This window comes from Bacillus sp. V3B (assembly GCF_024494465.1).
Lineage (GTDB): Bacteria > Bacillota > Bacilli > Bacillales > Cytobacillaceae > Bacillus_BD.
In genome coordinates this window covers 1-56,960 of sequence record NZ_JAETXM010000017.1, presented here as the reverse complement: position 1 = coordinate 56,960, position 56,960 = coordinate 1, and the positions used below count along the sequence as shown (strand labels likewise).

Here is a 56,960-nt window from a genome sequence, read left to right as displayed (position 1 = left end):
GGATGTTTCAAAAACTACTCCATAAACATTATGGAATTGATGCGATTGAATCGACACCAATTGGTCAGTACCAATCCTGTAAAAAAGAAAAACAGCAATTTATATTGATCCCCGTTGATCCTTTCGATGAAGAAGAACTGACAGAATTAGAGCAAATAGCTAAACATTTTAAAGAAAGTGGTGATCAGTCAGTTGGTACATTTCTCTATACAAAAGAAAACAGCCGATTGATAGAGTGGGAGTCGGGCAAATACTGTGTCCTGACTTATGATCCTACCCGTCTAAAAACAACAACTCGAATAGGAAGAAAATTGGCTAAATTCCACTATCGAGGGAGATCTATTCTTTTTCCTGTTCAAAAGGTCAGCCGAATTGGACAATGGAAAAAATTATGGGAAATGAGAATAGATCAAATGGAAAAAGTATGGAATAATATGCTTTTTCAACAACCAGAAAGTGAATTTGACCGTATGTTTATAGAATCTTTTTCCTATTATATGGCAATTAGCGAAAATGCGATCCAATATTTAGTTGATACAGAGCTCGATGATGAACCACAAGCAATTGATAGTGGAACAGTTTGTCACACTCGTTTTTCTATTCATTCATGGGCAGATGACGCATGGGTGAGAAACCCAATAGATTGGGTTTTTGATCATTGTAGTCGTGATTTAGCTGAATGGACGAGAGAACGGTATCATTATAACTATCGAACATATCAACCCGATGTACAACGTTTCTTTGCGGAATATCAATCCGTTGAACCGCTAAGTTCCTTTGCGTGTCGATTATTATATGCAAGACTCCTATTTCCACTTCATTATGTTGAATGTGTGGAGGATTATTATTCCACAACATCCGAACAAAAACAACGCTTTCTAACAGAACGCTTGGAAAAATATTTGAAGCATTCAAATGAAACAGAAAAATTCCTGCAATATTTTTTTCAACTCATTGAAGTACCGGTACGGACGTATCATATTCCTAAACTTGACTGGCTGTAAATACTATGGCTTCTACCCTACACCCTTTTCAAAATATTAATTGGAAAATGAAATGCTGGAGCCTTCATAAGGGTCTGATTCTAATCGTAATGACTCGATCTTATTTTTCTTTTGAAATAAGATCGGGCATGGCTAGATCAGACCCTTTTATCGTTCATGTTAACCCTTGCTGCTCAATTATATTATGCAATTTTCTGTTTTAGCAGTATAATATTAATATTAGGAACAAGCGGAAAAGTTATTGAAAGAAGCTATACATATTTAGGATAAACCCTTGTAGAGCATAGCTTAATAAATAGGCTGTGTTAATGATCATTGTTGATAAATGGCCTTTGATGTATGCACAGCATTCATTTTATTTCGTGAATAACCTAATGCCTGTGTATACTAAAGGATTATAGAGAAACAACAAGATTGTTTAACAAAGCTAATAAACAAAATGGGAGGACATTATTTGGAAAATATTCAATCTATACGAAAAAGTTATTTTAAAAATTTCTAAGCCTGAAAAATAAGAATAAATAAGCAAAGGAAACGTTTACATTTGTTTATAGTGTAAAATTGTCCCTTGTAAAACATCTTTATTCACACTATAATGTCTACTATATACAAACATTTGTACATTCAAAAAGTACAGCAATAGGGAGGGCAAGCTAATGAATGAAATCTCAATTGGTTTATTGGGCCTTGGCACAGTTGGTTCAGGAGTCGTTCAAATTATAGAGAATCATCAGGATAAGCTTATGCATCAAATCGGCTGTCCAGTAAAAGTAAAGAAAATACTCGTTCATGACTTGAAAAGAGAACGGGCAATAAAGGTAGATCCATCAGTATTAACAACTGATGTAAATGATATTATATCCGATCCGGAAATTGATGTTATTATTGAAGTAATGGGTGGAGTTGAGCAAACAAGAGTTCACTTATTACAAGCCTTAAAAAATAAAAAACATGTCGTAACAGCAAATAAAGATTTGATGGCTCTCCACGGGGCAGAGCTTTTAACCGTTGCATCTGAAAATAATTGTGATTTGTTTTTTGAAGCAAGTGTGGCGGGTGGAATCCCTATTATTAGAAGTATCGTAGAGGGTCTTTCATCTGATCGGATTACAAAGATGATGGGAATTGTTAACGGAACAACGAACTTCATTTTATCAAAAATGAGCAAGAATGGTGCTGCCTATGAAGACGTGTTGAAGGAAGCTCAGGATCTAGGGTTCGCTGAGGCAGATCCAACTTCAGATGTAGAAGGACTAGACGCAGCACGGAAAATGACAATCCTTGCTACGCTAGGATTCTCAATGGAGATTGCCTTGGATGATGTGTCTGTTAAAGGAATCACAACGATTACTGAAGAAGACATACAATATGGGAAACAGCTTGGATATACAATGAAGCTGATTGGTATTGCTCAGCAAGATGGAGATAAGGTAGAGGTAAGTGTAGAGCCAGCCTTTTTATCTGATGCACATCCACTTGCTTCTGTACACGATGAATATAATGCAGTTTATGTATGTGGAGAAGCTGTTGGAGAAACGATGTTTTATGGCCCTGGTGCAGGAAGTTTGCCGACTGCAACATCCATTATGTCTGATGCCGTTACCGTGATGAAAAATATGCAGCTTGGTGTGAATGGAAAAAGTGCTGTTCCACCACAATATCCGAAAAAATTAAAAAAACCAAAAGAAATGTTTTCAAAACACTTTTTAAGATTACATGTTTCTGATGAAACGGGCGTGTTTGCAGAGATTACCTCTCTCTTCGCAGAAAATAATATTAGTTTTGAAAAAATTCTTCAGTTACCTGTTAAGAAAAGGGAAGTAGCTGAAATTGTCTTAGTAACTCACCATGCCTCAAAACAGGATTTCGATGATGTTTTAGTCCGATTAAATGATTTGAAATCAGTAAAGACTATCAAGAGTTCGTATCGTGTAGAAAGGGGCTCACATCAATGAGTTGGAAGGGACTAATAGAGGAGTACCAGGAGTTTTTACCAATAACAGATAAAACACCGAAATTAACATTGCATGAAGGAAATACACCGCTTATTCATTTGAGTACATTATCAAAAGAATGGGGAATTGATCTGTATGTGAAAACAGAAGGAATCAATCCAACGGGTTCCTTTAAAGATCGCGGTATGGTAATGGCTGTTGCAAAGGCAATTGAAGAAGGCAATGATACTATTATTTGTGCTTCAACAGGGAATACGTCTGCAGCAGCGGCAGCTTATGCTGCTAGAGCAGGAATCCGCTGTATCGTTGTTATACCTGAAGGTAAAATTGCGATGGGGAAGCTTGCTCAAGCTGTTATGTACGGAGCTGAAATTATTTCTATTGAAGGAAACTTCGATCAAGCTCTGCAAATGGTGCGAAATATTAGTGAAACAGAGCCTGTTGCACTTGTGAACTCGGTGAATCCTTATCGTTTAGAAGGTCAAAAAACAGCTGCTTTTGAGGTGTGCGATACTTTGGGAGCGGCACCTGATATTCTTGCTATTCCTGTTGGAAATGCCGGAAATATTAGTGCTTATTGGAAAGGGTTTAAAGAATACAACGAGAAAAAACAAACAGGTTTGCCAAAAATGTACGGTTTCGAAGCAGAGGGAGCAGCGGCTATTGTACGAAATGAAGTCATTGAAAATCCAGAAACGATTGCAACAGCGATTCGAATCGGTAACCCAGCTAGCTGGAAATTAGCGGTAGCTGCAGCTGAAGAATCAACAGGAAAGATTGATGAAGTGACGGATGAAGAAATTATTTCGGCATACCGTAAGATTGCTGCAACAGAAGGTGTTTTTGCTGAGCCAGGATCATGTGCTTCTTTAGCTGGTGTTTATAAATCGGTTCAAAATGGTTCTATTCCAGCTGGTTCAAAAGTGGTTGCTATCTTGACTGGTAATGGATTAAAAGACCCGAATACAGCAATTGATTATAGTACGATCAAACCTGTTAAGTTACCCAATGATGAAAAACTAGTTGCCGAACATATTAAGGGAGTTGTTACAATATGAGCGAGAGCGACATGCTCATCATAAAGGTCCCAGCCAGTACCGCCAATCTTGGCCCTGGCTTTGATTCGATAGGAATGGCGTTGAACCTTTATTTGACTCTTGAGGTTGAAAAAGCAGACAAGTGGCAGGTTATTCCACTAACAAAGGAAATGTCCACTTTTCCAAGTGATGAAAGTAACTTTATCATTCAAATGGCAATGAAAACGGCTGAAAAGTATCAAAAGGAATTACCACCAGCTAAAGTGAAGGTAAACAGTGAGATTCCACTTGCAAGAGGGCTTGGATCAAGTGCAGCAGCCATTGTTGCTGGAATTGAACTAGCTGATTCACTTTGTGATTTACAACTATCACAGCAGGAGAAGTTTGAAATGGCAGCAGACATAGAAGGTCATCCGGATAACGCCGGAGCGTCTTTGTTTGGTGGATTGATCATCGGCTGTCAAACAGAAGAATCGGTGGATGTCGTCATGTTTGATGATCTCGATCTTGATATCGTGGCTGTTGTACCGCAAGAAGAGTTATTAACCAAGAAGGCAAGAGGTGTATTACCAACTGAAATCTCTTTCCAGCAGGCTGTAACAGCTGGGGCAGTATCGAATGTTCTAGTGGCATCGTTATTGAAAGGTGACTATTCTCTTGCAGGTAAGATGATGAAAAAAGATCGTTATCATCAACCATATCGTCGTGAACTTGTACCACATATGGATATCATTGAAGAAAAGGCTCCTGAGTATGGAGCGTTCGGAGTGGCATTAAGTGGTGCAGGGCCGACTATACTTTGTTTAGTAGAACCTGGTAGTGCGGAGACCGTCATTGAAGGTCTAAAGCAATGGTTGCCTGATATGGATTACTTAAGTCTAAAGATTGATCAGACAGGAAGTAAAGTTTTCTCAATGACTGGCATCTGAAAATGAAAAGCGACCACATCTTTGATGGGTCGCTTTTTTAATCAACTTACGTCTTTTATTTAGACTATGTTAAACAACATTGTTGATGCTCTTATTGCTTTTGAAGTACGCGTGGATTAAGTTATTCATTCGAATCAAATGCGTACCCACATATTCCAAAGACAATATTTCAACATGAATCATGAACAAAGCCTTTATTTAAAATACTTGTTCCACTTCTACAATTCCTGGTACTTCTTCAATGAGGGCACGTTCGATTCCCGCTTTTAATGTAATAGTTGAACTTGGACAGCTTCCACAAGCTCCTAGAAGACGTAATTTAACAATTCCATCTTCTATATCTACTAGTTCACAATCTCCTCCATCACGAAGAAGGAATGGACGTAATTTATCTAATACTTCCATAACTTGAGTATAAATAGTTTGTTCTGACATAGTTATCCTCTCCTTTCTTATACATATTAATATTATAATCAGTAAAAGTAAAAAAAGCTACAAATGAGAACCAATATCCATTAAACTCCATTTTACTGAATTAAGTTTTTGTCATAAAGAAACGGTTATAATATGATGATGGTAGTCTATAAGAGAGGGAGAATAATATGAGTCAAAAAGTTGTTGAAATATCTATATTTGGAGCAGAACAAATTTGTGCAAGTTGTGTTAATATGCCTTCTTCGATTGAAACATATGAATGGCTTCAAGCTGCCATCAGTCGCAAGTATCCAAATCAAGCATTTGAATTCACCTACACTGATATTTATCGACCAATTGAAGATGAAGAAAAGAAAAAATTCGCTCAAAAAGTCATTGATGAGGATATGTTTTATCCAGTTATTCTAGTTGAAGATAAGATAGTTGGAGAAGGTAATGCACGTTTAAAAACGATTTATGCTGAGCTAGAAAAGTATGGATATATAGCGAATTAAGGTAGAAAAAAGTCCGCAATTAACAACTCAATTGCGGACTTTTTTATTATCCCCGATGATATTTATACATCCAGAGTATTCCTGATTTTAATAAGCGTGCGACTCTTCCAGTTACTGGTTTCTCAGCTACAAGTCCAAAACCGTGTTTTTTCCCAAGTGAACCTAGAATGCCTTTAAGTTTAATGGTTGGTAACGATTCAGGCAATTCTTTACCATTCCATCGATCTAAGAGCACTTGCACGATTTGTTCTGCCTGACCTTCTGCAAGTTGGGCACTTGGTGCATGTGGAAGGCTTGCACAATCACCAACGACATAGACATGTTCATTGTTGGGAATATTATGATGTACGGTTAAGACAATTCTTTCTTGTTTATCTTTTTCAACATTTAGTTCACGGACAATTCGGTTTGGTTGGATTCCAGCTGTCCATACGATGGCGTCACATGTAGAAGGGGCTTCATGATTATATAAAACATTCTCTTCTACTCTCGTAATATTTGAATTATTGATAATTTCAACTCCATGATTATCAAACCAATTCTGAACGTATGTGCTAAGTTTTTCTGGAAAAGCAGATAAAATATAGTTTCCTCTATCAAACAATTTAATCTTTAAATCTTTTCGACTTTCATTCAGTTCTGAAGCTAGTTCGACTCCGCTCAATCCAGCTCCAACGATCGATACAACTGATCCAGGGGGAAGGTTATTTAAAGCTTGATATGTATTACGTGATTGATCAATGGTTTGAATACTATAGGTAAATTCTTTAGCACCAGGAACATTGTGATATTTATCTTCACAACCCAACCCAATAATAAGGTCATCATAAGAAACCGGCTCTGCACCAGAAAGAATCACTTTCTTCTCTTCAAGGTTGATCTTATCAATCTCCGCATAGATTATTTTTAATCTTGGATCATCTGGAAAAGTGACACGTACATCTTGATCCGATATCGTTCCGGCAGCAAGTGCATAATATTCCGTTTTAAGACAATGATAGGGTAATCGGTCAATTAACGTAATGGACATGTTATTCGGTAATTGATCTGGTAGCAAACGGGCTAGAACTCGCATTCCACCGTATCCCCCACCAAGTACGACCAAGTTTTTCATAGCAACTTCCCCTTTTTCTTCATTCATTCATCTACTATAGTAATCTCAATTTTTATTTGGTCGATAAACGAAGTAATTCTATAACCTAATAGGATAATAAGTTAATGCTTCAGAGTAATAAAATATTATCCGATTGGATAGATATATATACCTCTAAAGATAAGTCCCTAAAAGCGTTTTCGAAATTATTTTAAAAAACAATTCATCGACTTCTCATATATCAAAAGTATATCTAAATTGTGACGAAATAACAACAGTTATAGGTATATTTATTGACAAAGTATATTGTAACATGATAAATAATAAAGGTTTAGTAAAAAGATCAAAATCTCGGAATGCTGATAATTAGTGTATGATTTAAACTGACGGTGGAAAATAAGTAATATAGTTTATAAGTAAGAGGTGAGAAATAGATGATAAAGCCTATAATTGAATTTTGTATTAGCAATTTAGCCAATGGTGCACAAATAGCGAGAGAAAAGTTAGAAAAAGATGCTAATTTAGATATTATTGAATATGGTTGTCTTGGTTCTTGCGGAAAATGTGGACATTCCTTATATGCTCTTGTAAATGGTGAAATTGTGACAGGGGAAACACCTGAACAGCTCGTAGAAAAAATATATCAGTTTTTAGAAGAGAACCCTCTTTTCTAATTGTAGGTTTTAATGGAAATAAAGATCTTTGGTGTATAGGGGAGTGACGTTATGTAGATGAATAAAACGTATTCCCTTATACACCCATTTTTTTTCAACCGTTATTATATGAGCCAAAAGTAAAGTAGATCAGAACCTTGGATTTAGTCAGTCTTTGTTTTTTTATGAGCCTCTTGATTCTCTTATTTCACGCCATCTTTCTTTTGCCATTTCGACAATGTTTTTTTCGGTTGTTCTACTCTGTTGTTCAATAACTCTCGAAAAACTTTTTCCTGCTTCCTTAATATCTCCAGTTCTCCGAGATAATTCGCCTAATAAGTATAGGATACGAACTTCAGAAACTTGAGTGCCTTGATAATCCTGTGTGCTATAAGTTTCACCGTATTCATGAATGGCTAGCTTCATAAAACGTTGCTCTTGCTCACTGTTCCCAAGGGAGCGGTAAAGCCATCCAAGTCGCATATACATTCCGGCTTTAACCACATGTTTTTCTTTTTTTAGCGTTGCACAATAAACAGTGAGCTTGTATGTTTGGATCACATCTTCTATCGTTCGTTTATTGGAAAAGCTATGCGGAGTCCAGTTTGAACAAACCTTCTCTTGAATGACTTCTTTTGTACCAGGAGGAAAATAAGGAGAAAAGTCATCTGAGAAAGAATAACCACATGCGGGACAAACTAAAATATGATAGTACACCGGGTTATTTTCAGGAGGAGAATAAGTTGGACATAGATCTGTATCGGTATGTAATAATTTTACGAATCGGGAGCGTATTTTTTTTGTAGTAAAAGAGTGCTCACACATGGTGCATGTACATTTTTTGTCAAATAGAGCCTCAAGTTCAGCCAATTAAATCACCTCAGAATAAATAAGAAATAGAATACTGTAGTATCTATTATAACGCAGTTTAGGAAATATGGACTATCAATTTGGGTTATTCGATAAGTTCATTCAGTTGAGAGGAATTGATGAAGTGTATATAATAAAGAAAAGTAAAAGGGAGGCTATAAAATGAGCGAAACAGTTAAGATTACCGAAGCCGCAGCTCTTCAAATAAAAGATATGATGAAACAAAACGAGGAGGAAGGATCTTTTCTTCGAGTTGCCATTAAAGGTGGAGGCTGCAGTGGATTGTCTTATGGGATGGGATTTGTGCAAGATGTCGAAGAGGATGATCTACAATTCGATCAGCAAGGAATTCAAGTGGTTGTGAAAAAAGAAGATGCTGTTATTTTGAATGGAACGGTTATTGATTTCAAAGAATCGATGATGGGCGGCGGGTTTACGATTGAGAATCCAAATGCCATTGCTACTTGTGGCTGTGGTTCTTCATTCCGTACAGCAGAAGCATCAGGAACACCAGAAAATTGTTAGAAAGGATAAGCTTGTTTTAAGGTTATGAATTAAAGGGGTTTTTTAAGTGTATACTATCATGAAAATGTATACTAGAAACCCCTTAAAGCCTTAAATCAAGGTTGTGAATGATCTGCCGCCTCGGTAGTTAATGCCATAACTATTTGAGGGGCTTTTTTATCATTAAATAAGCAAATTAGAAAAAACACTTTGGCAAAATATCTAATCAAAAGGAATATCAGAAATTAACAATAGAAAAAGAAATTGACCTAGTTGTTGCAAGAAAATTATCAATTAACTAATACCAATTATTGCGAATGGCAAAAAAACATGTCTGATTTTCTCATTCTGTGTTATCCTATTTTTATATAACTTTTTGAGGTGAAGATTATGCAAACTAATGTAGTAAATCCTGAAAATACAAAAAAGGACAAAAAGGTGCCAACAACATTTTCAAGGACAAATCCATTTCAAGCGAAGGTTCTCAAAAATATAAATTTAAATGGATCTGGCTCTAGCAAAGAAACAAGGCATATCGAGTTATCATTAGAAGGGTCAGGTCTTTCCTATGTCCCAGGTGATGCCCTTGGTGTTATCCCTCAAAATGATCCAGAACTAGTAGCTGCCCTTCTTGATGAACTAAAATGGGATCCGGAAATGGCTGTTACAATCAATAAGCAAGGCGAAACTCTTCCTTTAAAAGAAGCGCTAACATCGTACTTTGAAATTACGCTATTGACTAAAAAGATTTTACAGCAAGCAGCGAAATTTACAGAAAACGAAAAAATGCAAGCGCTTTTGTTGGCTGAAAATGCAGATAATTTGAAAGAATATTGCGATGGACGTGATTTGCTTGATATGTTACGTGAATTCGGTCCATGGAAGGCTTCTGCCCAAGAAATTGTGTCTCTTTTAAGAAAAATGCCACCGCGTCTCTATTCAATTGCAAGCAGCATTACTGCTAATCCTGGTGAAGTGCATCTAACGATTGGAGCTGTACGTTACACGGCTCACGGACGTGATCGGAAAGGTGTTTGTTCTATTTTAGTTGCGGAACGTAGTCAAGAAGGAGATACGCTTCCAGTATTTGTTCAACCAAATAAACATTTTCATCTGCCAGAGTCGGGGGATAAAGATATTATTATGGTTGGTCCTGGGACAGGCATTGCACCATTCCGTTCCTTTATTGAAGAGCTTGCAGTGACTAAAGTAACGGGAAGATCCTGGCTGTTTTTTGGAGACCAGCATGCAGCGTCGGATTTCCTTTATCAAGATGAATTAGAAAAATATCAAAAAGATGGAGTACTGACAAAATTAGAGACTGCATGGTCCCGTGATGCAGCAGAAAAAGTATATGTACAGAATAAAATGCTTGAAAACAGCAAAGAATTGTTTGAATGGATAGAAAATGGAGCATACTTCTACGTTTGTGGAGATAAGCAAAAGATGGCGAAGGATGTCCACAACATGCTTATTGACATTATTGAAAAAGAAGGTATGATGACCCGTGAAGCAGCCGAAGCGTATCTAAATGATATGAAAAAGCAAGGGCGTTACCAACGTGATGTGTATTAAAGATGAAATTTGCTCAACTATTTTTCACTATTTTACCCCACTCTTAACGGGCAGTAAAATCCCCACCTCAAGATTCAGGGTATAACAAAGAAGATAAGTGGGAGATTAACTGCTCGTAAAGGTCCGATAAGTGCGATAAGGTCTTTTCTAAGAGCTTCAACTCTTAAAAAAGCCAATCAGGCTCCGCGTGACTAATCATCAGTGGGGATGAAGAAAAACCCCCACTGATGGAAGTCTGCTTTATATGAAAAACATTCAAGTTTCTGAGAACTGAAAGGGTTTCTCGACAATTTAGAAAAAAGCTGACTTTTGAAGTTAGCTTTTTTAGCAGGAAGCGCACAAAGGTTCTTTTTTATTTGGCTGTGTTAAAGATTATAGTTGATAAATGTCCTTTGGTGTATGTGCCCATGTGTTTGATTCAGTATGAATCACTTAATGGACGCGTATACCAAAGGACATTTGACCATCAACATGATTATTTAACGCAGCCTTTTATTTAAACAGATCTGAGCTGTGCGGTACATGTTTTTTTGCAGTTGGATCCACATATAATTTAGCTTGGGTGATGGCAACAGGGGCTTCACCAAAGCCGCTGGCAATTAATTTTATTTTTCCATCATATGTGCAAATATCTCCGCACGCATAAATTCCTGGAATATTTGTTTCTTGTTTAGAATTGACAACAATCGAATTCTTTTCGATTTCTAAGCCCCACTCTTTAATGGGACCTAGTGATGAAACAAATCCATAGTTGACAATGACATCATCGACATCAATGGCAACTTTTTCTTCTGTTTTCACTTCACTAATTAAGACTTGTGTAATTCTATTTTCATCACTGATTAATTCAGCCGGTACATAAGGTGTTTTAATATCAACTTTCGAATTTTGTAGATTTTCGACACTATGTTCATGGGCACGGAATTTATTACGTCTGTGGACGATTGTTACTTTCTCTGCAATTGGTTCAAGCATTAAAGCCCAGTCAACTGCGGAATCGCCACCGCCAAAAACAATGACTGTTTTACCGGCAAACTTATTTAAGTCATCAATAAAGTAATGAAGGTTCCTGTTTTTAAATTGTTCAGCATTTTCAATTTCAAGTCTGCGCGGTTGGAAAGCACCATTTCCAGCCGTAATAATGAGTGATTTAGAGTAATGAATCTCTTCAGTCGTTGTTAATTTGAATATTCCGTCTTCTTGTTTTTCAATTTTTTCAACGGACTGTTCAAGAGTAACTGCTTGATCAAACTTAGACATTTGTTCCTTTAAGTTATCAATGAGTTCTTTTGCCCGTACTTTTGGGAAACCAGCAACATCATATATATACTTTTCAGGATACAGCGCAGATAATTGACCTCCTAATTGTGGTAAGCTTTCAATGATCTTAACAGAAGCCTGCCTCATACCGCCATAAAAAGCAGTAAATAATCCAATCGGTCCTCCACCTATTATGGTAATATCATAAACTTTTTGATCTTTTTTCAACTCATAAAACCCCCCTTTATACTGCGTATATATACTCAATATAATAACGTGAATATTGAATTTCCAATATTTTTGAATTTTTAAAAAATATACATTTTAAAATAAAGTTATTATTATAATCTATGATTTAAACGATTTTAATATGAGACGATAAATGAAGAAAACTAGAAGTTTTCTATACAAAACAAATATAGTTTATAAAGGGATATTAGAAAAATAAGAAGAGTTTTTAAAGGTTTTGTGAACTTTATCATTTTAGTAATATAATTTATAAAGAAAACCATCACAAAATTTAAAATCTGACGCTTTTTACATTAAAATAGAAATACAGTGAAATCAAACAACAAGAGACGATGGAACGATCCAAAGGAGGGTTAAGTTGAAAAAGCCAAAAATAGTAATTCTTGGGGCCGGTTTTGGTGGACTAATGACTATTGTGACATTGCAGAAAGAACTTGGTGCAGGTGAAGCGGATATTATATTAGTTAATAAACATGACTATCATTACCAAAGAACATGGTTGCACCAAGCTGCTGCAGGTAATTTACATCCTAACCGAGTTCGTTTTGATATTAAAAAGATCATTGATCATGATAAAGTACAATTTATTCAAGATACGGTCATTCAAATTAGAAGAGAAGAGAAAAAAGTTATTTTAGAAGAGAATGAAATTTCCTATGACTACTTGGTTATGGCTTTAGGTGGTCAGCAAGAAACACTTGGAGTAAAAGGGATAAAGGAAAATACTCTCTCCATTTCAAGCATCAACGCGGCAAGAAGAATTAGCAACCATATTGAAAGTCAATTTGCTTCCTATCAAAAAGGTGATGAGAAATTAACGATTGTAGTTGGTGGGGCCGGTCTGACCGGAATGGAATTCCTGGGTGAACTAACGGATCGAATCCCGAAGCTTTGTCGTCAATATCGTGTAGGTAAAGAGAAAGTGAAGCTTATTTGTATCCAATCCTCTTACGCTCTTTCAGATTTTGATCGCAGCCTTTCGGAGTATGCGGTATCCTATTTAGAAGGAAAAGGGGTCCAATTTATATTTGGGATACGCATTAAGGAATGTACGCCAGATGGTGTGCTTATTGGTAAAAAAGATGAAGAACAGGTCAAGGAAGTAAAAGCAGGAACCGTTATTTGGGCTGGAGGAGTACGCGGGAATTCCATCATTGAAGGTTCAGGAATTGAAACAATGAAAGGTCGCGTAAAAGTAGAGCCTGATTTAAGAGCACCAGAGAGTGATAACCTCTTCATTATAGGCGACTGTTCTTTAGTAATAGATGAAAAAAAGGGAACTCCTTACTCGCCAACAGCTCAAATTGCTTTACAGCAAGGGATTACTTGTGCGAGAAATATTGTTTCTCTTATCCATAACGAAACAGAACTTGAGACGTTTGTTCCCCATATTAGAGGGATTATTTGTTCGTTAGGAAAAGAAAGTGCAGTCGGCACTGTCTATGGTAAGAATATAACGGGGGCGAAGGCACTTTTTATGAAGAAGATGATTGATAATCGTGCCCTTTACATGATTGGTGGATCCTCACTAATATTAAAAAAAGGTAGATTTAAGCTAATATAATGGATCTAAGGGGGGATAAGTTTTTTGTCCTCTTTTTGATGACTGTATTGGAAAAAATCTCGCTACATATTTTTATTTTTTTGCTTTGTTCATGTAATGATCATTTCCTAAAAAACGGATTTTGATGTATGTGAGCATGTGTTTTATTCCGCGAATAACTGAATGCTCGCATAAAACAAAGGTTTTTAAAGCAACAACAACCATAATAATAGAGATTAGTGTTCTAAAATTTTGACGACTTTTGTAACATTCAGTACACTTATAGTGTTGGACAGGGGAGGGGGAGTTCTAGATGCAAATGAATATTGTAGTGTTGGTCATATCGATGCTCCTATTTTTTGTGTTATTTTTTGGAATTGGTTTTATTCTTAATATGTTATTACGAATGTCTTGGATTATGGCTATTATTTATCCAATTATTGCGATCTTTATTGTAGATGAGGTCCGATTTGTTGAATATTTTACAAATAGTAGACCATCCTTTTCAGATCTTTTTTCACGATTATCAAATTTAGCTATGGCTGATATTTTAATTTTAGCTTGCGGTTGGGGGGGATCGATTGTGGCAGGCGTCACGATTAAAGCACTCCGCAAAAAAGGATACCAAATGTTTTAACAAAGAACCTTCGCATATGCGGAGGTTTTTAATCATAGTAGAATGTGTGAGTCGCTTTTTAAAAAAATTTCTTACTTCCTCTTTTTACTATTCATGCATAATTTTCTTCACCAAAGGAAATGAATAGTTTTGGGAGGAATGAATGATAGATGAAAAGATTGAAAAAGATTACCACTCGTTTTGCAATGTCTATTTTATTTATGGCCGCTCTTATGACAACATTTCAGTCCATATCTGGGGTGGAAGTAAAATCTGTAATAACTAGTATTTATAAAAATATAAAGCAAGATTCTGATCATTCTTATCTTAATCATACGGTGAAGTCAAGTGGAGTTGCATTTGAATCTATCCAACGTATGGTAAATGCAGTAGTAGAACCAACTGAAGCAGTGGCAGCAGAATTGCCAACACTTGAAAATGAATTTGATTGGTCAAAATATCCGATTCATAAAGTCTTGGCTACCGGCTATACAGCAGGATATGAATCAACTGGAAAAGATCCGAATCACCCTGAATACGGGATTACTTATTCGGGTGTAGTAGTGAAAAGGGATTTATATTCGACAGTAGCGGCTGACTTAAATGTATTTCCAATTGGAACGATTCTCTTTATTCCTGGTTATGGGTTTGGTGTTGTTGCCGATAAGGGTGGTGCCATAAAAGGAAATCGAGTGGATCTTTATTATGAAACAGTCGACGATGTATATAACGAATGGGGAAAAAAGGAACTTGATGTATATGTGATCCAAATGGGCGACGGTACCTTAACAGAAAGTGAATTGAAGGTGTTAAATGAAGCCGAATCCATGCAAGTATTCCGCCAACAATATATGAAAACAGAACGGAAATAATGTATAAAGGCTTCCTACACTTCATTTTCTAATGAATATTTGAAGAAGGAGTACTCTTGCAAAATTGATAGATATTAAGAAAGCAAATCCTCTAAAAGGATTTGCTTTCTTAATGATTCGCTTGGTTATATCTCATGTTGTTATCACTGGAAGAAATAGTGTAAAACTAACGTTAGGATGATGCCGGTTAAGCCACCAAAAAATACTTCGATCGGTTTATGGCCAAGAAGCTCTTTTAACTCCTTCTGTTTTTCATGCTGAGGTTTTTGCTGCCAGCTCATGGCATCTTCAAAAAGTTTATTAAAGTCTGCAACCAATTGATTAAGAACGATGGCTTGTTCTCCGGCCTGTCTTCTGACCCCTGATGCATCAAACATTGTAATAATGGCGAATACGGCTGAGACGGCAAATAGAGGCGAATGTAAGCCTGTTTCAAGGGCGACCCCTGTTGACAAGGCTGTAACTGCTGCTGAGTGGGAGCTTGGCATGCCGCCTGTACTTGTAAGCAATGACCAGTCGAGCTTTTTTGTGGCAATAAACTGAATGGGGACTTTAACAAATTGGGCAAAAAAGATCGCTGCCAATGAAGCCCAAAGCGGAAAATTATCTAACAAATTCATGTTTAGTTTGACCTTCCTATTGTTATTTTAAATGTTTTGTATGTTTTATTTTAGCAATATGCTGCGAGATTTGCTAGTAATTATAAGATAATACAAAGGTCGAAATCTTATTCTTTCTTAGGCTATAATGATGATATGAAATGAAGGAGGTAATACGATGTTTTCTGTTCATAAAGAAAAGCCGTTTGCAGTGGCACATGAAAGCTTGATTATTGGATTGTTTGACAAGCCTCTCAAATTTGCTGGCGATCTATTTCCCGTCGATAAAGCTTTTTCTGGTGGATTGACTGAATTAGTGAAAAGCGGTGACATATCAGCTCGGAAAAACAGTATTTCTAAAATACATACATTTGGTCAACTGGCTAGTAAACGCCTTTATTTTGTTGGACTTGGCAAAGAAAAGAACTACTCATTTGAGGTACTTCGTGAAGCATATGGAGCTGTTTTTAAAACGATAAAAAAGGAAAAACTTGAAGAGACTTCTATTTATTTAGATTCGTTTACTACCGAAAACATTGATGCGTTGGATGCTGCACATGCGTTAAGTGAAGCATTTGTTTTATCAACCTATCAATTTGAAGGGTATAAACAAAAATCAAATGAACCGGAAAAAAGAATTGATCATCTTGCCGTTTATTCTGAAGAGGTTGATGAAGAAGAAATCATGGCTTCATTAACAGTTGGTGATGCATATGGAAAAGGGACCAATTCTGCCCGTACGCTTGTGAACCTTCCTGGAAATTTACTTACTGCAACCGATATGGCGTATTATGCAAAAGAATTAGGGGCCAAATATGATTTTGAGGTTGAAATTTTAGAAAAAGAAGAGATGTTAAAGCTTGGTATGGGAGCGTTATTAGCGGTTAATCAAGGGTCAAGTGAGCTACCGAAAATGATTGTTTTAAAGTATCAGGGAAAAGATGAATGGAAAGATGTCATTGGTCTAGTAGGAAAAGGGATTACCTTTGATACAGGCGGATACTCAATCAAGACGAAGGCTGGAATTGTCGGAATGAAAACCGATATGGGAGGTGCAGCGTCTGTCCTTGGGGCAATGGAAATCATTGGGGAGTTGAAACCAGAACAAAATGTGGTTGCTGTTATCCCATCTACTGATAATATGATTAGCGGGCAAGCCTTTAAACCTGATGATGTCATTACATCAATGAGTGGTAAAACCATCGAAGTCTTGAACACCGATGCAGAAGGTCGGCTTGTCCTTGCAGATGCGGTTACATATGCAAAGCATCACGGAGCGAACTATCTTGTGGATATTGCGACATTAACAGGCGGGATCATTACGGCACTTGGCACGGAAACAACGGGTGCCATGACAAATAATGAGGAATGGTTTGAACAAGTACTGGAAGCTTCTTTTGAGGCAGGGGAGCCAATATGGCGTTTGCCGATTTTTGAACGTGATAAAGAGCGAGTAAGGAATAGTCCAATTGCTGATTTGAACAACTCTCCAGGTAGTGAAGGGCACGCAATTATGGCTGGTGCGTTTATCGGAGAATTTGCTGAAGATACTCCATGGGTTCATCTTGACATTGCAGGGACAGCGACGACTAAAAAGGTGAGCAATCTAGGACCATCAGGTGCAACCGGCGTAATGACTAGAACATTAGCTTTGCTTGTTGAGCGGTTTGAAACAAACAAATAATAGGAAGAAGGGGGAGGAGCTAATTTTCCTCCTTTTCTTTATATAAGCTTTAGCTTGTCTATAAGTTCCTTCGAATTTTCTGCACTAACTATTTCTCCATTTACTTTTGCATAAGGTTTCGCTGCACATAGTTCACACTCACTTAAGCATGTATATTCTTTCATGGAAACATGTTCACTATTGATAAATGTTTGAAAAAGAGGAATGGATTCTTTATCTATAAATTTATCAAGATTATTTTGACAAAATTCAATTTTTCTTTTTTTATCTTTTTTAAGTATTTTTTGGAGCAATCCATTCATAGGTAAACACCTCCAGCTGCAATCACTTTAACTATATCAGTTAAATAGATGATGTAGTCAAGGAAAGTGACTTTTCTTATAATATTTATTCATGTTTTTAGAAAGTGACTTTTTATTACGCTGCATAGCTAGGGCCTTTTTTAGGTAATGCGACTAAATCTTTTAGCGTAGGTTAGACGCTTGCCCACTCGAAATGGTTCTTGCTTGCATATGAAGTAGTATGCAGGATAAATAAGGAGGTAAATCCGAGTGTATAGATATAGAAATTCTCATCAAGATCAACGAGTATTCTTTGCGGCTCCGTTTGTCGGTGGATTATTGGGAGGGTTTTTAGGCGGAGCATTGACGAATCTGCGTCCACGTCCGTACCTGTATCCATATCCACCAGTTTATTATCAACCATATCCAATGTATCCACCATATTACGGTAGTCCCTATTACTAAAAAACTCTCATATTGAGAGTTTTTTTTAGTAATTTTCCTTTCTTTAATAAATTTTGGATATAATGGTTGAAAATCATAGATAACATGAAAGGAGAAATTCAAAAGAAATAAACCTTATATTCTTCTTTAAGGCATAGCCCAGCGGACTTTTAGAATGAGATGACAGCAGTCGATATTATTTGGTTTATCAGTAAAGGTTATAATTAAGCCATTTGGCGTGTAGGAAACTTCTGAAATTTTTTCTATTCCGGTTGATTTGATCAATTCATTTACTTTATCATGTTTAGATTCCTGCGCAGCATTCATGATATCCAATGAAAGTTGTTGTGAATGGGCTAACTTTTCCAAAATCAAATCTGCATTCTTTAGTAATCCTTTCGTTTGTCGTGCTGAATTCATAAACATAGTGGGGTCAACTTTGGGAACATTGCGGTATGGAGAGTAGGCTGGGTAATAGGGATTAGTGGGATAGGCATGTTGATAATGAATGTGAGGGGGATAGTAATGGTGTGAAGCTAGATTATAGGGGTACATACTTCTTCACCCTTTCACGTTTTTATTTATTCCTTTTTACTATATGAATGATACTGCCTTTCCTATGTTTAATAAAGATTTAAAGACGTTACAAGAGGTGTAAAATAGCTTGGCGTGGAAATAGAATATATAGAAAGGATATACGGTTACTCTTTATTATAAGTGTTATGGGGAGGGGATGATCAGATGAATCTAGAAAAGACGTTACTCCATTCCTTGGGGATTGAATTAATCAAAATCGAAGAGGGAAGAGTAGTGGCCACCATGCCGGTGGATGACAGAACACGTCAACCATTTGGACTCTTACATGGTGGTGCAAGCGTAGCCTTAGCTGAAACGGTTGCGAGCGTAGGTGCTTTTGAAATGATTGATAAAGAAACAGAAGCGACCGTAGGACTCGAGATTAATGCCAACCATGTGAAGGGAAAAAGAGATGGAATCGTGACAGCTGTTGGTGAAGTGATCCATAGAGGGAGAACGACGATGGTATGGGAAATTAAAATTAAGGATGAAAGGGATCAATTAATCTGTATTTCACGCTGTACAATAGGAATTATTACTAAATAAAGATCTATCGTTAATCAAATGAAGGATACATAGCAAAAGACCAGATAGAGGTTAATAGTCTATCTGGTCTTTTATTACTTACTAAGTTTCATTCGTTTAGGTTTACTATTCTGCTGCATCTCTTTTTTTAGATCATCTTGTACACTTTTGTCCCATAATTTAACTCCTGAGTTATAAGCGGCTCTATTAATAAGATGTCCCGCCACAGGAGAAGTAATAAAGAGGAACACCATCGCAAGAATCAATCTTGCATTGAAATGTCCAACCTCAACGTAGTAATAGAGGAAGGTTGCAAGTAAAATGGATACAATACCAAGTGTTGCTGCTTTAGATGCTGCATGGTTTCTTGTATATACATCAGGAAGTCTAAGTACACCAACTGCAGATACCAAATTTAAAAATGCCCCAACAATAATCAGAATGACAACGACTACTCTAACGATTTCTTCGATCATGTTCAACGATAACCCCCTTTTCAAGATATTTTGAAAAGGTTACTGTACCAATAAAAGCAAGAATGGCAACTAGTAAAATGATATCGAGAAAGGCACTCGTTTTTAACATAATGGATACGAGCGCAATAATGGCGACAAGGTTAATTCCGATTGCATCAAGGGCGATGACACGGTCCGGCATAGTTGGTCCTTTAATGACTCTATAAATTAAGCAAACCATGGCAATTGCTATAACTAGGAGAGCGATGTTCACAACTATTTCCAACATTATCGACTCACCTCCTTGATTAGCCTCTCAAATGAATTCTTAATGTCATTAATCGATTCTTCGACATCAGGAATATCCATCGCATGTATATATAAAATTTTATTATCATCAGATACTTTAATAACGAGCGTACCAGGTGTTAAGGTAATCATACTCGATAAAACAAGTATTTCCCATTCTTTTGTCACCTCGATAGGTAAGGCAAAAATACCAGGCTTCATATCGAATTTTGGTTTTAACACGATCTTTAAAATGGCAACATTAGAAAGAATAACTTCTTTTATAAAAACCAGCAGCAAATGAATGATCGCGAACACTGGTTTTAAATAAAATCGTGCTGAAAAGAAACGTCTAAAAACAAAAATGATAATCAACCCTGTTAAAAAACCATAAAAAAATGTGATTGGATCATATGAATTTTTTAAAAACATCCAAGTAAAAGCTAAGAAAAAATTTAATGAAATTTGAAATGCCATCCTCACCACTCCTTTATTACGGCATCAATGTAGATGTCAGGGTTTAATAGAGTATCGGTAGCTTGTGAGATATAAGGATAGATCGTCTCAGAACCTACACCCATTAAAACAGATAATATAACCAGTATGATCGGTGCGATTAATAACGTTTTCACTGGAACCTTATCTTCTCCTTGATAAGAACGTGGAGTACCCCAAAAGCCGTTAATAAAAATTTTCATGATGGAAAATAAAATGAGCAAGCTAGATAGTAGGACAATGACGGCACCCCAGTAAAATCCTTCGCTAAATCCACCTTGGATAATTAATAGTTTTCCAAAAAAACCGCTCAATGGTGGAATACCAGCTAGAGAAACAGCTGCAAGAAAAAAGGTCCACGCTAGCCCAGGATAGCGTTTAATTAATCCACTAAATTGATTTAAATCACTTGTTCCCGTAATTTTGATTATAATCCCAATGAGTAAGAACAATGCTGCTTTTATAATCATATCGTGAACAATATAATAAATACTTCCTGAAAGGGAGTCTGGTGACATCACCGCAAAACCGAACAATATGACACCGACAGCAGCAATAATATTATAAATAACGATTTTCTTTATATCCGAATAGGCAATTGCTCCAATAACTCCGAATACAATCGTTAATAATGCTAGTACACTAAGAACTTGGTGAGTAAACCCTTGATCCTGATGAAAGAAAAGGCTGTACGTTCTCATAATTGAATAGACACCGACTTTTGTCAGTAGGGCACCAAATAAAGCCATAACAGGAGCTGGTGGAGCATAATAGGAACCCGGAAGCCAGAAAAATAATGGGAAGATTGCCCCTTTTAAGCCAAATACAATTAAGAACATTATGGCAATCGTGGTGATAATTCCCGTTTGTCCAGCTTCACTAATCCGACTTGAGATATGTGCCATATTCAATGAACCAATAACGGAATAAAGGTAACCAACGGCAACAACAAAGAGCGCAGATGAAATGACATTGACAAGAATGTATTTAATCGTTTCTCGTAATTGTATTTTCGTGCCTCCAAGTACAAGTAATACATAAGATGACATGAGCATCACTTCGAAGAAGACAAATAGGTTGAAAATATCTCCTGTTGTGAAGGCCCCATTTACTCCTACGATCAAAAATTGCACGAGTGCATAGTAGTAAAACTTTTCCCTATCCTTTCCAATACTAGAAAAGGAGTGAATGATACAAGCAAAAGCAACAATGCTTGTTGTCAACACAAGTAGGGCAGAAAGCATATCTGAAACAAGTGTGATACCAAAAGGTGCTTCCCAACTACCTAGATTAAGGGTTTGAACCCCGTCTAGATGTACCTTTTGGACTAATAATACTGAGATGATGACTGTTACAAGTGATGAAAGAGCGGAAACCCAACGCTGAGCGGTTATATGCCGAGCGAGAAAGAGCAAAAGGATTCCCGTCAATAAAGGGACTATTATCGGTAGTATTAAAAAATTAATCATTTCCTTCTGTTCCTCTCAATCGTTCAGTATTGTCTGTCCCAAGCTCTTGATAGGTTCGATAAGCAAGAACAAGGAAAAAGGCGGTAACGCCGAAACTTATAACAATAGCCGTTAAGATTAGCGCTTGTGGAATAGGATCGGCATAGGAGGAAGCCTGTTCACCTAAAAGTGGAGCTGCTCCTTTTTTTAAGCCACCCATCGTTAGAAGTAACAAATGGGCGCCATGGCTTAATAGTCCCGTACCAACAATGATACGTAAAAGACTTTTTGAAAGCATTAAATAAGTGGCTGACATGAATAACACGCCAATGACAATAGCCATTAAAATCTCCATTATTCACCATCCTCCCCTATCGTTTGAATAATGGTCATCGTCACACCAATAACAACAAAATAAACACCTAAATCAAACAGTGTTGCCGTATGGAGTGAAGTATCTCCTAAGATAGGTAAATCGACATGACCAAATGCATGAGTTAAAAACGGAACATTGAAAAACAGTGCACCTGCGGCTGTTCCGACCGCAAACAATAAGCCAATCGCTGTTAAAATTTTATAATCAATCGGTAAAATCTTTTTAATGGTTCTCATATCAAACGCCAGCATTAATAAGACAAGTGCACCTGACGTCATAAGGCCGCCAATAAATCCTCCTCCTGGCTCATAATGACCAGCGAAAAACATATGAACCGAGAAAAGAATAATGATAAACAGAACGATTTTTGTGCAGGCTTGTAGAATAATATCATTTGTTTTCATCGTTCTTTCCTCCCTGCCAGACGAAGTCTAATCATTGAGAAAATCCCAATGGCCGCGATAGCTAGTACAGTAATTTCAAACATTGTATCAAAACCACGGAAATCAACAAGGATGACATTAACCATGTTTTTTCCAGCAGCTTCTGTATACGTATTTTCAACATAGTACTGAGAGATCGAATCAAATAATTTATTGCTATGTGCGGATAGAGCAATAAGCGTGACCATCGTACCGACTCCAATTGAAATGAGTAAATTCGTTAATTTAAAACGAATTCTTTCCTCGTTTCGTTTTTTCGGTAAGTGGTAGAAACAAAGCAAGAACAAGGCAACCGAAACAGTCTCAATAACAAGCTGGGTTAAGGCCAAATCGGGAGCACGGAATAGGACATAAAAGAGTGAAACGGTATATCCAACAGCACCTAATAAAATAATAGATGTTAAGCGAGATTTTGCGAACAAAATAGCGATACATCCAATTACAATTAACAACGACAGCAACACTTCATAGACGCCAATAGGTGCTAAATTAGTCGTATTTACTGTAAAGGCATCCTTAACAGCAAGTGTTGTTGCTAAGATGACAGTGAAAAAGGCGAATATATAGATAAGATAGGAGCGAATAGATCCATTCATATACATATTCGTAAAAGTATGTGACAAACGCTGAGATGACTCGATTAGGCCATTGTATAAACGATTGAATGCCAATTTTTCAGGGAAAATGTTGTAAACCTGTTTCCATTTCTCCCTTGTAAGGAAAAGAATCGTTCCTAGTGCCACTACACCAATGGTCATGAAAAGTTCAATTGTAAATCCATGCCAAGCAGAGATGTGAACATGGAATGTTTCTGTCCCCGAAAGGAGACTTGGCAAGATTGATGCCATAGCTGGCGCAATGATTGACTCTGACAACAAGTCAGGAAAGAAGAAAATAATAATCACTAAGGAAGCTAAAATAATCGGTGAAATCAGCATTCCTAATGGTGCTTCATGTGGTTTCTTCTCCAGTTTTTCTGGTTGATATTTTCCTGTGAATGGTTTAAATACAAGAACCATGCTATAGACGAATGTGAAGATACTAGCAATCCATGCAATGATTGGGAAAAGGATTCCCCAAGTCTCTAAATTGAATAGACCCATTTCCTGTACACGAACCATTCCAGTGAAAAACATTTCTTTACTTAAAAATCCATTAAAAGGCGGTAATCCAGCCATTGAAAAAGCGCCAATGATAGAAAGCGTAAAAGTAATCGGCATAAAGGTCATTAAACCGCCTAGCTTTCGTATATCTCGTGTACCTGTTTCATGGTCAATAATCCCAACGACCATAAATAAACTACCTTTAAATGTAGCGTGATTAAATAGGTGAAAGATCGCAGCTGTTGTAGCAACTGTGAAATAGCTATCAGGGATCGATTCAAAATGTAAAGCAGCAGATCCAACACCAAGCAAGGACATAATCATACCAAGTTGGCTTACTGTTGAAAACGCAAGAATACTTTTTAAATCGGTTTGTTTTACAGCATTAAAAGAACCCCAGAATAGTGTCAAGAGTCCAACACCAGAAACAAGCCAAAACCATACTGGACTTTCCCCAAAAAATGGAGTGAATCTGGCAACTAAGTAGATTCCTGCTTTTACCATTGTTGCCGAGTGTAAATAGGCACTGACAGGAGTAGGTGCTTCCATTGCATCAGGTAACCAAATATGAAATGGGAATTGAGCAGATTTTGTAAAGGCACCCAATAAAATGAATATCATAGCAGGAATAAACAGGTAATGTTCGAAAAGTTCAGGTGATACTAAACTGATGATTTCTGATAGTCTATATGTACCTGTCATTAAATAGAGAAGAATGATTCCCCCAAGCATACATAAGCCACCAAACACGGTAATCAGCATTGATTTTTGTGCCCCATAACGTGACTTTTCCCGGTCGTACCAAAATCCAATTAAGAAGAAAGATGAGAAGCTAGTTAATTCCCAAAATAAATAGAGCACAATTAAGTTGTCGGATAAAACTACTCCTAGCATTGCACCCATAAATAGTAATAAATAGGTGTAAAAGGTGTTTAGCTTTTCTTTATTTTTTCCTAAATAATAAATGGAATAGAGTACGACAAGTGAACCGATTCCAGTGATTAGGAGGGTGAATAATAGACCAAGTCCATCCACTTTTACGGTAAAATCAATTCCTAAAGAGGGAATCCATGTGAGAGTTTCACTTGTTACTTGATTTTCTCTTGTGTTGGATAGAAAGGATAGAAAATAACTAAACAACAGAATGGGCAATGGCAGGATAAACCAACCTGTGTGGATCTTGCGAAAATACTTATAAACAATTGGCACCATTATCGCAAAGATAAATGGTGAAACAATAGCCCAGTGTAGCAGAGACAAAACAAAACCTCCTTATATTTAATCATTTTTCTTGAAATAGCGACCCAAAAAGGTATGGAATAATATTTAAGGGCACTTTAGAAAAGATTATAACCTAAAATAAGTCCATTTGCATGTGACCTAATCGTTTGAAAAGAGTAATATTACTTTTTTTATAAATAGGTAGAAATATGAATAATGTTCATAAAAAATTTTTTTTTATGAACAAAAAAATTCATTATTAGCAGTCTTATTATTCCATTTCTTGTAGTATTTATGTTAGTTGTATTTACTTTTAGGAAAACCGCTAGATTCATTGATTACTCTTCACTTAATTGTTATATCAAAAATATTTTGTAGTATATTTTTTCGTTTTTTTCATCATCCTAATAATGGTGGTGATGAAAATTGAAGAAAAAAATAGGAACGACTATTGGGATTTTTCTCTTGTTATTTTCAGGAGCTTGGATGCTAGATCAAACAGAAGAAACGCCATTAGGTTCCACAGAAAATATAGTGAATGTAGAAAATACGCCAGGGCTTATGAATGTTACAAATGATTCTCAAATAGAACGCATGAATAGAGAGCCGTTTGTGAAGTTTCAACCACGTGAATATATTCGTATTGAACAAAGATAACCAAAAAAGGGGATTGTCCCATAAGATGTCTGACATCTTATGGGACAATCCCCTTTTTTAATAGGCTATATTAATGGTGACTGTTGATAAAATGATCTTTGGTGTATGTGACCATGTGTTTGATTCGGTATGAATCACTTAATGGATGCGTACACGAAAAGGCCATTAGAATATCAACACGATTGCTTCACATAGCCTTTTGATAAAAGGTCTAGTAATTTCTATTTCACTTAATTTTAGAAGAATGAGAATACAGAAAAATAAAAAAATAATTTGATTTATGGTATAATTAAGGAAGAAATTTGCATTTTTTTTAACTTTGAAATGAAGTAAAAAGAAGGTGGTGGAGGGTTGGCAGACGATCAGCAATATTTGTTTATTGATTTTGAATTTACTATGCCGGAAAGAGGGAGAAGGACAAAAGGATTTTATCCGGAAATTATTGAAGCGGGAATTGTCTCTGTTATCAATAACCAGATTTATGAGAAGTACTCCTCCTTTGTAATGCCTTTAAGATTTCCAGTCTTATCAAATCGTTGCAAGTCGTTCCTACATATTCGTCAGGAACAGATCGAACAAGGTATAAGTTTTTATGAGTTAATCAATAAATTTTCCATCCTAACAAAAGGTTTTAAAAATACTGTGGTGACTTGGGGAAATATGGATATGAAAGTGTTGCGCCATAATTGTGAACAGGCTGCTGTAGCACTACCATTTCGGGCAAAGGAATTAGATTTGTCGATGGAATACAAGCGGTTTTTCGGGGATCAAAATCAAACAGGGTTATGGAAAGCTGTGCAGGAGTACGGTAGAGTTGGAGTTGGAAAGCATCATCGTGCGCTAGATGACGCGCTCACTACCTATCATATTTTTAAACTAGTAGAAAAGGATAAGCGATATTTGCATAATCCAGAACAAACAACCATTGGTGACCGAGTTGATCTGTCACAACTATTTAATAAGTTTGCCTAAAAAGCCAAATCATATACGTTGATTTGGCTTTTTGTTTGTTTTCAGGTACCTATTTTTTAAAATACTCAACTTCTAACGTTTCAATATTTTTAAGGCTTCGTGCAGCCCATAAAGAGGAATCCAGCGTTAGTTCTTCCTTCAATATTTGAATGGCAATTTTTAATGATGATTCATAATCAGGTAAGGTTTCATCAAAAGGTTTGACCATCTTTTTGGGGATATTTGCTTGTTCTCGGTATGAAAGAGCTTTTCGTTCATGGAAAAAGGGTACGTCTACATCCTTAGGATGATGCAAATCACCTTGCATCGGGTGTTTCATGACCGCAAGTACTCTGACTAAAAAATGTTCAGGACGAATATCGGTAATTTCACCGATATATTTACCTGTTTTATAGATAGCGGTTACTGTATCGCCTACTTGCAATGAATCCAAATCGTTCATCCTCCTATTGTTTGTATTGTAAGTTTATTATGACTCACAAAAGAGGAAAAACAAAATAAAAAGCAAATAGAGAAATGGTTGAAATAAATAAATGAAGGAATCGTATTGCACAAAAATAAATCAGAAAATTAGGATCATACAAAAAAAACTGATATAATAAAGAAAATTCTATTTTTCTTAATCTTATAAAAAACTTCATATGAGAAAGGGTAGAAGCACATGTTTTTTTCGTATGTTCTGTTCTCTTTTATGTATTTTCCAGAAGATAAATCGGAGTATATTCCAGCTGTCATTAACCTTGTCATATTTTCTGTTTTGGCTTATCTTGCTATGAGGTTTTTCATGAGAATTTCGAAACGAGAAGAAAAGAAGGCAAAGGAATTAGAAGAACAATTAAAGGTAAAGACTCAGGAAAAGAACAGTTAACTGTAAATCTGTTCTTTTTTATATGGATTTTTATCCAAAAAGTCTCATAAATCGTTTAAATTCATAGCAGTTCGTTAAGACTAAATACAAATTGTCTTACGGAGGGTATATAAATGAAAAAAATAGGCTTTTTGATTTCGTTTTTCTTTCTGGCTGGTTGCGCGGAACAGGAAGTAACGAAATTAGATGTAGAAATGTTTAATGCTTCCGGGGATTCTCTTGGAAACATCACGTTAACAGAACAAGCAAGTGGTGTAAAAGCGGATGTTAATTTAAGTGGGTTGCCTGCAGGGGAGCATGCGATCCATATTCATGATAAAGCATCTTGCAAAGCACCTGACTTCAAATCAGCTGGGGATCATTTAAACCCAGATGACAAAGAGCATGGACTGCTTCATCCAGAAGGACCACATGCCGGTGACCTGCCGAATTTAATTGTCGAGGATGATGGAAAAGCAACGGCGGAATTAATGGCAGCACAAGTGACGTTAAAAGAAGGGAAGGCATCATTATTACCTAAGGAGGGGACTTCGATCGTGATCCACGATGGAAAAGACGACGGAATGTCCCAACCGGCGGGAGATGCAGGGGATCGAATTGCTTGTGGTGAAATCAAGGAAAAATAAACAATTATTAAAAAAGGAAGCAGTTGCAAAACTGCTTCCTTTTTTAATAAAAATGAATAAAGCTTTTTATCTTAAGATTCAAATTTGCTCCCTTTGCTAAAATAAAAGGAGATAAAAAAATTAGAATGATATTAATTTAATTTTTTGTGTAGTTTAAGAAGAAAATAAGAAAATAACAGAAATATTCTTCGGAATTTTGCTATAATAGAACTATTTTAAAACATTTGGGGGTTTTTCCATGAAATTAACGGAAAAGGAAATGGAAATTGTAGAAATTCTGGAAAAAGATGCACGCTTATCTGTTGAAGATGTTGCTAAAATGATTAGCTTAAACGTTGACGAAACAGGAGAAATGATCAAAAAGCTTGAGGATAATAAAATTATTGTAAGGTATATTTCAATCATTGATTGGACGAAGATAGATGGGTATTCAGGCGTTAGAGCCATGATTGATGTAAAAGTTACGCCGAAAAGAGGCGTCGGTTTCGAAGAGGTTGCAGAACGGATCTATCGTTTTAAAGAGGTTAATTCTGTTTATTTAATGTCAGGTGCATATGATTTATCGGTGATTATTGAAGGAGAATCGATGAATGATGTGGCACGCTTTGTATCACAAAAGCTTTCAACACTTGATTCTGTTATATCGACAACAACCCATTTTATCTTAAATAAATATAAGCATGATGGAATTGTCTTTGAACCAGAAAATAAAGATAAACGAATTGTGGTGTCACCATAATGCGAGGAACAAAGAAATCTTACTTATCAAAGACCGTTGAGGAGTTAAAACCATCAGGGATTCGCCGCTTCTTTGATCTTGCCGCTGGAATGGAGGGGGTCATATCTCTAGGTGTGGGCGAACCTGACTTTGTCACATCATGGGGGGTAAGAGAAGCAGCGATCAACTCGCTTGAACAAGGCTATACATCTTACACGGCCAATGCTGGTTTACTGGAATTGCGGGAAGAAATATCGTCTTATATGAGCAGACAATTTAAGGCTGAGTATTCTCCGGAAGAAGAAATTATTGTAACAGTTGGTGCGAGCCAGGCAATTGATATTGCAATGAGGGCGATTGTAGATCCAGGTGATGAAGTCATTGTTATTGAACCATGCTTTGTTTCTTATACGCCAATGGTAAATTTAGCTGGTGGTGTTGCAGTCCAAGTTCAAACGCTAAAGGAAAATGATTTCAAAATTCTACCTAGTCAGATAGAAGAAGTGATTACAGAAAAGACAAAAGTACTTATGTTATGCTCTCCAAATAATCCGACCGGTTCTATGTTGAACAAAAAGGAATTGGAAGAACTAGCTACTATAGCCAAGAAATATGATTTGCTTGTGATCACTGATGAGATTTATGGTGAGCTTGTTTATGATGAAGAGTATACAAGTCTGGCAGCTATTTCAGATATGAAAGAAAGAACCATCTTAATTTCAGGCTTTTCAAAAGGATTTGCGATGACGGGGTGGCGTCTTGGTTTCGTCTGTGCACCTTCAGTGATCTCTAACGCGATGTTAAAGATTCATCAATATGCAATGATGTGTGCACCAACAACGGCTCAATATGCGGCAGTAGAGGCTCTTAGAAATGGGCGTTCAGATGTCGAGGAAATGGTTAAGAGTTATCGCCGTCGTCGAAATTATATTGTACAGTCTTTAAACGAAATGGGCCTAACGTGCCATATACCGGGTGGAGCGTTTTATGCTTTCCCTTCTATTGAATCAACAGGACTAAGTTCACAGCAATTTGCTGAACAGTTACTAGTACAAGAAGGTGTTGCTGTTGTGCCAGGAGATGTATTCGGAGAGAGTGGAGAAGGGCATATACGCTGTTCTTACGCGACTTCTTTAGAACAACTTCAAGAGGCAATGAAAAGGATAAAAAGATTTATAGAGAATTTACGGAAAAATAATTAATTGAGGTTGATCTTTTAAGAAAAGTTTTAAAGTAAAGGCTTTGTTCATGATTCATGTTGACATATTGCCTTTGGAGTATGTGGATATGTGTTTTATTCGAATGAAAAACGTAGTGCACGTGTACTTCAAAGGCAATAAGAACATTGACAAAGCCAAAATAAAAAGGACAGCCGGAAAGGCTGTCTAAAAACAAAAGGGGGGAATATTAGTCTTACATTGTAAGTCTTTCCAATTTCACCTTATTTTATTCCTCTCCACACATAAATTTTTGAGTTTTAACAAAGAATAGGTAATAACCGTACTATGCTTATTTAAAATTTTTTTGATTTTTACCTCTTACTATGGTATAATTTTTAATTGCGTATAATCAGGATAAAAATATAGATAAATTAGGAGTGTTTCCATGGCAGAGAAGTTGGAAGTTGGAAGTATATTAACAGGTAAAGTTACAGGAATTCAGGCATACGGAGCATTTGTTGCATTAGATGAACAGCATCAAGGTCTTGTTCATATTTCTGAAATTACACACGGATTTGTGAAAGATATTAATGAACATCTTAAGGTTGGCGATGAAGTACAAGTAAAAGTTTTGTCAATTGATGAAAAAGCTGGAAAAATTGGTTTATCTATCCGTGCAACAGAAGAAGCGCCTGCTCAAGTTGCAGATGCAAAGGTAAAGAAACCGCGTAATACTAATAAGCGTCAAGCTGCTGCTCCGGTTCACACTGAATCAGAACAAGGCTTCAATACATTAAAAGATAAGCTTCAAGAGTGGATTGATCAATCAGCAGAACGTGACAATTTAATTAAAAAATAATTTATTAAGAAGCATAGGCCATGCATATAATGGTCTATGCTTCTTTTTTTGATTCTTTTCCTTTTCTTCCCCATGCATTAATGTCTACTTACTCAAAGGCATTTAAAGCATCAACAATATTGTTTAACAAAGCCTATTTCAAAAGTATAACTTGCCTTCGGAACGGAAAGAAGGAAATGGAGGTTGACTGATGGAAAATACAAAGTCGAGTAAGATCATTGAGCAAACCAATAAATATGGAGCTAATAATTATCATCCATTGCCGGTTGTTATTTCTAATGCAAAGGGAGTCTGGGTTGAAGATCTAGAAGGGAATCAATATATGGATATGCTAAGCGCTTATTCAGCTGTCAATCAAGGACATTGTCATCCGAAAATTATTGAATCTCTAAAAGATCAAGCCGATCGAGTTACTTTAACCTCGCGGGCTTTTCAAAATGATCAGCTTGGGCCGTGGTATCAAGAAATTAGTCAACTGACAAATAAAGAAATGTCTTTACCGATGAATACAGGTGCTGAAGCGATTGAAACTGCTTTTAAAGCAGCAAGGCGGTGGGCGTATGATCGAAAAGGAGTGTCAGAAAACCAGGCTGAAATTATTGCTTGTACTGGAAACTTTCATGGTCGGACCATGACGGCTGTTTCCCTATCATCCGAAGAAGAATATCAACGGGGATTTGGTCCCCTGCTACCAGGCATCAAGCTTATTCCTTATGGAGATGTAGACGCTCTGGAAAAAGCAATAACCCCAAATACAGCAGCTTTCATCTTTGAACCGATTCAAGGAGAAGCAGGAATCATCATTCCTCCAGCAGGTTTTTTGAAAGAGGCGTATGAACGGTGCAAGCAACATCAAGTTTTATTTATGGCAGATGAGATTCAAGTAGGTTTAGGTCGGACAGGAAAAATGTTTGCTTGTGAGTGGGAGGATATTGAACCAGATGTATATATATTAGGAAAAGCTCTAGGCGGTGGTGTATTTCCCATCTCCTGTGTGGCGGCAAATAAAGATATTTTAGGTGTATTTAACCCAGGCTCACACGGTTCTACTTTTGGGGGAAATCCGCTCGCGTGTGCGGTTTCGGTAGCAGCACTACATGTTATTCAAGAGGAAAAGCTCGTGGAGCGTTCACATGAACTCGGTGACTATTTTTTAAATGAGTTGAAAAAGATAACCCATTCAAAAATAAAGGAAATTCGCGGTCGAGGGCTATTTATTGGCATGGAGCTTACAAAATCCGCTCGTCCATATTGTGAAGAATTAAAAGAAGAAGGGGTATTATGCAAAGAAACCCATGACAAGGTAATTCGTTTTGCACCCCCGCTTATTATTACAAAAGAACAGATCGATTGGGCAGTAGAAAAAATAAAAAGAGTCTTCAACTCTAGAAAAGGCAGTGCATAGAATGCGCTGCCTTTTCCTTGTCAGGAAGGATCTACCCTTCCTGACCGGTTCAGTTTATTATCTTGTTGGACGTGTTTCAGGTGATCTTTCGATTCCTTCATTTTGTCTAAATAGAAGTCCTAAATTAATTAGACCAGCAATCCCAACTAGACTATAGATAATTCTTGAAAGGATCGAATCTTGTCCCCCAAAAATGGATGCGACAAGATCAAACTGAAAGAATCCAATGAGTCCCCAATTAATCGCCCCAATAATTGTAATAAATAGTGCAACACGTTGAATACCACTCATACCAACTAGCCTCCTTAAAAATTAAGTACATCATTAGAATGGTTCTATTAGAAAGAATTATTCACTTTGTGGTAAAATACCAATATTTTTCACATAGAAAGGTGATTTTTCCAACAAGTAATGATCATGGATTTTATCCCACTCTTACTGCCCGTAAAGGTCCGATAAGCGCTACTAACCATCAGTGGGGATGAAGAAAAACCCCCACTGACGGAAGTCTTCTTTATGTGTTTGTTGATTTTGCATTCAACTCACATTTGCAAGATAATAAAATAGGAATGATCTATTTATTTTTCAAAAGTAAATGAGAGAGATAGGAGGCTAAAGCATGGAAAATTTTATCTATCAAAACATTTATCGTGCTTCCCTGTAAATATGAATCATTTATTGGCTTTGTTCATGGCCACACACAGTTTTGAATGTATTAAAAAATAATCAAAAGTTATTTGTAGAGATTTGTGAAGAAATGGGCACGCTTACAAGTAAGAGAAGTTTCTTGATTATATATCCTGCTTTCGTTAAAGTGATATTGACTAAAAAATTGGAGGAACATCATGACACATATTCATTTTGATTATTCAAAAGCGCTCGCCTTTTTTGGTGAACACGAAATTACATATTTACAAGATGCTGTTAAAGTAGCTCACCATTCATTACATGAAAAGACTGGTGCAGGAAATGACTTTTTAGGCTGGATTGATCTACCGGTTAACTATGATAAGGATGAATTCTCACGTATTCAAAGAGCAGCTGAAAAAATCAAGAAAGATTCTGATGTTCTTTTAGTGATTGGAATTGGTGGATCCTATTTAGGGGCTCGTGCTGCTGTTGAAGCATTACAACATAGCTTCTATAATATACTGTCAAAAGAAAAGAGAGATACGCCACAAATTATTTTTGTTGGAAATAATATTAGTTCTACCTATATGCAAGATGTGATGGATCTGTTAGATGGAAAGGATTTCTCGCTTAATGTCATTTCTAAATCAGGAACAACAACAGAGCCTGCAATTGCTTTGCGCATTTTCCGTAAGCTTTTGGAAGAAAAGTATGGAAAAGAAGAAGCGATAAAACGAATTTATGCGACAACAGATCAATCAAAAGGGGCACTCAAAACGGTTGCCACGGAAGAAGGCTTTGAGACTTTTGTTATTCCAGATGATGTTGGTGGTCGTTATTCCGTTTTAACAGCTGTTGGTTTATTACCAATTGCTGTTAGTGGGGCTGATATTGAAGCGATGATGAAAGGAGCAGCTTCTGCTCGTGAGGATTTTAGTCAATCTGAACTCGAGTATAATGCTGCTTATCAATATGCTGCGGTAAGGAATCTCCTCTATAATAAAGGAAAAACAATTGAAATGCTGATTAACTATGAGCCTGCTTTGCAATATTTTTCCGAATGGTGGAAGCAGTTGTTTGGCGAAAGTGAAGGAAAGGATCAAAAAGGAATTTATCCTTCTTCTGCTAACTTTTCAACAGACCTTCATTCATTAGGGCAATATGTGCAAGAAGGTCGTCGTGATTTATTTGAAACAGTCATAAAGGTTGAAAAGCCTCGACATGAATTAACAGTCGAAAAGGCTGAAAATGATTTAGATGGGTTAAATTATCTTTCTGGAAAAACAATTGATTTTGTCAATAATAAAGCGTTTGAAGGGACGTTATTAGCACATACAGATGGAGGGGTTCCAAATTTAATTGTATCCGTTCCACAGCTTGATGCGTATACATTCGGATACCTTGTTTATTTCTTTGAAAAAGCTTGCGCGATGAGTGGCTATTTATTAGGTGTGAATCCATTTGACCAACCAGGTGTTGAAGCATATAAAGTCAATATGTTTGCATTGCTTGGAAAACCAGGTTTTGAAGAGAAAAAAGCGGAATTAGAAAAGCGTTTGAAATAAGTAGAAAAAGGCTGTCCCCCAAGGTGTCTGCTACCTTTGGGGACAGCCTTTTGTTTATCTAATGAGGCCAACGTGAATCTCCCACCCACGATCATGTAATGATGATTAGTTGATCGTGTTTTTCAATTAAAAAAGGCTGTGGAGGATTTAAGATGGTGGCTTCACCTCTTTGGATTCCCAAAAGTGCTTTCCCTTCATTTAATAAATGGATAGCTAGAATGGTGTAATCCATCTCAATCTCTTCTATCATAGCTTCCTGAAAAACGAGTTTTTTCTCTGTTAGTTGATATAGTAAATCTAAAAAGGAAGTGACCATATCTTGTGCTGAAGTACTTTGAAGCATAACGAAACTAGTTAAAATATTGGTTTGAATAATTTCGTCTGCTCCTGCTCGTTTGGCATTTGCAACTTGTTCATTTGTCAGGATCTCAACGATCGATTCTACCTGTGGATTGAGCCCTTTAACCGTTAATAAGGTTAGTATCGTATACATATCGGCTTGTGACTCCCCTTTATTTGCATCCGCGGTAATAATCACCTTTTTTGCCTTTTCAATATTAGCTTGAATTAACACATTATCCAAATTTGAAGACCCTTGAACGAAATGAACATCTCTATGCAGAAGTGGATTCTTTGGTAGGGTTTCATCTATTAAAGCAATGGAAACAACTCTTTTTTCACTAATCAATGAATTAATAATCGTTCTCGAGCGTTCGTTCCATCCAATAATAATGTAATGATCCTTTCCTTTAAATTTTGCTTTCCCCTTCAGATAGTCATTTTGTTTTGTAGCAGCAGTTGTTGCTAAGGTAATAAAAAAAGAGGAAAGAAAGCCAGCGCTCGTGATAATTAATAAAATACCGGATACTCTCCCAATGATTGAATGGGGAACATAATCTCCATAACCAACAGTAGCGGCGGTTATAACGGCCCACCAAATGCCATCAAAAATAGTTGGGAAGTGCTCCGTTTCAAGATAATGAATGGAAATACCAAAAAATATAATGGAAGAAATGGCAATCAAAAATGTCCTTAGTAAAAGCGGTAAGCGAATAAACCCTAAATAAATTTGATGTGGCAAAGCTCTTCACCTCAAGTAAAAAGAATTATTTTGTCAGTATAGACGAAAAATAAACCTTTCATAAATAAAGAAATAAAAAACTCCTTCGCATCCTATAATCAGGTTGGGTACGAAGGAGTGGATAGAACATCTTGTAGACCACTTTATCTTCATTCAGCAGAAGTCCTCCACTTCTGTAAGTGGGGGATGAATGCAAAAAGCTCTCTGATTCAGTGGGGGTTCAAACCCCGACTGAATGAAGTTAAGCCTCCGGCGGATGCCTCGGATTTTTTAAAGGTCATTGATCGAGCGAGCTCGACGAAGGACAGGACGTCCTAGTCAGGCGAAAGCCACAGGATGTGGCTTTCTGAAGCGTGATAAAAATCCGGGCGCAAATTCGGCGGGGCGAATTTGATAATCTTTTTCAATAACAAAAGGGTGATATATGAATATCACCCTTTTGTGCTATCGTCCTTAGTTTGTATCCAATCTTGTGACCAGTGATCAATTTCTTTAAACACATTCTTTAAAGCCAGGCCCTTTTCTGTTAACGTATACTCAACACGAACAGGTACTTCAGGAAAAATCTCTCTTGAAACAATTCCCTCGATTTCTAATTCCTTTAGTCTCTCAGATAAGAGTCGTCCACTGATCGGCATCGAGGCATTAATGGTACAAAAACGTTGTGATCCAGATAATAACTGGTTAATAATTAATCCATTCCAACGCTTACTCAGAATCTCAATTGCTTTATGAAACTTGGGACAAAGAGTACTCTCCCCCATTTAAACCACCCCAGTTGAAAAATTAATTATTACTATTATAATAGTAAATATATTACTTGACGTCAATTGTTTACAAATATATACTTACTTACATATAGTAAGTGACATGCAGATAGTGTATTGTATGTTGAAAGGATGATCATAATGATTTCAGATAAAGTAAAAAATATTTTGATGAATAAAATGACGATTCTAAAACAAACAAATAAAAAAGATATATGTCTTGTCGGTCCGGTTAAACTCCCTGTTCAACTTGAAGGTCAAGTTGTTACTTTCGAGTGGTATACATGGCTCCCTCTTGAAGGGTTACCATCAGAAAAAGATGATTTGCTTGAAGCATTAGCTACCGCCGACTTAGCTAAATTTCAGCAATCATCTGTATTAGTATACGGAGATTTTGAGCATGAAGAAGAAGCTTATATACGAATGCATAGTATCTGCCATTCAGGAGATATTTTTGGTAGTAAGCGCTGTGATTGTGGTTACCAACTGCGTCAATCGATGAAAATGATTGTCGAACATGGAAGCGGAGCGCTTTTTTACTTAGCTAATCATGAAGGTCGTGGGATTGGTTTATTCCCTAAATCATTAGCTTATATTCTTCAACAGGAAGGATATGATACAGTAGAAGCAAATAATGCCCTTGGTTTTCCGGATGATACTCGTTCTTATGAGGAAGCTATTAGAGTGCTCACTGGTTTAAGAGAAAAGCCGGTTACACTCATTACGAATAATCCGAAAAAAATTGACGCTCTCAAACAAAAGGGGCTGATCATTCGTGATCATATTCCTTTATGGGGTGATGTTTCCGATTATAACAGCTTTTATTTGGCGACAAAAGTAGAGAAATCAGGGCATATTCAAAATAGTAGAATGATAATTACAAATTAAGGAGAATGTGCCATGAACAACGATCATTATTTTATGAGGCTTGCCCTTGATTTAGCAGCAACCGCAAAAGGAAAAACAAATCCGAATCCTCTTGTAGGAGCAGTAATTATAAAAGACGGGACGATTGTTGGATCAGGGCTTCATCGTAAGGCAGGGGAACCACATGCGGAAGTTCACGCTTTTCGAATGGCGGGTCAGCATGCAAAAGGAGCAACTCTTTATGTCACGCTTGAACCTTGTTCCCATTTTGGAAAAACGCCACCTTGTGCGAATTTAGTAAAGGAATCTGGAGTGAGTCGAGTGGTCATTGCGATGAAAGACCCGAACCCACTTGTTGCAGGTCGAGGAATTAACCTGATCGAAGAGGCTGGAATTGAAGTCGAGGTAGGCGTGCTAGAAGAGGAAGCGAAGCGATTAAATGAACGTTTTATTCATAATATGATTCACAGTACTCCATTTGTGATTTCCAAAGTCGCTATGACTCTTGATGGTAAAATTGCTACTTATAACGGTCATTCGAAATGGGTGACGGGTGATGAATCAAGACAACAGGTTCATTATTTGCGAAATGAAGTAGATGCCATTCTTGTTGGAATTGGAACCGTACTTGCAGATGATCCGATGTTAACAACGAGAATACCAGAGGGTGGGAAAAATCCAATCCGTATTATCATTGATTCGAACTTGAGAACTCCTGTAGAGGCAAAAATTACGGACTGTTCTGAAGCACAAACTTGGATTTTTGCTAAAGAAGGTGTGGATGAAGAAAAAGAGGCCGCTCTTTCAACAAAAGGTGTCCAAGTATTTTTAACTCCTGAAATGGATGAAGGAATAGATTTTACTTTTATTTTAAAGCAACTATTTGAATTGGGAATAACAGACGTACTTGTTGAAGGTGGAAGCGAAGTGAATGGTTCCTTTTTACGAGAGGGGCTTATCAATAAATTTCTCATCTATATAGCACCTAAAGTTCTAGGTGGTCGTCATTCCTTGACACCTTTTACTGGAAGTGATGTTGAGACGATGGATATGGCGCTAGACGTCAATTTCGATTCTGTAGAACATGTAGGGAATGATTTGCTGATCACTGCGTACCCAAAGCAATCCTAAGAAAAGAAACTAAACCAATTATAATGGGTGATGTAACGTGAAGGAATATGATTATAAGACAGATGTTTGTATCGTTGGTGCTGGACCTGCGGGTGCTTTACTCTCCTATTTATTAGCGAGTCATAACATTTCAACCGTTTTAATCGAGCGTCACGATAACATCAATAAAGAGTTCAGAGGAGAACATTTGAATGAGACGGGTGAATCAATACTACAAAAATACAATCTTTTTGAGGAATTAGAAAAAATAGGTTTGCTGCGAATGGACCGGGTTGAATACTGGGATCATGGTGAAGTATTTAAACAAATTATGCCTGATGAAAGTATAAAACATGTTGGTATACATGTGCCTCAAAAGCATTTGCTTGGTCTTTTGCTACAAAAAAGCCAACGACTTGCTGATTATACACTACTGTTAAATACAAGAGTTATTAAATTAATTGAAGAAGATGAACAATATGTGGGTGTAAAAGCGTTGAAGGATGGTCAAGAAGTGACGATTAAAAGCTCATTGATTGTTGGTTCAGACGGACGTTTTTCAACGATTCGAAAATTGGCTCATATTCCGTTTAAGAAAATTAGACATGGGTATGATCTTCTTTGGGCACGTATTCCCGTACCGATGGGTTGGGAACCAACGATACGGATGGCTCTTGTCAATCAAGAGCAACTCGCTTTATTTACACAACAGGGGGGATTTGTTCAAATTGGTTGGAATATTCCCGAAGGTTCGTTTCCTGAGCTGAAAAAGCAGTCGTTTATGCCGTTTATTCATCAGTTAATTGAGGCGTTTCCTGAATTAGCGGATAGTGTACATGCTCATATCAAGTCATGGAATGATTTTGTACTGCTTCAAGTGCAAAGTAGCCAAAGTGAGACTTGGGTTAAAAATGGTCTAACCATTATTGGGGATGCAGCCCACACGATGAGTCCGACGGGTGCCATTGGGATTAACAGTGCAATGAAGGATGCGGATGTGCTTTTTCAAATCATTAAGGAAGCGGGTTCCATTGAGCAAGTAGGAACAGTTGAATTGAAACGTTTTGAACAGATGCGTAGGCAGGAAGTTGAAATACAACAAAGAGAACAATTAAAGAAAGAAGCCTCATTCGGAAAACAATTTATCCCTGTTTAACTTCATTCAGCAGAAGTCCTCCACTTCTGTAAGTGGGGGATGAATGCAAAAAGCTCTCTGATTCAGTGGGGGTTCAAACCCCGGCTGAATGAAGTTAAGCCTCCGGCGAGCCTTTCGATTTTTTAAAGGTAATTGATCGAGCGAGCTCGACGACGGACAGGACGTCCTAGTCAGGCGAAAGCCACAGGATGTGGCTTTCTGAAGCGTGATAAAAATCCGGGCGCAAATTCGGCGGGGCGAATTTGATATGAAATTTTAAGGGGACTTCTTTGATAATAGAAAAACATGCCCGGATAGCATGGCTATGGTCTAATTGGCTACCGGGACTTTGTTCTAATAAGGTTTGTTATTTTCGTTCCATCCTGTAAATGTCCCAGTTCCATTACAACCAGGACAATCATAGGATTCTGGATAAGAGTATTCGTTAACAATTGGAATGTGAAATCCTTTTCCATTACAATCTGGACAGTTTCCCAGGCTTTCCGCCTGGGTAATTTTTTTTCCATATAAACTAGCCTTCCAATCGGATAGATAATTAAAAAGCCCCATTTCCTTATACACCTCTTACTTTTTTTATCCCACAGGATAGGTAACAAATGCTCTACTGAGGGAAGTCTTCTTATATTATTTTATGCAACATTGTTTTTTTGTGAGAATAATAAATATCATGTAGAATGAACTGTATTCCTAGTATTTGGAATAAATTAGATGTTTATACAGTGATCTGTAATGAGTGAGGGATATAGATACATAATCTAAAAGCAGCGTGCTTTATAAATCGGTAATTGTTATCCTTATGCTCGGTTAAATAGTTTTATTTTAAAGGGACTGTCCCAAAGCAAGGTGTCTGACACCTTGCTTTGGGACAGCCTTTTTTTATGTGATTACAAAGGAGTAGAACATAATTGATTTTGGATAATTGATTCTATTTTTGTGAAAAGTAAGAAGAACTAAGTTCATGAGGTGTTAGAAATTGGATTTTTTACAGGACAAAAGAGAGAAAAGATTACTTGCAATAGCTTTTGTTATTATTGCTATTTATGTATCGCCCTTGTTTATCTTAGGGGAAAATGCTCATATTCGTGTCCATGATAATCTTGATTCGAACTTGGCGTGGTATAAAGTGTTAAGCGAAAGTGGAGAAATATTTGGTTCTCTAAAAGCTGTGATTCCACAAGTGATGAATGGTTTACCAAGGAATGCCTACGGTACAGAGTACAGTGGAATTGTCTGGCTGTACGTGCTATTTCCGACCATGATCGCATATGGACTAAGTCAAATAATCACAAGAGTGGTAGCTTTTTGGGGGATGTATCTGCTGTTGTATGACCATTTTTTGAAAGGGGAAGAATGGGGAATTATCCGGATAGGGACAGCGTTAACCTTCTCTTTAACCCCTTTTTGGCCATCGGGAATGTTAAGCACCTTAGGCATGCCCCTAGCTTTATGGGCTTTTATGCATATAAGAAAAGGGAGAATTTCATGGAGGGAATACCTTGTATTTACTCTCCTGCCGTTATATTCCAGTATTGTTCTTGGGTTTTTCTTTTTCCTGTTTGCTATGGGTGTCCTTTGGGTGGTAGATGTAGTTAGACGAAAAAAACACCATGGGGCTTTTTTGATTTCTCTTATTTATATGACACTCATTTATAGTCTTGTTGAATATCGACTCGTCCATTCCTTTCTCTTTTCGGGTGAACCGAATAGCCGGGATGAATACTTTCATACCCGATTATCGATTTTAAGGTCGATCCGATTGACCTTCAAAAACTATATTCTGGGACATACACATGTGATGACCGTCCATGGTTTGATCATCCTGCCTATTTTGTTTTTAGCCTTTTATTTTGTGATTAAGAAAAGATGCTGGAAGCAGGAGAAAGGGTTTGTCTTTTTATTTATCCTAAATTTTATCCTCTCTGCTTGGTATGCCTTCTGGTTTTATAAGGGTTGGCAGCCGTTGACTGAAAGGTTCCATTTTATGGACACGTTTAATTTTGCTCGTTTTCATTTTTTAAGGCCTTTAGTCATTTATTTGTCTTTTGCACTAGGACTAAAAATTTTATGGCAGCATGTAAAGGAATTTCGACCAATTATACATTTTTGTATCATTGCTCAATTAATCTTATTAGGCTTCTTTAATGAAGAAGTATATTATCAATCAAAGCCTTCTGTTAAGGAATTTTATGATGAAGAATTATTTACAGAAATAAAGGATTATATTGGAAAACCGGTAGAAGAGTACCGGGTTGCGAGTGTGGGCCTGCATCCTGCGATTGCTCAATATAATGGGTTCTATACGTTGGATTCGTATAATAATTTTTATCCGCTATCATACAAACGTGAATTCAGAAAAATCATTAGTAAGGAATTGGAAAAAAATGAGAAAATTCGTGTTTACTTTGATGAGTGGGGTGGACGCTGTTATTTATTTACCGATGAGTTAGGAAAGCATTATATGTTTAAAAAAACGTCGAAAAAGAAGTTGAAGGATGTTCAATTTAATTTTGAGCCATTTAAGGAAATGGGGGGTACACATATTTTTTCAGCAGTTCCGATTGTTAATACAGGGGACAATCATTTAGTGCTTGAACAAGTGTTTTCAAGAGAAAAATCAATTTGGAAAGTTTATTTGTACAAAGTCACCTGAATTAAAGAATGTTTTTTCATTAAAAGAGGGTTATTTTGAAAAAACTACTTCCTTAGACCATTTAAAAATTATATCCATATTTATATAAATTTTGGTAAAAGCCTATGTTTTCTTATGAATGTATCGAATTGTATAAAGGAACGATTATGCGACATCTTGGAGGGAACAGACATGAGTGCACCGATTGTAACGCTTGTTGTACCTTGTTATAACGAAGAAGCTGTACTACCTAATACAATGGACGTTTTACATCAATTAGTAAACGAATTGATAAAAGAAACGCTGATATCTGATAAGAGTAAAATTCTATTCGTTGATGATGGAAGCAGTGATCGCACATGGGAGCTGATTTATAAAACCAGTTTAAAGTTCGATTGTATTCGGGGATTAAAGTTAGCGAGAAATGCAGGACATCAAAATGCATTATTAGCAGGGCTATTTTCTGCAAAAGTGGTTTCGGACTGTGTGATTTCCATGGATGCAGATTTACAGGATGATATTAATGTTATCCGACAGTTTATTGAAAAATTTAAAGCTGGCTATGAGATTGTCTACGGGGTGCGGAGAAGGAGGGAAACAGATACTTTTTTCAAGAGGAAAACGGCAGAGAGTTTCTACAAGTTAATGGGAAAAATGGGAGTCAATTTAGTCTATAACCATGCCGATTATCGATTGATGAGTAAGCGTGCCCTCGATGAATTGGAGCGATTTGATGAAGTCAATTTATTTCTGCGCGGAATTGTGCCGCTTATTGGTTTTCAATCTACATCCGTGTTCTATGATCGAAAGGAGCGGCTTGCAGGAGATACCAAGTATCCACTGAAAAAAATGCTTTCCTTTGCTTTTAATGGAATTACGTCTTTTTCTGTCACACCGATTCGTTTTGTTATGTTGACGGGATGTCTATTTTTCCTTGTCAGCCTTTTATTTTTAAGTTATTTTTTAGGATTAAAATTCTTAGGGGAAACAGAAATAGGCTGGACTTCATTGATTACTTCGATATGGTTGATTGGCGGATTACAATTAATGGCCATTGGATTAGTCGGAGAGTACATTGGAAAAGTATACCAAGAATCGAAGCGAAGACCGAAGTATATTGTGGATATTGACTTGTTTAATCTATCGATTCCACAAAATAGAAGTGAAAAAGATCCTGAGGAAGAATTATTTTATGAAATGAATTAAATATTTTCAAGGTTAGGTGTCAGGCACTAGGAATGGATATTTCTCTATGTGTGGTGCCTGACATTTTCTTTGGTAAGGATAAAATAAGTAGTAAAGTATCAAATTGCTTGGTTATTTTATAGCTGGAAATCCATGCTATTACTATTCTAAAAAAGTAAAATCCTCTTAAAAGAATCATTTTAATTATAGAAAATTCAATACTTTTTAACAAATAAAACGATTACATTTTTTATTTTGAAATATCTATTTACATAAAGAAGTATTGTGTGCAATAATAAGCCTTATTATTTTAAGGCTTTATCAATAAGATTAACTTTGATAATAATTGTTTGAAAATTATAAACAAACTTTTTTTACAGATAAAGTCAAATCATCCAGGAGGCGAAAGCAATGAATTCAAAAAATATTTCATACAAGGATACCATTGCCATTGGACTTATGCTATTTGCCTTATTCTTTGGTGCTGGAAATTTAATTTTTCCACCTGCACTTGGACAAGCTTCAGGCACAAGTTTTTGGCCAGCGATTATCGGGTTTTTATTGACAGGTGTTGGATTGCCACTACTAGGTGTATTGGCTATAGGGTTATCTGGACATGAACATCTTCAGTCATTAGCTAATAAAATTAATCCAACTTTTTCATTGGTTTTTACGGTTATATTATATTTATCTATTGGGCCATTTTTTGCAATCCCACGGACAGCAACGATTTCATATGAAATAGCTCTATTACCATTTCTATCTGAAGTGTCCGGTAAATTTAATACGATAGGATTATTGATCTTTTCCATTGTTTTTTTCACTATTGTTGGTTGGCTATCATTAAATCCAAATAAAATTGTAGGACGCATTGGTAAAGTTTTAACACCGCTATTATTAACGCTTATTTTAATATTGTTAGTTGTTACGTTAATTAATCCACTTGATAAACCATTAGCCCCTATTGATGGTTATACTGATAATGCTTTCTTTAAAGGGTTCCAAGAAGGCTATTTAACGATGGATACGCTTGCAGCGTTTGTATTTGGTATTATCGTCATTAATGCGATTAAAGATAAAGGTGTAACAAGTAAGAAAGGAATTGCTAAAGCAACTCTTCAAGCAGGAGCGATTGCAGCAGGAGCTTTAGGGTTGATTTATCTAGGCCTTGGTTACTTAGGATCAACAACGAATTTTGAAGGGAATGGGGGGGCTATCTTAACATCTGCAGCCAATGCCCACTTTTCTATTTATGGTAATTTAATTCTTGGTTTAGCAGTCTTGTTTGCTTGCTTAACAACAGCAATTGGTCTTATTACAGCTTGTGCTAGTTATTTTTCGAATATGTTTCCACGTTATTCTTATAAAACGTTAGCAATTGTTTTTACTATTTTCAGTGCTGCCATTGCAAATGTTGGGTTAAACCAGTTGATTACAATCTCTGTTCCTGTACTTGTAGCGATTTATCCATTAGCTATTGTTTTAATCTTCTTAACGTTTGCCGATCCGCTCTATAAAGGTCGTTTAGAAGTATATAGATGGAGTTTGCTATTTACAGGAATTGTAAGTGTTGTCGATGGTATAAAAGCAGCAGGCATTCCGCTTGAGGGTTTATATAATTTCTTCGGTCAATATATCCCATTATTTAATGCGGGAATGGGTTGGTTGGTACCTGCCTTAGTTGGAGTGGTCATTGGTTATGTTATTTCATCTATACGTAAATCCGATCCAACTTCATTAAATAAAGCTAGTTAATTTTTAATAAAATACAAAAAGAGGATGGCTTCTGTCATCCTCTTTTTGTATTTTATTTTATTTTCTTTGAAGACAAAAGTATTAATCTCCTTATAATTATAGATTTCACACATATAATGGTAGAACTCGATGGATTATAGGAGGGATATTAATGGTAATAGACTATAAACATGAACCATTTACAAACTTTTCGAATGAAGAGAACAAAAAAGAATTTAAAGAAGCTTTAAAGAAGGTGAATGCACAATTAGGTAGAGAATATCCACTAGTTATTAATGGCATAAAGATTTTAACGGAAGAAAAAATCGCTTCGTATAATCCAGCAATAAAAACAGAATTAATTGGAAAGGTTTCGAAAGCAAATCAAGATCATGCTGAACAGGCGATGCAAGCGGCCTTAACGGCATATGATTCATGGAAAAAGTGGGAGCCTGAAGCAAGAGCGGCAATATTATTTAGAGCTGCTGCAATCATTAGACGAAGGAAACATGAATTTTCTGCTTACTTAGTGAAGGAAGCAGGAAAGCCTTGGAAAGAAGCAGATGCTGATACAGCAGAAGCGATCGATTTCATTGAATATTATGCGAGGCAAATGCTGAGTTTGAAAGAAGGAGTACCTATTCTTAGCCGTGCCGGAGAACATAATCAATTTCATTATGTTCCGCTTGGAGTAGGTGTGATTATCTCGCCCTTTAACTTTCCTCTTGCCATTATGGCTGGAACGGCCATTGCAGCCATTGTGGCGGGAAATACCGTTTTATTAAAACCATCGAATAATACACCTGTTGTTGCAGCGAAATTTATGGAAGTTATGGAGGAAGCGGGATTACCAAAGGGTGTATTAAATTTTATTCCAGGAAGTGGTGCAGATATTGGCGATTTTCTTGTCGATCATCCGAAAACACGTTTCGTTTCATTTACTGGCTCACGTGAAGTAGGTTGCCGTATTTATGAACGTGCGGCAAAGGTTCATCCAGGCCAAATTTGGTTAAAGCGCGTTATGGCTGAGATGGGTGGAAAAGATACGGTTGTTGTGGATAGCGATGCAGATGTCGATTTAGCTGCTGCTTCGATTGTGTATTCTGGTTTTGGCTTTTCAGGACAAAAGTGTTCTGCGGGTTCTAGAGCGGTTATTCATGAAGATCTATATGATCAAGTGTTGGAAAAGGCGGTCGCTTTAACGAAAACATTGACAGTTGATAATCCAGAAAAAGCAGAAACCTATATGGGACCTGTCATTGATCAGGCTGCTTATAACAAAATTATGTCCTATATTAAAATAGGAAAAAAAGAGGGGAAACTGGTTGCTGGTGGTGAAGGAGATGATTCAAAAGGATTTTTTATCCAACCAACGATTATTGCTGATGTCGATGAAAAAGCACGACTCATGCAGGATGAAATCTTTGGACCCGTTATTGCTTTTTGTAAGGCAAAAAACATCGACCATCTATTAAAAATAGCTAACAACACGGATTATGGTTTAACAGGAGCATTTATTTCTAATAACCGTGAACATGTTGAACGTGCTCTTAAGGAGTTCCATGTTGGGAATTTATACATCAATCGGAACTGTACAGGTGCGATTGTTGGGTATCATCCATTTGGTGGTTTTAATATGTCGGGAACGGATTCAAAAGCGGGTGGTCCAGACTACCTTCTGCTGCATATGCAGGCACAAACAACATCTGAATCATTTTAAAGAAAGGGTACTTTCCACATAGTTGAAATGAACTCCTATATCGTTTTTTTAGTTCTGTTGAAAAGGGTTCTCCGAGACTTACTGGGGGACCCTGTTATGATTCATCCTTCGATGTAAAGGGGGGAACTTAAATATGTTGGCGTCAGTATCCAAAAGCTTTTTCCTTTATGTATCACGAAGTAAGCCCTTGAATAAAGCAGCTAAAAAATGGGGTCTAAAATTAGGTGCATCCCAAGTTGTAGCTGGAGATTCCATTGAGAGAATGGTTGAAACGGTAAAAGAATTAAATAGAAAAGGCTTGGTTTGTACCCTTGATCATTTAGGAGAATTTGTATCAAATAGAGAAGAAGCAATTGAAGCTACTGAATCAATTGTAAGAACACTAGAAATAATGGCTGCAGAAAATTTAAACAGTCAACTATCGGTGAAATTGACTAAACTTGGAGTTGATATTGATCGGCGTTTCTGTGTGAAAAATATGCATCGAATTTTAGATACCGCGAAAAAGTATCGTCAGTTTGTCACTATTGATATGGAAGATTATATACATTGCCAAATGACACTAGATATTTTGCGAGAATTACAAGAAAGATACGATCATGTAGGTACCGTTATTCAGGCTTATTTATTTCGTTCAGAACAAGATGTTAAGGATCTAAAAGGAACTTCGCTTCGACTTGTAAAGGGGGCCTATAAAGAACCCTCTAATGTGGCTTTTCAGAATAAAAAAGATATCGATGAAAATTATTTAAAGCTGATTAACTTTTACTTATTAAGTGGGAGTTACACGGCGATTGCTACCCATGATCATCATATCATTGACCAAGTAAAACAATTTGTTAAAGAAAACCAAATTTCTAGGGATCAATTTGAATTTCAAATGCTGTATGGCTTTAGAAGGGAATTGCAGCAAAAGCTTGTAAAAGAGGGGTATAAAATGAGGGTGTATGTTCCATATGGAGATGATTGGTTTGCGTACTACATGCGTCGTCTCGCGGAAAGACCGCAAAATGTTACATTTGCTTTACGAGGCTTATTCTCTAAATAGGTTGAAGACGAAGGCTACTAAACACAAAAAGCAGCCCTTTAGACAGGACTGCTTTTTAATAGATTATTCGAGTTTTACGATAGAAGGGTAGAATCTCATTGAACTAATGGTGTTAAGCCACCTTCTTTGCTAATGTAGAAATTTCTTCATCAGATAATAGTGGGAATATAGGTGTATTCTTAGGGTACATATTTGCAAAGCTTAATTCTGGAATAGATGCCTGATTGATAAGAAGACTTACGCTTAGTGAAAAATTACCTAGTAGTAATATCGCTCCAAAGATAGGGAATACTTTTCCGATTATTTTATCGATTGGTAACATAGTTGAAAGAATATAATAAAGGAAGTTGTTCATAAAGAAGATTTCCATAAGTGGGGGTTTTACTGCCCGTTAAGAATAGGGTGGATTGGGCTGACTAAAATCATCTTACATTAGAGTTCCAATCGTTCTCTTAATGCTTTTACATAGTTTCTGCTAACTGGAAGAGGATCGTTTATTCCAGTCATTGTTAGATTATAAGCTCCATTTAAACGATTATGAGTAGAATGATCTTAATTCCTTTTTACAAACATTTCTAACCATTATATAATTATAATGATTAGAACTATTTTGAAGCGGGTCGAAAAAATAGGTTAAGAGGAGATCATTGAGTATGATGAGAAAGCATGAATTACCGCTACGAGAAAAAAGCATTGTATTTGTTGGATTTATGGGAGTAGGAAAAACCACCATTGGTAAACAAGTGGCTAAAAATCTATACAGGGATTTTATTGATATCGATGAATTAATTGAAAAAGAGTTTAACATGCCGACGACTAAAATATTTGAAACATTTGGTGAAAAGACCTTTCGTGAACGGGAACAATCAATCATCATAGGCCTGAGTAAACAGCCATTGCATGTGATTTCGGTTGGTGGAGGAGCATTTCTAAATGAAGAAATAAGAAAAGCCTGTTTAGCCAACTGTCTTGTGTTTTATCTTGATTTATCATGGGATTCTTGGAAGGAAAGAATCAGTTTGATTATTGATAGTCGTCCGGTCTTGCAAAATAAGAGTCTTGATCAAATTGAAGAGCTATTTCACAGTAGGCAATCCGCTTATTCTTTGCATAATTCAAAGGTGAAAACAGATAATCTGAATGCAGAAGAAGTAGCAGAATATATAACAGATTCATTAAAATTAGCGTGGGATATGTATGAACCTCGGTAAAGAAAGCCGTTAACAGTAAGGGTGTTTTAGTCGGACTGTCCGCTTATTGCTTTATTAGAAAATCCGATAAAAAAGGGGTGCATAAAATTGTGAATACTTTAACGATTAAAAATGTAACGATAGGTGAAGGGATCCCAAAGATTATTGTCCCTCTTGTCGGTGCAACGAAAGAGCAAATCTTACAAGAAACAGAATTCGTAAAGGAACTTCACCCAGACATAGTAGAATGGCGTGTAGATATTTATGAACAGGTTGAAAATGTAGGGGCAGTTATAGAGATGATTGCTACGTTAAGAAAGATCTTTGCTGATGAACTTTTTCTCTTTACTTTCCGCAGTCATAAAGAAGGTGGAAATAAACAAATTAGTGATGCTTATTATGTAGAACTAAACCAAGCCGCTATTCTGACAAAAAATATTGACCTTGTCGATGTTGAGTTATTCAATGAAGAAATGAACATCAAAACGATCCTTACAACAGCAAAGACTAACGGTGTTTTTGTCATTATGTCTAACCATGATTTTTATAAAACGCCTACAAAAGAAGAGCTGGTTTCACGTCTTTGTAAAATGCAAGAGTACGGTGCTGATATCCCTAAAATAGCTGTCATGCCGACATCAACGGCGGATGTTATTACGCTTATGGATGCGACAAACACCATGAAAGTACAATATGCGGATCGTCCGTTTATGACCATGTCTATGGGGGGAACAGGTGTAGTTAGTCGTTTAGTCGGAGAAGCGTTTGGTTCTTCCCTTACCTTTGGTGCTGGTAAAAAGGCATCAGCACCAGGGCAAATCCCAGTAGATGAATTACGAACAGTATTAGAGATTTTACACAAAAGTATGAAATGATTTTAACTTCATTCAGCAGAAGTCCTCCACTTCTGTAAGTGGGGGATGAATGCAAAAAGCTCTCTGATTCAGTGGGGGTTCAAACCCCGGCTGAATGAAGTTAAGCCTCCGGCGGATGCCTCGGATTTTTTAAAGGTAATTGATCGAGCGAGCTCGATAAAAATCCGGGCGCAAATTCGGCGGGGCAAATTTGATAAATGAATGGATAAAAGGCCCGTTGACTCAAAGGTAACGGGCTTTTGTATGTTAACCATTTTCCAAAAGAATCCCTCTTCCTTAATTGAGTGCAGAATGGAGCCCAACGGTAAGGAGGGGATATTTACCCTTTTAAGTAAGGTTTGAGGATATCTATGACCTCTGTAAGCTTTTTCGCATTTTTATTGTACATGGCTTGTGCTTTATCTGATTCCGTCTCGAGGGAGAATAACTCTAAATCCGCTTGGCATTTCTTGATCATGGCCATAAGAAGAGGACGAACTTCTGGAGAAGGGATGTTCATTTGATCATCATAAACATCGATTGTTAAGTCGCCATAAGAGTCTACCTGTGCCATAAATACATTTTCAACGGTGACACCGAGCTTGTCTAGTTCCGCATGGAGCCAATTTCGATCTTTCCCTGCTGCTGACATAGCATCGTTTATAATGGATCCATCCATAATAACGGTTTGTGGTACTTTGTCATTGGCTACTTTTAGATTCAGATCTTTTGCAGTTAAAGGCCTATTTTCCTTTTTTAAGAGAACACTGAGATCACCCTTCGGCTCAAGAATAGCAAATTCAACATCTGCCATATTAAAGACATCTTTTTGTCGCAGAAGAGATTCTAATTCCGTAGTGGAATATTTCTCCTTTTTTAAATTATCTTCCATTATTTTTCCATCTTTTATAAAGATTGTTCCAGTTCCTTCTATGGTATCCCTGAATTTTTTGCTTTTTAAAGAAAGGATATCTACAAATAAGGTAATCAAAGAAAAGACCAAAATTGCTAATACTCCATGGCCAATTTTATTATCCAATCCCATGATGGCTTCACCAGCAATACTCCCAATCGTAATCCCTGATACATATTCAAAAAAGGAAATTTCCGATAACTGCTTTTTTCCTAATAATTTTGTCATAATGATTAAAACAATAATAAATACAATCGAACGAATAAAAGTATCTGTCCAATCGGACATAGTTCCACCACCTATTTAAGATTCTTTATATTGTGGTTCCTCTAACTCCATTTCTACTTTACGGTCTTGTAGATCCTTTTTCACCTCTTCAATCACTAACATCATTTCATGAAAGGTTTGAGCTGCCTTTTCTTCTTGGGCATGCAAGGCAAGGGTGGATAATTGTGCCTCAATACTTTTAAGTGTGGACAAAGATTGTTTTACGTTTGAAATGACTGTCATTTTATCATTCTCCCTACTATTTCATTAACCCCATCTACAGATATAGAGGGGCCCTATTGGATCAAGATTGAATAGGTCATTATGTAAAAATAGAACCGGTTAGCCAGGAGCCAACCGGTTAAAACCTTATTGTCTATATTGGGGCTCTTCATCTTGTATTTGTTGAAGTCGTGGTTCAATGCTATCAATGATGGCTTGTGTTTGGTTTGCTGCATCTGTATACATCTGCTTTGCCTCTTGATTGTCTGTACCTAAAGAGAAGGTTTCTAAACTGGCTTGAGCACTTTTTAATCCGGCAACGGTTTGTTTCACTTGAGTAATAACTGTCATGTGCGTTCCTTCTTTCATTAAAATTTACTTACGAGTCGTATTATTTGTTTTCGTTTATCATGATATGCATGGAATAATATGGGGTCGTTTAGATATCTATCCTCTATTAAAGAAACAAAATCTTATGTCCTATCTTTTTTTATTATTTCTTGGCTTACTCGTGTTAAGTTGGTTCCTTATTTAAAGATGATGTTGTTATCTTGTTTTAACTTCATTCAGCAGAAGTCCTCCACTTCTGTAAGTGGGGGATGAATGCAAAAAGCTCTCTGATTCAGTGGGGGTTCAAACCCCGAATGAATGAAGTTAAGCCTCCGGCGGATGCCTCGGATTTTTTAAAGGTAATTGATCGAGCGAGCTCGACGACGGACAGGACGTCCTAGTCAGGCGAAAGCCACAGGATGTGGCTTTCTGAAGCGTGATAAAAATCCGGGCGCAAATTCGGCGGGGCGAATTTGATTATTCTTCAAATATTACAACTTGCTTTATAGGAAGTATAATGTGAATAGAGGTGTTGCAAAATGGGATCGCAAAATAAAATCATTATTTATTGGTCATTGCTCAAACATAAGGATTGGAGTATATATATAGCTGCCACATCAAAGGGACTTTGCTTTGTTGGATCGCAGAATAAATCGTTTGAGGAATTGTCTGCATGGGTAAAGAAACAATTTCTTGATAATTCCCTTGTAAAAAACGCAGAAAAAATTCAACCGTATGTGGTAGAGCTAATTGAGTATTTGGAGGGAGAAAGGAAGAGTTTTACCATTCCATTTGATTTCAATGGGACAGAATTTCAACTTGCCGTATGGAAGGCACTGGATGAGATTCCGTACGGACAGACGAAATCCTATTCCGATATTGCCCACCATATACATAAACCAACTGCTATCCGTTCAGTGGGAACGGCTATTGGAAAGAATCCAGTGTTAATCACTGTTCCATGCCACCGCGTTGTGGGGAAGAACGGATCATTGACTGGCTATCGAGGTGGTTTGGAAATGAAAACCAAACTCTTGGAGTTGGAGCGGCAAAGTTCACCGAATAGAGGAGATGAACTTTGCCGATAAACTTAGCGAGCATAGGGCGCTGTCTGTGTTTTAATTTTGATCATTTGGATAGATAAGCCCTATTTCGCTGCGTATTTTATCTAACACTTTCATTGTCGTGTGTGAATGTTCATAGGAGTTAGTATCAGATTCAGTTTTCCCTTGGTTAAGTAATTCAACAAATTCCTTTACTTCTTTTAGTTCACCAAATAATGTAATAAGTGGATACAAACCATACACCCTAAGATCCCTTAATGAACCATTTGCAAACTCGGGTTTAAAGGCATTATCGAATGATCTAACTTTTAAAAAAAGACTTTGTTAAACAATATTGTTGATGCTGTAAATGCCTTTGGTATATGCGTCCATTAAGTGATTCCATGACCTTGGAAACTAAAAAGAGAACATGTTGAATGGAGAACGGTATCTTGCAGTAGACCCAGAATTAGCACAAGAAAAAATAAACGATTGATAAACCGTAAAGAATGGATTCATTAAAATACCATTTCGAATTCTTTATAGGTTTTGTGATGCTATGTTAAAATTAATTATGTTTGATTTTTGAATGAGGTATGAAGGAGAATGCAATGAAAAGAGAAATTATTTTGATAGTATGTTTGTGTTTCTTAATTTTTTTATTGAGTGCATGTAATATAGAAAAGGACATGAAGACGAGCGAGAATGAAAATTTAACTATAACTGTTGCAGCCGCCTCAAGTTTGCAATTAGCATTTACAGAAGTAGCGCAAAACTTCGAAACTCTGACAAATAGTAAGGTTCAATTAACATTCGGATCTTCCGGCAGGTTAGCTCAACAAATTGAAAATGGAGCTCCCTATGATGTTTTTGCTTCAGCAAATGTTGATTTTGTTGAGAAATTAAAAGAGAGTGGAAAAACAATCCCTGAGACACAAACTCTTTATGCTAAAGGTAGAATTGGGCTGACAACATTAAAAAACAATCCTATAGAGATAAACGATTTGAACGATCTATTACTTCCAGCGGTCAAAAAAATTGCTATTGCCAACCCGGACCATGCCCCTTATGGCTTAGCGGCAAAACAAGCGTTAGAATCTGCTGGATTATGGGAGCAAATCGAAGATAAAATTGTCCCAGGAAAAAGTATTTCTGACACGCTCACACTTGTGACAACAGGAAATGCAGAAGTTGGACTGGTTTCCCATTCATTAGTAGATGATCAACTGAATTTTACGTTACTAGATGAAGATTTACATAACCCCTTAAATCAAGCTATTACGGTTATTAAAGACACATCTCAAGTACAATTAGCAGAACAATTCATTGGTTATGTGACAGGTTCGGAAGGGAGAAAGGTGCTGGATAAGTATGGATTTGATTTGCCTGAGGTTCAGGAATAATGGCCAATGAAATCAATCTTTTTCCCTTATTTCTATCGTTAAAGGTAGCAACAGCTGCAACGCTGATTGGATTAATCATCGGTCTGCCTGTTGCCTATTATTTAAGCCGCTCAAAAACGAATGTGTCCGATCTTCTTGATACATTATTAACGTTACCTGTTGTACTTCCACCTACAGTACTCGGTTATTATTTACTTGTTTTACTTGGAAGAAGCAGTCCAATTGGACAATTTCTTGAAGAAAATTTCGATCTTATGATTGTATTTACACCTATAGGAGCAGTAATTGCAGCTTCTGTTGTGTCAGCTCCATTTTTAATTAAATCTGCTCGGTCCGCTTTTTCAGGGATCAATCATGATGTGGTGAATGCTGCGAAGTTATTAGGCCGATCGAACCTGAATATTTTCTTTTCCATCTTTATTCCATTAGCATGGCGTGGGATACTATCTGGAATCGTTCTTACATTTGCTAGAGCATTAGGAGATTTTGGGACAACGATTATGGTTTCTGGAAGTATTCCAAATCAAACAACGACAATGTCGATTGCCATTTATGATGCATTACAAGCGGGTGACACACAATTAACAAATATTCTCGTTATTATCATGACCTTTGTTGCCATTACCTGTCTATTTATACTCAATCGATTAGAAAAGAAAATAGAGAAAGGAAGAAGGAACGATGTTAGAAGTTAAGATTAGTAAAGCACTACACTCATTTCATCTATCTTCCTCCTTCACTGTTCAAAATGAAATCCTCGGTATTCTCGGAGCATCTGGAAGTGGTAAAAGTATGACCCTACAGTGTATTGCCGGTTTGCAGACACCCTCGTCAGGAAAAATCGTTTTAAATGATCGTACGTTATTCGATTCTGATAAAAAGATTAATATACGACCACAATTACGAAAAATTGGCTATGTTTTTCAAAATTATGCTCTTTTTCCCCATCTAACAGTGGAAAAAAACATTGCTTTTGGTTTGAATCATTTACCGAAACGAAAACAACAGCAATCTGTGTTAGAGATGATGGATCGTATGAGGATCATGGGGTTACAGCATCGATATCCAGATGAATTATCGGGTGGGCAACAGCAACGTGTAGCTTTAGCTAGAACTTTTGTAACGCAACCAGATATATTGCTACTTGATGAACCTTTTTCTGCGTTAGATCGTCATGTTAAAAGCCAATTGGAACAAGAGTTACTTGATATGATCCATGATCACTTTAAAGGGTCTATTCTTTTTATTACGCATAATCTTGAAGAAGCATACAAATTATGTGATCGTATTTTAATGTATGATAATGGAAATACGGTTCAACTTGGTCGGAAAGAGGATATTATGAATCAACCAGCTAATCTGACTGTTGCTAAAATGACTGGATGTGAAAATTTAATTCCTGTTTATATTCATAAACCATTGAATGGAAAACGGCCATTATCAACAGGTGAATGGACCTTTTTCGCTAATGATCATAAGCTGAATTACGACGGGAAAATGATTGCTGGTATCCGTTCCCATCATTTAAAAATACACGCAAAGGCTACAGAAGACGAAAATATATTTCCATGCCAAATAAATAAGGTAATCGAAACAATCAGTTCGATGATCGTTTATGTTTTATGTATCGGTCATCTGTTTACTGTGAACATAACAAAGGAAGACTGGAGAAGAGTCACTACTTCCAACCAGCCTATCTATTTACAACTCCCTGCTAAACATATTTTTTTAGTTTCAGATGAAGAATAGACAAAAAAGCGAACAGCACTGTTCGCCTTTTTGAATGTTAATGAAGAAAGAGTATCCTGTTGAACATAGATAACGATCTAGTACAAGCCTATTTATTATGTAATTTTGATTGCCTTACCAAAAGGTACCTTTGGTAGGTAATCATCTGGTACTAACCAAAACATTTCGTAATCAATCTGTCCCATTTCTTCATAAAAATATCCTGTGACATCGGTAATATAAAATAGAGTATCGATCTTTTCATTTTGAGCCCATTCTAAAACCAATGTGTAGGAAGTCTTTCCATGATTGTAATATTTTATGGTGTCCGCTTTGACTGGAGCAATGTTTCTTATCTTAAAATCAGCTTGGACAAGGAGAGTATCTGGTTTAACGGTTTCAAATAATTTGACGATGTTGTTAATAAGGTTTATTTGTACTTCCGTAGTTGAAGTATCAACGGCAAGAGCAATTTTTTTGTCTTGGCGAGCTTGAATCATTGACAATAAGGTTTTTTGCCATCTCAAGTAAATCATCCCCTTTTTGACTGGAGTTAGCAGCAGTTCTTATTTTGCTTTTTGTAAGGAATAAATATAATGGCTATTTCAAAAAGTTTTAGGCTGTGTTCATGATGATTATTGATAAATGGTCTTTGGGTATGCGGCCCTTGGAGCATTAACACGATTGTTTAACACATAAGTTAAATAAATGGATAAAAAGATGTTGGTTATGAGTGCTTGAATAATGGAAAAAACTATAAACCCTTGTTGTATAAGGATTTATAGTCTCATTTATTATTTTACCGGGCCTTTTGTAATCTCGGTTAGTTTTGTATTTATGGCAAAAATTTTAGCATTAACGTCGGTTATTCCAAAACTAGTCAATCTTTTTGAGTGCATATTCATATATTTTTCAGCAGTTTCTTTTGTCTCAAAAATATAAATTCCACCGGCTTGGTTTGTTTCAGGACTTTCTGTCCAGATCTTCCACATGAAGCCTTCTTCTTCGTTAATACTTTTCGCTAAATCAGAAAATGCTTCTGCCATTTCATCTCCAAATGGTCCTTGCATGCTAAAGTCAACCTGTAATACGTATGCCATGTTCATTCTCCTTTAGTTGTAATGATCTAGAGTATTCATTGCTAGGAACACTCAGTTTATCCCACTTTTAACTTCATTCAGCAAATGCTTTTTGTACCGAAAGCTTGCGACAGGTACAGAAGTCCT

General features: G+C 36.7%; 63 protein-coding genes. 37 read left to right on the top strand and 26 right to left on the bottom strand.

All coding sequences use genetic code 11. The features are described 5' to 3' along the window. The first annotated feature begins 2 nt into the window (after positions 1-2). From yutH to thrB, 4 genes are all read left to right on the top strand, one after another. Entirely contained in the window at positions 3-1,004 is a 1,002-nt protein-coding gene (gene yutH / locus JMM81_RS16770; RefSeq protein ID WP_256242710.1) for a spore coat putative kinase YutH, read from the top strand. A gap of 656 nt (positions 1,005-1,660) precedes the next feature. Further along, positions 1,661-2,959: a homoserine dehydrogenase gene (locus tag JMM81_RS16765; protein ID WP_256242709.1), complete on the top strand. Its 1,299-nt coding sequence runs from the start codon at positions 1,661-1,663 to the stop codon at positions 2,957-2,959. Beyond that, on the top strand, positions 2,956-4,017 hold the full coding sequence (gene thrC, locus JMM81_RS16760; RefSeq protein ID WP_256242708.1) for a threonine synthase: 1,062 nt from the start codon (positions 2,956-2,958) through the stop codon (positions 4,015-4,017). Before JMM81_RS16765 ends, thrC begins: the two co-directional genes overlap by 4 nt. Beyond that, positions 4,014-4,925 carry a homoserine kinase gene (gene thrB / locus JMM81_RS16755; RefSeq protein ID WP_256242707.1) on the top strand — a complete coding sequence of 304 codons (912 nt, stop codon included), beginning with the start codon at positions 4,014-4,016 and terminating at the stop codon, positions 4,923-4,925. Before thrC ends, thrB begins: the two co-directional genes overlap by 4 nt. Positions 4,926-5,123: 198 nt before the next feature. Here thrB and JMM81_RS16750 read toward each other — a convergent pair whose 3' ends face one another. Continuing rightward, the gene (locus JMM81_RS16750; RefSeq protein WP_256242706.1) at positions 5,124-5,360 is read right to left on the bottom strand and encodes a NifU family protein; all 237 of its coding nucleotides are present in this window, start codon (positions 5,358-5,360) and stop codon (positions 5,124-5,126) included. Positions 5,361-5,527: 167 nt separating this feature from the next. On the opposite strand from JMM81_RS16750, the gene JMM81_RS16745 reads away from it, so the two are divergent. Continuing rightward, a complete protein-coding gene (locus JMM81_RS16745) occupies positions 5,528-5,854 on the top strand; it encodes a YuzD family protein (RefSeq protein ID WP_256242705.1) in 327 nt (108 codons plus the stop codon). 46 nt (positions 5,855-5,900) lie between these two features. On the opposite strand, the gene JMM81_RS16740 is transcribed toward JMM81_RS16745, so the two are convergent. Further along, a complete protein-coding gene (locus JMM81_RS16740; RefSeq protein ID WP_256242704.1) occupies positions 5,901-6,968 on the bottom strand; it encodes an NAD(P)/FAD-dependent oxidoreductase in 1,068 nt (355 codons plus the stop codon). 413 nt (positions 6,969-7,381) lie between these two features. Here JMM81_RS16740 and JMM81_RS16735 point away from each other — a divergent pair, with 413 nt between their 5' ends. Beyond that, entirely contained in the window at positions 7,382-7,621 is a 240-nt protein-coding gene (locus tag JMM81_RS16735; RefSeq protein WP_256242703.1) for a YuzB family protein, read from the top strand. Between the two features lie 162 nt (positions 7,622-7,783). Here JMM81_RS16735 and JMM81_RS16730 read toward each other — a convergent pair whose 3' ends face one another. Further along, positions 7,784-8,470, bottom strand: a complete 687-nt coding sequence (locus tag JMM81_RS16730; protein ID WP_256242702.1) for a DUF2225 domain-containing protein — start codon at positions 8,468-8,470, stop codon at positions 7,784-7,786. 162 nt (positions 8,471-8,632) lie between these two features. On the opposite strand from JMM81_RS16730, the gene JMM81_RS16725 reads away from it, so the two are divergent. Both JMM81_RS16725 and JMM81_RS16720 read left to right on the top strand, forming a co-directional pair. Next, positions 8,633-8,995 (top strand): HesB/IscA family protein, encoded by a 363-nt coding sequence (locus JMM81_RS16725; protein WP_256242701.1) that lies wholly within the window; start codon positions 8,633-8,635, stop codon positions 8,993-8,995. Positions 8,996-9,355: 360 nt separating this feature from the next. Further along, positions 9,356-10,549: a sulfite reductase subunit alpha gene (locus tag JMM81_RS16720; protein WP_375162405.1), complete on the top strand. Its 1,194-nt coding sequence runs from the start codon at positions 9,356-9,358 to the stop codon at positions 10,547-10,549. Between the two features lie 492 nt (positions 10,550-11,041). On the opposite strand, the gene JMM81_RS16715 is transcribed toward JMM81_RS16720, so the two are convergent. Beyond that, entirely contained in the window at positions 11,042-12,037 is a 996-nt protein-coding gene (locus tag JMM81_RS16715) for an NAD(P)/FAD-dependent oxidoreductase (RefSeq protein WP_256242699.1), read from the bottom strand. A gap of 379 nt (positions 12,038-12,416) precedes the next feature. Here JMM81_RS16715 and JMM81_RS16710 point away from each other — a divergent pair, with 379 nt between their 5' ends. From JMM81_RS16710 to JMM81_RS16700, 3 genes are all read left to right on the top strand, one after another. Next, complete coding sequence (locus JMM81_RS16710; RefSeq protein WP_256242698.1) at positions 12,417-13,622, top strand: NAD(P)/FAD-dependent oxidoreductase; 1,206 nt, start codon at positions 12,417-12,419, stop codon at positions 13,620-13,622. A gap of 292 nt (positions 13,623-13,914) precedes the next feature. Further along, on the top strand, positions 13,915-14,238 hold the full coding sequence (locus JMM81_RS16705; RefSeq protein WP_256242697.1) for a YuiB family protein: 324 nt from the start codon (positions 13,915-13,917) through the stop codon (positions 14,236-14,238). Positions 14,239-14,387: 149 nt separating this feature from the next. Beyond that, positions 14,388-15,089: a 3D domain-containing protein gene (locus tag JMM81_RS16700; RefSeq protein WP_256242696.1), complete on the top strand. Its 702-nt coding sequence runs from the start codon at positions 14,388-14,390 to the stop codon at positions 15,087-15,089. Between the two features lie 143 nt (positions 15,090-15,232). Here the strand turns inward: JMM81_RS16700 and JMM81_RS16695 are convergent, their stop codons facing one another. Beyond that, entirely contained in the window at positions 15,233-15,709 is a 477-nt protein-coding gene (locus JMM81_RS16695; RefSeq protein WP_256242695.1) for a divergent PAP2 family protein, read from the bottom strand. 157 nt (positions 15,710-15,866) lie between these two features. Between JMM81_RS16695 and JMM81_RS16690 the strand changes: the two genes are divergently transcribed. Further along, positions 15,867-17,372 (top strand): leucyl aminopeptidase, encoded by a 1,506-nt coding sequence (locus tag JMM81_RS16690; RefSeq protein ID WP_256242694.1) that lies wholly within the window; start codon positions 15,867-15,869, stop codon positions 17,370-17,372. 38 nt (positions 17,373-17,410) lie between these two features. Here the strand turns inward: JMM81_RS16690 and JMM81_RS16685 are convergent, their stop codons facing one another. Further along, positions 17,411-17,674 carry a DUF1450 domain-containing protein gene (locus JMM81_RS16685; protein ID WP_256242693.1) on the bottom strand — a complete coding sequence of 88 codons (264 nt, stop codon included), beginning with the start codon at positions 17,672-17,674 and terminating at the stop codon, positions 17,411-17,413. A gap of 249 nt (positions 17,675-17,923) precedes the next feature. Between JMM81_RS16685 and JMM81_RS16680 the strand changes: the two genes are divergently transcribed. Continuing rightward, complete coding sequence (locus tag JMM81_RS16680; RefSeq protein WP_256242692.1) at positions 17,924-18,118, top strand: hypothetical protein; 195 nt, start codon at positions 17,924-17,926, stop codon at positions 18,116-18,118. 126 nt (positions 18,119-18,244) lie between these two features. Here JMM81_RS16680 and JMM81_RS16675 read toward each other — a convergent pair whose 3' ends face one another. Further along, a complete protein-coding gene (locus JMM81_RS16675; RefSeq protein WP_256242691.1) occupies positions 18,245-18,523 on the bottom strand; it encodes a YuzC family spore coat inner layer protein in 279 nt (92 codons plus the stop codon). A gap of 315 nt (positions 18,524-18,838) precedes the next feature. Between JMM81_RS16675 and JMM81_RS16670 the strand changes: the two genes are divergently transcribed. Further along, positions 18,839-19,219, top strand: coding sequence for a hotdog fold thioesterase (locus JMM81_RS16670; RefSeq protein ID WP_256242690.1), 381 nt, complete (start codon positions 18,839-18,841; stop codon positions 19,217-19,219). A gap of 74 nt (positions 19,220-19,293) precedes the next feature. Here JMM81_RS16670 and mnhG read toward each other — a convergent pair whose 3' ends face one another. The 7 genes from mnhG to JMM81_RS16635 are packed head-to-tail and all read right to left on the bottom strand — an operon-like array spanning position 19,294 to position 25,066. Next, positions 19,294-19,674, bottom strand: coding sequence for a monovalent cation/H(+) antiporter subunit G (mnhG, locus tag JMM81_RS16665; RefSeq protein WP_256242726.1), 381 nt, complete (start codon positions 19,672-19,674; stop codon positions 19,294-19,296). After that, complete coding sequence (locus tag JMM81_RS16660) at positions 19,655-19,894, bottom strand: Na(+)/H(+) antiporter subunit F1 (protein ID WP_375162406.1); 240 nt, start codon at positions 19,892-19,894, stop codon at positions 19,655-19,657. Before JMM81_RS16660 ends, mnhG begins: the two co-directional genes overlap by 20 nt. A gap of 47 nt (positions 19,895-19,941) precedes the next feature. After that, positions 19,942-20,418 carry a Na+/H+ antiporter subunit E gene (locus tag JMM81_RS16655; RefSeq protein ID WP_256242688.1) on the bottom strand — a complete coding sequence of 159 codons (477 nt, stop codon included), beginning with the start codon at positions 20,416-20,418 and terminating at the stop codon, positions 19,942-19,944. Positions 20,419-20,420: 2 nt separating this feature from the next. Next, positions 20,421-21,905, bottom strand: coding sequence for a Na+/H+ antiporter subunit D (locus JMM81_RS16650; protein ID WP_256242687.1), 1,485 nt, complete (start codon positions 21,903-21,905; stop codon positions 20,421-20,423). Further along, a complete protein-coding gene (locus JMM81_RS16645; protein ID WP_256242686.1) occupies positions 21,898-22,239 on the bottom strand; it encodes a Na(+)/H(+) antiporter subunit C in 342 nt (113 codons plus the stop codon). Before JMM81_RS16645 ends, JMM81_RS16650 begins: the two co-directional genes overlap by 8 nt. Next, entirely contained in the window at positions 22,239-22,664 is a 426-nt protein-coding gene (locus JMM81_RS16640; protein WP_256242685.1) for a Na(+)/H(+) antiporter subunit B, read from the bottom strand. Before JMM81_RS16640 ends, JMM81_RS16645 begins: the two co-directional genes overlap by 1 nt. Next, complete coding sequence (locus JMM81_RS16635) at positions 22,661-25,066, bottom strand: Na+/H+ antiporter subunit A (RefSeq protein WP_256242684.1); 2,406 nt, start codon at positions 25,064-25,066, stop codon at positions 22,661-22,663. The genes JMM81_RS16640 and JMM81_RS16635 overlap by 4 nt, the downstream gene beginning before the upstream one ends. Positions 25,067-25,453: 387 nt before the next feature. Here JMM81_RS16635 and JMM81_RS16630 point away from each other — a divergent pair, with 387 nt between their 5' ends. After that, positions 25,454-25,684: a hypothetical protein gene (locus tag JMM81_RS16630; RefSeq protein WP_256242683.1), complete on the top strand. Its 231-nt coding sequence runs from the start codon at positions 25,454-25,456 to the stop codon at positions 25,682-25,684. Positions 25,685-26,035: 351 nt separating this feature from the next. Continuing rightward, positions 26,036-26,656: a 3'-5' exonuclease KapD gene (gene kapD, locus JMM81_RS16625; protein WP_256242682.1), complete on the top strand. Its 621-nt coding sequence runs from the start codon at positions 26,036-26,038 to the stop codon at positions 26,654-26,656. Positions 26,657-26,705: 49 nt separating this feature from the next. Here kapD and kapB read toward each other — a convergent pair whose 3' ends face one another. Next, complete coding sequence (gene kapB / locus JMM81_RS16620; RefSeq protein WP_256242681.1) at positions 26,706-27,089, bottom strand: kinase-associated lipoprotein KapB; 384 nt, start codon at positions 27,087-27,089, stop codon at positions 26,706-26,708. Between the two features lie 228 nt (positions 27,090-27,317). Here kapB and JMM81_RS16615 point away from each other — a divergent pair, with 228 nt between their 5' ends. The 6 genes from JMM81_RS16615 to JMM81_RS16590 all read left to right on the top strand — a co-directional run bounded on the left by JMM81_RS16615 (position 27,318) and on the right by JMM81_RS16590 (position 32,292). Continuing rightward, complete coding sequence (locus tag JMM81_RS16615; RefSeq protein WP_256242680.1) at positions 27,318-27,524, top strand: hypothetical protein; 207 nt, start codon at positions 27,318-27,320, stop codon at positions 27,522-27,524. Positions 27,525-27,637: 113 nt separating this feature from the next. Next, positions 27,638-28,150, top strand: a complete 513-nt coding sequence (locus JMM81_RS16610; protein ID WP_256242679.1) for a superoxide dismutase family protein — start codon at positions 27,638-27,640, stop codon at positions 28,148-28,150. A gap of 238 nt (positions 28,151-28,388) precedes the next feature. After that, entirely contained in the window at positions 28,389-28,889 is a 501-nt protein-coding gene (locus tag JMM81_RS16605; RefSeq protein WP_256242678.1) for an Lrp/AsnC family transcriptional regulator, read from the top strand. Continuing rightward, on the top strand, positions 28,889-30,070 hold the full coding sequence (locus tag JMM81_RS16600; RefSeq protein WP_256242677.1) for an aminotransferase: 1,182 nt from the start codon (positions 28,889-28,891) through the stop codon (positions 30,068-30,070). Before JMM81_RS16605 ends, JMM81_RS16600 begins: the two co-directional genes overlap by 1 nt. A gap of 403 nt (positions 30,071-30,473) precedes the next feature. After that, entirely contained in the window at positions 30,474-30,887 is a 414-nt protein-coding gene (gene yugI, locus JMM81_RS16595) for a S1 domain-containing post-transcriptional regulator GSP13 (protein ID WP_256242676.1), read from the top strand. Positions 30,888-31,077: 190 nt separating this feature from the next. After that, entirely contained in the window at positions 31,078-32,292 is a 1,215-nt protein-coding gene (locus tag JMM81_RS16590; protein ID WP_375162404.1) for an ornithine--oxo-acid transaminase, read from the top strand. Positions 32,293-32,349: 57 nt separating this feature from the next. Here JMM81_RS16590 and JMM81_RS16585 read toward each other — a convergent pair whose 3' ends face one another. Continuing rightward, the gene (locus JMM81_RS16585; protein ID WP_256242675.1) at positions 32,350-32,583 is read right to left on the bottom strand and encodes a DUF378 domain-containing protein; all 234 of its coding nucleotides are present in this window, start codon (positions 32,581-32,583) and stop codon (positions 32,350-32,352) included. A 554-nt stretch (positions 32,584-33,137) separates the two neighbouring features. Between JMM81_RS16585 and JMM81_RS16580 the strand changes: the two genes are divergently transcribed. Next, positions 33,138-34,487, top strand: coding sequence for a glucose-6-phosphate isomerase (locus JMM81_RS16580; protein ID WP_256242674.1), 1,350 nt, complete (start codon positions 33,138-33,140; stop codon positions 34,485-34,487). 91 nt (positions 34,488-34,578) lie between these two features. Here the strand turns inward: JMM81_RS16580 and JMM81_RS16575 are convergent, their stop codons facing one another. Together JMM81_RS16575 and JMM81_RS16570 are read right to left on the bottom strand one after the other, a co-directional pair. Then, entirely contained in the window at positions 34,579-35,568 is a 990-nt protein-coding gene (locus tag JMM81_RS16575; RefSeq protein ID WP_256242673.1) for a potassium channel family protein, read from the bottom strand. A 431-nt stretch (positions 35,569-35,999) separates the two neighbouring features. Then, complete coding sequence (locus tag JMM81_RS16570; protein ID WP_256242672.1) at positions 36,000-36,332, bottom strand: winged helix-turn-helix transcriptional regulator; 333 nt, start codon at positions 36,330-36,332, stop codon at positions 36,000-36,002. 144 nt (positions 36,333-36,476) lie between these two features. On the opposite strand from JMM81_RS16570, the gene JMM81_RS16565 reads away from it, so the two are divergent. From JMM81_RS16565 to JMM81_RS16555, 3 genes are read left to right on the top strand one after another with little or no spacing between them, the layout of a single operon-like run. Continuing rightward, positions 36,477-37,223 (top strand): GTP cyclohydrolase II, encoded by a 747-nt coding sequence (locus JMM81_RS16565; protein ID WP_256242671.1) that lies wholly within the window; start codon positions 36,477-36,479, stop codon positions 37,221-37,223. A 12-nt stretch (positions 37,224-37,235) separates the two neighbouring features. Further along, on the top strand, positions 37,236-38,333 hold the full coding sequence (gene ribD / locus JMM81_RS16560; RefSeq protein WP_256242670.1) for a bifunctional diaminohydroxyphosphoribosylaminopyrimidine deaminase/5-amino-6-(5-phosphoribosylamino)uracil reductase RibD: 1,098 nt from the start codon (positions 37,236-37,238) through the stop codon (positions 38,331-38,333). Between the two features lie 37 nt (positions 38,334-38,370). Next, entirely contained in the window at positions 38,371-39,468 is a 1,098-nt protein-coding gene (locus JMM81_RS16555) for an FAD-dependent monooxygenase (RefSeq protein ID WP_256242669.1), read from the top strand. A gap of 333 nt (positions 39,469-39,801) precedes the next feature. On the opposite strand, the gene JMM81_RS16550 is transcribed toward JMM81_RS16555, so the two are convergent. Then, positions 39,802-40,017, bottom strand: coding sequence for a methionine aminopeptidase (locus JMM81_RS16550; protein ID WP_256242668.1), 216 nt, complete (start codon positions 40,015-40,017; stop codon positions 39,802-39,804). A gap of 424 nt (positions 40,018-40,441) precedes the next feature. On the opposite strand from JMM81_RS16550, the gene JMM81_RS16545 reads away from it, so the two are divergent. The 5 genes from JMM81_RS16545 (at position 40,442) to JMM81_RS16525 (ending at position 47,784) form a co-directional block, all read left to right on the top strand. Then, a complete protein-coding gene (locus JMM81_RS16545; RefSeq protein WP_256242667.1) occupies positions 40,442-42,118 on the top strand; it encodes a DUF6044 family protein in 1,677 nt (558 codons plus the stop codon). 171 nt (positions 42,119-42,289) lie between these two features. Then, positions 42,290-43,303, top strand: coding sequence for a glycosyltransferase family 2 protein (locus JMM81_RS16540; RefSeq protein ID WP_256242666.1), 1,014 nt, complete (start codon positions 42,290-42,292; stop codon positions 43,301-43,303). Positions 43,304-43,693: 390 nt separating this feature from the next. After that, positions 43,694-45,037: a branched-chain amino acid transport system II carrier protein gene (brnQ, locus tag JMM81_RS16535; RefSeq protein ID WP_256242665.1), complete on the top strand. Its 1,344-nt coding sequence runs from the start codon at positions 43,694-43,696 to the stop codon at positions 45,035-45,037. Positions 45,038-45,188: 151 nt separating this feature from the next. After that, entirely contained in the window at positions 45,189-46,736 is a 1,548-nt protein-coding gene (gene pruA / locus JMM81_RS16530) for an L-glutamate gamma-semialdehyde dehydrogenase (RefSeq protein WP_256242664.1), read from the top strand. A gap of 133 nt (positions 46,737-46,869) precedes the next feature. Further along, positions 46,870-47,784 (top strand): proline dehydrogenase family protein, encoded by a 915-nt coding sequence (locus JMM81_RS16525; RefSeq protein WP_256242663.1) that lies wholly within the window; start codon positions 46,870-46,872, stop codon positions 47,782-47,784. A gap of 112 nt (positions 47,785-47,896) precedes the next feature. Here JMM81_RS16525 and JMM81_RS16520 read toward each other — a convergent pair whose 3' ends face one another. Further along, on the bottom strand, positions 47,897-48,139 hold the full coding sequence (locus tag JMM81_RS16520) for a hypothetical protein (protein ID WP_256242662.1): 243 nt from the start codon (positions 48,137-48,139) through the stop codon (positions 47,897-47,899). Positions 48,140-48,440: 301 nt separating this feature from the next. On the opposite strand from JMM81_RS16520, the gene JMM81_RS16510 reads away from it, so the two are divergent. Together JMM81_RS16510 and aroD are read left to right on the top strand one after the other, a co-directional pair. Continuing rightward, positions 48,441-48,995, top strand: a complete 555-nt coding sequence (locus JMM81_RS16510; protein WP_256242724.1) for a shikimate kinase — start codon at positions 48,441-48,443, stop codon at positions 48,993-48,995. 89 nt (positions 48,996-49,084) lie between these two features. After that, positions 49,085-49,849, top strand: a complete 765-nt coding sequence (aroD, locus tag JMM81_RS16505) for a type I 3-dehydroquinate dehydratase (protein WP_256242661.1) — start codon at positions 49,085-49,087, stop codon at positions 49,847-49,849. Between the two features lie 319 nt (positions 49,850-50,168). On the opposite strand, the gene JMM81_RS16500 is transcribed toward aroD, so the two are convergent. From JMM81_RS16500 to JMM81_RS16490, 3 genes are all read right to left on the bottom strand, one after another. Continuing rightward, positions 50,169-51,029, bottom strand: coding sequence for a DUF421 domain-containing protein (locus tag JMM81_RS16500; RefSeq protein ID WP_256242660.1), 861 nt, complete (start codon positions 51,027-51,029; stop codon positions 50,169-50,171). 15 nt (positions 51,030-51,044) lie between these two features. After that, complete coding sequence (locus tag JMM81_RS16495; protein WP_256242659.1) at positions 51,045-51,251, bottom strand: DUF1657 domain-containing protein; 207 nt, start codon at positions 51,249-51,251, stop codon at positions 51,045-51,047. A gap of 126 nt (positions 51,252-51,377) precedes the next feature. Further along, positions 51,378-51,581, bottom strand: a complete 204-nt coding sequence (locus tag JMM81_RS16490) for a DUF1657 domain-containing protein (RefSeq protein ID WP_256242658.1) — start codon at positions 51,579-51,581, stop codon at positions 51,378-51,380. Positions 51,582-52,099: 518 nt separating this feature from the next. Between JMM81_RS16490 and JMM81_RS16485 the strand changes: the two genes are divergently transcribed. Then, complete coding sequence (locus JMM81_RS16485; protein WP_256242657.1) at positions 52,100-52,648, top strand: methylated-DNA--[protein]-cysteine S-methyltransferase; 549 nt, start codon at positions 52,100-52,102, stop codon at positions 52,646-52,648. Between the two features lie 30 nt (positions 52,649-52,678). Here JMM81_RS16485 and JMM81_RS16480 read toward each other — a convergent pair whose 3' ends face one another. Next, complete coding sequence (locus tag JMM81_RS16480) at positions 52,679-52,867, bottom strand: hypothetical protein (RefSeq protein WP_256242656.1); 189 nt, start codon at positions 52,865-52,867, stop codon at positions 52,679-52,681. 347 nt (positions 52,868-53,214) lie between these two features. On the opposite strand from JMM81_RS16480, the gene modA reads away from it, so the two are divergent. The 3 genes from modA to JMM81_RS16465 are packed head-to-tail and all read left to right on the top strand — an operon-like array spanning position 53,215 to position 55,755. Beyond that, positions 53,215-54,006 carry a molybdate ABC transporter substrate-binding protein gene (modA, locus tag JMM81_RS16475; RefSeq protein WP_256242655.1) on the top strand — a complete coding sequence of 264 codons (792 nt, stop codon included), beginning with the start codon at positions 53,215-53,217 and terminating at the stop codon, positions 54,004-54,006. Next, on the top strand, positions 54,006-54,701 hold the full coding sequence (gene modB, locus JMM81_RS16470) for a molybdate ABC transporter permease subunit (protein ID WP_256242654.1): 696 nt from the start codon (positions 54,006-54,008) through the stop codon (positions 54,699-54,701). The genes modA and modB overlap by 1 nt, the downstream gene beginning before the upstream one ends. After that, positions 54,688-55,755 carry a sulfate/molybdate ABC transporter ATP-binding protein gene (locus JMM81_RS16465; RefSeq protein WP_256242653.1) on the top strand — a complete coding sequence of 356 codons (1,068 nt, stop codon included), beginning with the start codon at positions 54,688-54,690 and terminating at the stop codon, positions 55,753-55,755. The genes modB and JMM81_RS16465 overlap by 14 nt, the downstream gene beginning before the upstream one ends. A 95-nt stretch (positions 55,756-55,850) precedes the next feature. Here the strand turns inward: JMM81_RS16465 and JMM81_RS16460 are convergent, their stop codons facing one another. After that, a complete protein-coding gene (locus JMM81_RS16460; RefSeq protein ID WP_256242652.1) occupies positions 55,851-56,261 on the bottom strand; it encodes a VWA-like domain-containing protein in 411 nt (136 codons plus the stop codon). 267 nt (positions 56,262-56,528) lie between these two features. Continuing rightward, positions 56,529-56,834 (bottom strand): monooxygenase, encoded by a 306-nt coding sequence (locus JMM81_RS16455; protein ID WP_256242651.1) that lies wholly within the window; start codon positions 56,832-56,834, stop codon positions 56,529-56,531. Positions 56,835-56,960: the final 126 nt, after the last annotated feature.

Bases quoted from the DNA above. Each gene is read 5' to 3' on its own strand.
- JMM81_RS16670 (WP_256242690.1), top strand. From the start codon at position 18,839: ATGAATCTAGAAAAGACGTTACTCCATTCCTTGGGGATTGAATTAATC.
- modA (WP_256242655.1), top strand. From the start codon at position 53,215: ATGAAAAGAGAAATTATTTTGATAGTATGTTTGTGTTTCTTAATTTTT.
- modB (WP_256242654.1), top strand. From the start codon at position 54,006: ATGGCCAATGAAATCAATCTTTTTCCCTTATTTCTATCGTTAAAGGTA.
- JMM81_RS16520 (WP_256242662.1), bottom strand. From the start codon at position 48,139: ATGAACAACTTCCTTTATTATATTCTTTCAACTATGTTACCAATCGAT.
- JMM81_RS16660 (WP_375162406.1), bottom strand. From the start codon at position 19,894: ATGGTTTGCTTAATTTATAGAGTCATTAAAGGACCAACTATGCCGGAC.
- JMM81_RS16600 (WP_256242677.1), top strand. From the start codon at position 28,889: ATGCGAGGAACAAAGAAATCTTACTTATCAAAGACCGTTGAGGAGTTA.
- JMM81_RS16495 (WP_256242659.1), bottom strand. From the start codon at position 51,251: ATGACAGTCATTTCAAACGTAAAACAATCTTTGTCCACACTTAAAAGT.
- ribD (WP_256242670.1), top strand. From the start codon at position 37,236: ATGAACAACGATCATTATTTTATGAGGCTTGCCCTTGATTTAGCAGCA.
- yutH (WP_256242710.1), top strand. From the start codon at position 3: ATGTTTCAAAAACTACTCCATAAACATTATGGAATTGATGCGATTGAA.
- JMM81_RS16500 (WP_256242660.1), bottom strand. From the start codon at position 51,029: ATGTCCGATTGGACAGATACTTTTATTCGTTCGATTGTATTTATTATT.
- JMM81_RS16585 (WP_256242675.1), bottom strand. From the start codon at position 32,583: ATGAGTGGTATTCAACGTGTTGCACTATTTATTACAATTATTGGGGCG.
- JMM81_RS16590 (WP_375162404.1), top strand. From the start codon at position 31,078: ATGGAAAATACAAAGTCGAGTAAGATCATTGAGCAAACCAATAAATAT.
- yugI (WP_256242676.1), top strand. From the start codon at position 30,474: ATGGCAGAGAAGTTGGAAGTTGGAAGTATATTAACAGGTAAAGTTACA.
- JMM81_RS16765 (WP_256242709.1), top strand. From the start codon at position 1,661: ATGAATGAAATCTCAATTGGTTTATTGGGCCTTGGCACAGTTGGTTCA.
- JMM81_RS16570 (WP_256242672.1), bottom strand. From the start codon at position 36,332: ATGGGGGAGAGTACTCTTTGTCCCAAGTTTCATAAAGCAATTGAGATT.
- JMM81_RS16750 (WP_256242706.1), bottom strand. From the start codon at position 5,360: ATGTCAGAACAAACTATTTATACTCAAGTTATGGAAGTATTAGATAAA.
- JMM81_RS16580 (WP_256242674.1), top strand. From the start codon at position 33,138: ATGACACATATTCATTTTGATTATTCAAAAGCGCTCGCCTTTTTTGGT.
- JMM81_RS16685 (WP_256242693.1), bottom strand. From the start codon at position 17,674: ATGAATGGATTGCTCCAAAAAATACTTAAAAAAGATAAAAAAAGAAAA.
- JMM81_RS16525 (WP_256242663.1), top strand. From the start codon at position 46,870: ATGTTGGCGTCAGTATCCAAAAGCTTTTTCCTTTATGTATCACGAAGT.
- thrC (WP_256242708.1), top strand. From the start codon at position 2,956: ATGAGTTGGAAGGGACTAATAGAGGAGTACCAGGAGTTTTTACCAATA.
- brnQ (WP_256242665.1), top strand. From the start codon at position 43,694: ATGAATTCAAAAAATATTTCATACAAGGATACCATTGCCATTGGACTT.
- JMM81_RS16650 (WP_256242687.1), bottom strand. From the start codon at position 21,905: ATGATTAATTTTTTAATACTACCGATAATAGTCCCTTTATTGACGGGA.
- JMM81_RS16455 (WP_256242651.1), bottom strand. From the start codon at position 56,834: ATGGCATACGTATTACAGGTTGACTTTAGCATGCAAGGACCATTTGGA.
- JMM81_RS16695 (WP_256242695.1), bottom strand. From the start codon at position 15,709: ATGAATTTGTTAGATAATTTTCCGCTTTGGGCTTCATTGGCAGCGATC.
- JMM81_RS16610 (WP_256242679.1), top strand. From the start codon at position 27,638: ATGAAAAAAATAGGCTTTTTGATTTCGTTTTTCTTTCTGGCTGGTTGC.
- JMM81_RS16510 (WP_256242724.1), top strand. From the start codon at position 48,441: ATGAGAAAGCATGAATTACCGCTACGAGAAAAAAGCATTGTATTTGTT.
- thrB (WP_256242707.1), top strand. From the start codon at position 4,014: ATGAGCGAGAGCGACATGCTCATCATAAAGGTCCCAGCCAGTACCGCC.
- JMM81_RS16700 (WP_256242696.1), top strand. From the start codon at position 14,388: ATGAAAAGATTGAAAAAGATTACCACTCGTTTTGCAATGTCTATTTTA.
- JMM81_RS16540 (WP_256242666.1), top strand. From the start codon at position 42,290: ATGAGTGCACCGATTGTAACGCTTGTTGTACCTTGTTATAACGAAGAA.
- JMM81_RS16740 (WP_256242704.1), bottom strand. From the start codon at position 6,968: ATGAAAAACTTGGTCGTACTTGGTGGGGGATACGGTGGAATGCGAGTT.
- JMM81_RS16640 (WP_256242685.1), bottom strand. From the start codon at position 22,664: ATGAAAACAAATGATATTATTCTACAAGCCTGCACAAAAATCGTTCTG.
- mnhG (WP_256242726.1), bottom strand. From the start codon at position 19,674: ATGATCGAAGAAATCGTTAGAGTAGTCGTTGTCATTCTGATTATTGTT.
- JMM81_RS16485 (WP_256242657.1), top strand. From the start codon at position 52,100: ATGGGATCGCAAAATAAAATCATTATTTATTGGTCATTGCTCAAACAT.
- JMM81_RS16615 (WP_256242680.1), top strand. From the start codon at position 27,318: ATGTTTTTTTCGTATGTTCTGTTCTCTTTTATGTATTTTCCAGAAGAT.
- JMM81_RS16565 (WP_256242671.1), top strand. From the start codon at position 36,477: ATGATTTCAGATAAAGTAAAAAATATTTTGATGAATAAAATGACGATT.
- JMM81_RS16490 (WP_256242658.1), bottom strand. From the start codon at position 51,581: ATGACAGTTATTACTCAAGTGAAACAAACCGTTGCCGGATTAAAAAGT.
- JMM81_RS16725 (WP_256242701.1), top strand. From the start codon at position 8,633: ATGAGCGAAACAGTTAAGATTACCGAAGCCGCAGCTCTTCAAATAAAA.
- JMM81_RS16690 (WP_256242694.1), top strand. From the start codon at position 15,867: ATGTTTTCTGTTCATAAAGAAAAGCCGTTTGCAGTGGCACATGAAAGC.
- pruA (WP_256242664.1), top strand. From the start codon at position 45,189: ATGGTAATAGACTATAAACATGAACCATTTACAAACTTTTCGAATGAA.
- JMM81_RS16655 (WP_256242688.1), bottom strand. From the start codon at position 20,418: ATGGCATTTCAAATTTCATTAAATTTTTTCTTAGCTTTTACTTGGATG.
- JMM81_RS16735 (WP_256242703.1), top strand. From the start codon at position 7,382: ATGATAAAGCCTATAATTGAATTTTGTATTAGCAATTTAGCCAATGGT.
- JMM81_RS16645 (WP_256242686.1), bottom strand. From the start codon at position 22,239: ATGGAGATTTTAATGGCTATTGTCATTGGCGTGTTATTCATGTCAGCC.
- JMM81_RS16605 (WP_256242678.1), top strand. From the start codon at position 28,389: ATGAAATTAACGGAAAAGGAAATGGAAATTGTAGAAATTCTGGAAAAA.
- JMM81_RS16705 (WP_256242697.1), top strand. From the start codon at position 13,915: ATGCAAATGAATATTGTAGTGTTGGTCATATCGATGCTCCTATTTTTT.
- JMM81_RS16675 (WP_256242691.1), bottom strand. From the start codon at position 18,523: ATGTTTATGAATTCAGCACGACAAACGAAAGGATTACTAAAGAATGCA.
- JMM81_RS16550 (WP_256242668.1), bottom strand. From the start codon at position 40,017: ATGGGGCTTTTTAATTATCTATCCGATTGGAAGGCTAGTTTATATGGA.
- JMM81_RS16465 (WP_256242653.1), top strand. From the start codon at position 54,688: ATGTTAGAAGTTAAGATTAGTAAAGCACTACACTCATTTCATCTATCT.
- JMM81_RS16745 (WP_256242705.1), top strand. From the start codon at position 5,528: ATGAGTCAAAAAGTTGTTGAAATATCTATATTTGGAGCAGAACAAATT.